This window comes from Ruegeria sp. MALMAid1280 (assembly GCF_049195285.1).
In the GTDB taxonomy this organism is placed as follows: Bacteria; Pseudomonadota; Alphaproteobacteria; order Rhodobacterales; family Rhodobacteraceae; genus Ruegeria.
In genome coordinates this window covers 1-55,681 of record NZ_JBMIRT010000060.1, presented here as the reverse complement: position 1 = coordinate 55,681, position 55,681 = coordinate 1, and the positions used below count along the sequence as shown (strand labels likewise).

Sequence of the window (55,681 nt, the reverse complement as noted above, 5' to 3'; positions counted from 1 at the left end):
TGACCGTCCATGGCAACGAAATCCTGGTGCGGAATGGCAAGCCCCAGAACGTGCGCCATATCGAGGAAATCCGCGCCCGGCTTGGCATGGTCTTCCAGCAGTTCAACCTCTGGACCCACCGCACCGTGCTGGAAAACGTGATGGAGGGCCCTGTCCAGGTCAAACGTCAACCGAAGGCAGAAGCCCGCGACAAGGCCGAGGCGCTTTTGAAGCGTGTCGGGCTGGAAGAGCGCATGGGCATGTATCCATCGCAGCTTTCCGGCGGCCAGCAGCAGCGTGTGGCCATCGCCCGGGCACTGGCGATGGAGCCCGACGCAATCCTGTTTGACGAGCCAACATCGGCGCTTGACCCGGAACTGGTGGGCGAGGTTCTGAAGGTGATGCAGGATCTTGCCGCCGAAGGTCGGACGATGATCGTCGTGACGCACGAGATGGGTTTTGCCCGCGAGGTCTCCTCCGAAGTCGTCTTCCTGCACGAAGGCCGCATCGCCGAACAGGGCCCGCCCGAAGAGATGTTCACCAACCCCAGGACCGAGGTGTTCGAGCGGTTCATCGCCAAGGTCATGTGATCCACCAAAATCTAGGAAGTTGTCGAAATGCTGGAAAAACCCGAAACGCCGCCCGCCGGGGCGATGCACCAAGGCATCCTGATCGAATCCGCCGAGCTTCGCATCGTCAGCCTGCCACTTCTGACGCCCTTCGTGATCTCGACTGGCACGATGACGGCCAAGACCTTTCCGCTTTTGGTGCTGAAGGGCGAAGGGCTGGAGGGCATCGGCGAAGCGGTGATGGACCCGGCCCCGGACTATCTTGAGGAAACCATCCCCGGCGCGATGGCCTTCCTGCGCGACGTGCTGCTGCCGCAGATCGTCGGCAAACGCTTTGCCTCGCCTTATGAGCTTCAGCCGATCCTCGCCCCGTGGCGCGGCAACCGAATGGCCAAGGCGGTGGTCGAGATGGCATTCTGGGATCTCTGGGCCAAAAGCCTGAACATCCCGCTGAAGGCCGCGCTTGGCGGCGTCGGCGACAGCGTCGATGTGGGCGTCAGCCTTGGCATCGCGCCGGTCGAGAAGACGCTGGAACGCGTCGATGAGGCGGTCGCGAATGGCTACAAGCGCACCAAGCTCAAGATCGCGCAGGGCCATGACGTCAAGATCGTCGAAGCGGTGCGGGCGCGCCACCCCGACATCAAGCTGACCGTGGACGCCAATACCGACTACGGGATGGCCGACTTGCCGGTGTTGCAGGCGCTCGACGACTTCCGCCTCGACTATATCGAGCAGCCGCTGGCCTATGACGACATCCACGACCACGCGAAGGTGCAGGCGGCGCTGAAGACCGCGATCTGCCTTGACGAGAGCATCCGCAGCGCCAAGGACGCCCGCATCGCGCTCGAACTCGGTGCGGCGCGGGTCATCAACATCAAGGTCGGACGCGTGGGCGGGTTTGCCTCGGCCCGTGCCATCCATGACACCTGTGCCGCCTTTGATGCGCCGGTCTGGTGCGGCGGGATGCTGGAAAGCGGCATCGGGCGGGCGCACAACATCCATCTGGCGACGCTCGCGAACTTCACCAAACCCGGCGACACCTCCAGCGCCAGCCGCTACTTCAAGCGCGACATCATCAATGAACCGCTCGAAGCCACGAACGGCGAAATGCCCGTGCCCACGAACGGCCCCGGCATCGGCGTCACGCTCGACCAAGGGTTTCTGAAAACCGTCTCCGATCATGTCGAGGAGATCGGCGCATGAAGGTGGAACAGTCAGGCATCACAATACGCGAGCTGAACTCGGTCACAGAACTCAAACGGTCCGAGCGCTTTCAGAAAGAGGTTTGGGGCGAGGATGACCCGTCCGACAATTCAGACATCATGCTGGCGATCCAGCATGAAGGGGGGCTTGTTGCAGGCGCATTCAAAGACGGGCGCATGCTGGGTTTTCTGTTTGGCTTCCCAACAAGCCAACCCGACGCACAACACTCGCACAGGCTGGCCGTGCATCCCGACAGCCGAGGCATGGGGTTGGGGGCAAAGCTGAAATGGTATCAGCGCGACTGGTGCCTTCAGCGCGGCATAAACGTGGTGCGCTGGACCTATGATCCACTGCGCCGCATCAACGCAAGCCTCAACATAGCAAGGCTTGGCGCGACCGCGGGAATCTACCACGAAGATTATTATGGCGAGATGGAGGGCATCAATGCCGGTGTCCCCTCCGACCGCCTCGTTGCTGAATGGCATCTGAACGCACCTGAAGTCGTGCAGCGGCTTGACCCTTCGGTGGCGCAGCCTTATGTGCCCGAAGGCAGTCTGAAGATCACAATCCCCGCTGATTTCGCAGGCTTGCTGTCACATGACATGGACAAAGCCATATCCGAACGCCTGCGCGTGCGCGAAGAGTTGACCACAGCTTTTAAGGCGGGATATCGGATTGTCGGGTTTGACGTGGACACTTGCGCATATCTTCTGATCCAACAGTGATGCTATTGATCAGCATTTTCAGATTTCTGAACGACCGCCACGCTCAGCGCAACACTCCCTTGCCTTGATCAGAGACCGGATCAGGCTCAAGGACGAAGCCGCTCGCGCGGCAATGGCGCTTGTGGCTGATGTTTCGCATTGTTCCTGAATTACCGGAATGGGGAAATCTGCGATGCTGCCGAACTCTCGGTGCTGCAGATGCGAACTTCGATTTGGACTTTCTGCACGTGCATTCGCTGCTAACGAGCAGGTCCGCAATGTCCGCTCAGCTGACCTTGGTATCGACAGCAGCGAACGTCCGGTGATTGAGTAGCTCCGAACACTTAGGTCGACACGGATGAATGCCAACACTTTCTTTATCGGCGCTAGTAGTTCACCTGCTCGAAGCCGTAGTTGCCTTCATAGTCACGCCAATCGACGAATACTGAGCGGTGATAGATGCCGGGGCAATTTTGACCCCATCTTTCGAGACCAATATGAGCGGTGGGGAGGGCAGTGATGGAAGTTCTTTGCCAAGCGAACTCACCTTGCGTTCCATATGTGCCAAGAACAACGTTGGCGCTACGTTCGCAATCTCCTTCGCTTCCAGCCTGGTATTGTCTTGCGTACTGGACATTAAAAACGCGAATTGACCGCACGAAATTGAACTCAGGTCCGCTGATATCGATGTCCGCGCGATCTTGAACGAGCTGGGCGGCCCTATCGGCGAGTACAAAGTTAATAGGGGCTTCTGGAGTGCGCCAAGCAGCCTCAATCCGGGTAGCGGCATCTTGCGCTGGAAAAGACTGTTGCGGTCCAGCGCTTTTGTTCTGGAAGAACGCTTCAAAGATGCGGTCTGCACTGTTTGATGAAGGAGAGGTCTCATAGGACGCGCCCATGGGACAGCGCCAGATTTGCAGTGGCGGTTCCACCGGCCAGGGCGTAATCCGCCGGATGAACTCGGCGCGAGCTCTGGCGCAAGGGACGGAAGCAGGCCAGCCGCCAGACAGGCACAGGAGAATCGCGCAATCGATCGGGTATGTCTGCGCGCGGGCGGGCATCGGTAGCGAAGAACTTGTCACAGTCAAAGCGACTGCAACCGAGGGGAGGAGCTTCTTGAGTAGATGACGCATGCTAAGGACCCTCTGTGACAGGGATCAGCATACATATGAAAATATACTATCGCAACACTAAGTATAAATACGCATAATGAAGTTTATGTTAAATTTCGAAGAATTCAGCGCGTAGGGACTTATTATGCAGCCTAAAGTCGACATCAAACTGCATCGGATTGTTTCATCCGAGCAGACAAATGTTGCTGACTACATTTAGATCGTTCCGTTCCTCCATTAATCGTGAAGCATCTGATGTGATGTCAATTTCCAGGCCAGAGTCCTTTTCTTGCAGAATCGCTGGCTACCCGTCACGCGCCCACGCAATTGCGGACTCGGTATCGCTGGATTCGAACCACTGCATCTCGGAGCCCGTCAATAGGTTGACCACCCGTGCGCCCCATTCCATCCATCTGCGTTCTCCGACAACCGCTATGCGACCGAAATCGTTCGCGTGGGCGGTGTCGACCTTCAGATCTTCTAGCATCGCCGAAGGCTCTTCGTAGCCCTCGAAACTTGTAAGGTCGAGAACCAGACCCGGATTATCGGTTGTTCCAAGACGCTCATGAAGCAGCGCGTGCATTTGCTTGAATTCTGTCTCCGTCAACTTGCCTTCGCAGACGAGCCCGATGACATCATCACGCTCGGTCAGCGTTTCCTTGAACATTGGTCTTCTCCTTTTCACTTGCGTTGCCGTGACCGTAGAGATCGGCGTTCTGATGAGCGCGATCCTCGTGCTCGAATTCGAGGCTGGAATGGCTGATGCCGAATTCTTCCTTCAGCCGCTCCTTGATCGCGCTCTTGATCTCTTCGATCTTCGACCATCCCTCGGCTGCCACGACGACATGACAGTCGAGCGCAGCCTCGTGCTCTTGCATTTGCCAGAGATGGACGTGGTGGACGTCGGCGACGCCTTCGACTTTCCGCATCGCTTCGACGACGGCCTCGTTGTCGATGTCCGGCGGGCTCCCGAGCATCAGGGTTCGGATTGGGCCGCCTATTTCAGTGAAAGACAGATACAGGATGTAGGTCGCGATGCCGATGGTGATGGCAGGATCGACCCAACGCATGTCGTAAAGGATGATCAGCGACCCAGCGACGATAACCGCGACCGAAGCAAGCGCATCCGAAAGGTTGTGGAGAAAAAGCGCACGGATGTTCACGCTCCCCTTCTGCATCGAATAGGTCAGCATTGCGGTCAGCGTGTCGACCACAAGCGCGATTCCACCGAGAATGACGACGGTCCACCCCATGACTTCGGGTGGATCAATCATGCGCATGCCACCTTCGTAGATCAGATAGAAGCCGATCACGATGAGGGTGGTGTAGTTGATCAGGGCCGCGACGATTTCGACCCGGCCATAGCCGAAGGTCATGCGCTCATCGGCCGGGCGGCGCGCGATCTTGCGTGCGGCAAAGGCAATGACAAGCGAGGCCATATCGGAAAAGTTGTGCAGCGCATCGGCGATCAGTGCCAGGCTGCCCGACAATATGCCCCCGACGATTTGCGCAACGGTAAGAAGCCCGTTCGCCCAGATCGCGATGGCAACCCGCCGATCGCCAGAATCCGGATCGATATGCGCGTGCCCGTGGTCATGTGGCATTGGCAGGCTCCTCATGCGCGTGTGTCGCGCGTCGGTCAGTCTTGAGGCGGTCGCTGCGGAAACCACGAACGCGCGCATTCATCCAGTGGCGTATGATATGACGGTAAAGGGCACCACGCAGCCATCCAAAGGATTGCTCATGGGAAAAATAGAAGGCGTCCGGCGTATCAAACACGCCGAAATCCTGCACGATGCCGGTTTTCTGAATGTAGGTATCTTCTCCGTTCCAGGCGACGGGAGGCGCGCCAAGGCAATCCGTGCCCGCGCCATAACCGCAGAGACTTTCTGTGTCCGAGAATGACGTTTGCAGGACATCGAGGAAAGCGTCATCCAGGATGAAGCCTTCAAGGTTAATCCAGGCACCTTGAAATTCGATCTCGACCCATGAGTGGAGAATTTCCTGCGGAGCAAGCGGATACACCAGCTCAGGGACAACACCGCGCTGCAAGCCTTTGTGGATCGTAAACCCATGCAACCGGCAACGAATGCCGACACCACGCAGCAGCGCCATCAAGAGCGTGCCTTTGGTATTGCACTGCCCGTAGCCGTCGGAAAACACCTCGGATGCGGGGATGTCGTCAGCTCGATTGTATCCGAACGCGGTTTCATTCCGAACGAAATCATAGACTGCTCCGATCCGATCGTATTCGGACAAGTCGCGCCAGCTGCGGTTCTCTATTAGATGCGCAAGAGGCGCGGCATCAAAATCTAGTAGTTTGGTGGGTACAAGTAGGGGGTCGGTCATATGCAACGGGTCGCTCCTCGAATCGTCTTGGAACAAGACTAATTGCTATAGTCACTGTAGCTTCAATCCTTTCTTTCAGAAAGAATCTCCCGCAACTATTTGTCCGTGTGAACCGCTTTGTGGTGTTCGCCGTGTGCGTCGCGCAAAATGTCGATACCTCCCCAGGCCGCGATCCCGGCGACAATCACGCCGACGACGAGGTCCGGCCAGTTGGTTCCCAGCCAGGCGACGAGGCCGCCAGCCACGACGATTCCGAGGTTCGCGGCGAAATCGTTGTAACTGAAGGTGTTGGCCGCGCGGATGTTGACGTCCGGATCTTTGAGCTTAGCGAGCAGCCAGACGCAGACTGCGTTGATAGCCGCCGCGATCAGGGCCATCGCGATCATGATCGTCCCGAGCGGATCTGACCCGCCGATGTAGCGGCGCCATGCATCATAAAGGATACCAGCGGCGAACAGAATCAGCAGCCCGGCGGAAACGTTCGCCGCCCCGCGTTTCCATTTGTCGGATCGGGACAAAGCGAAAAGGCTGATCGCGTAGACGAAGCTGTCGGAGAGGTTATCGAGCCCGTTGGCGATCAGGGCACTTGAGTCGCCGAAGGCGCCTGTTGCGAAAAAGGCCACGGCCAAACCGATATTGAGCGCAAGAACGATCCAAAGCGTCCGTCTCTCCATTGAATCTTGTCTAGCGGCCATTTTGTGGTTCCAGCTTGTGTTGTACGACACATTAACTTCTGCGGCTGATCTGCGTTCCAGCCGGAATGTTGGCTGAATTCCTTCAGGCCCCGATTTCCTCGTGCTCGGTCAGGCATTCCGAATGGTCCCGCAACACCTCAAGCACCTTGCAGTCTCCGGTCCGCCCGCCGCTGCATTCGTGAACCATGCGTTTCAGTTCCGTGCGCAGCGCCTTCAGGCGGGCCATGCGCTGCTCCACCTGTTTGAGCTGGCGACGCGCGATGGCATCTGCCTCGTCGCAGGGGCGGTTGGGATGGTCGCTGAGGTCGAGCAGCTCGCGGATCGCATCGAGCGAGAAACCGAGTTGCCGCGAATGGCGGATGAAGGACAGTCGGTCGAGCTGTGCATTGTCGTAGCGCCTCTGTCCGCCTTCGGTCCTGCCAGGTTCGGGCATGAGTCCGATCTGTTCGTAGTACCGGATGGTCTGCACTTTTGTGCCAGTCTTCTTTGACAGAGTACCGATCGTGAGCATTTTCGCCTCCATGAAAAAGATACAGTTTGTGTAGGTTTTGCCGTCGGAATAAACAAGTGTCGGTTTCACAGACGCGTGAGTTCAAGCTATACCATGATTTCGTGCTTGAACCTCTAGCGGCTAGAGGATGTATCCGCACTTGCAATAAGAATCAAAAACAGGCGAACAGGATTGTCCCTTACATCGGCACAGAAGTTTCTTTGGGTTTTGGCAGGCGTGGCAGCGCTTGCCTTCGTATGGCTCTTGCTATGGTCCGATTATCGTGCCGATAGCGCCCGAACTGACGCCGAGCCGCCTTTTTTCGCTGAGTTCGAACTGACGGACCACCAGGGTATGGTTCAAACCGAGGAGGACTTTGCGGGGCGCTGGATGCTGGTTTTTTTCGGCTTTACCAACTGCCCCGACGTCTGCCCGACGACCCTATCTGAGGTCGCGGCGGTGATGGACGGTCTGGGCGACGATGCCGCCAAGGTCCAGCCGATTTTCATCACCATCGACCCCGAACGAGACACGCCCCCAGCACTCGCCGAATACGTCCCGCTGTTCGATGCGGGCATCATCGGTCTGACCGGCACGCCGGAACAGATCGCCGCCACATCCGAGACGTTTCCGATCTTCTTTGAACGCGTCGAAGAGGCTGCGGCGCCGGATGGTTACACGATGGGCCACACGTCGCATTTGTTCCTCTTCGATCCCGACGCGGGCTTCGCCGACTCGTGGCCCTACGGCACCTCCGCCGAAGAGATACTCGCCGATCTGGAAGAGAGGTTCTGACCGACATGAACCGTATGTCCGGAGAAACAGCCCTCGGGCTGGCGTGGATCATCGCGCTCGTCGCCTCGCTTGCCGTGCTTTTTGTCGGCGAGGTGCTGGGGCAGACGCCCTGTGTGCTGTGCTGGTTCCAGCGCGCCTTCATGTTCCCCTTGGCCATTGTCCTCGGGCTCGGCCTTTGGTGGCGGGACGGCCGCGTGGGGCGCTACGGCATCGCATTGGCGCTTGGCGGCGGCGCAATCGCCCTCTGGCACATGGGGCTGTACGTCGGTCTTGTTCCCGAACGCGTCCAGCCCTGCACGGCCACCGGCCCCTCTTGCACCGATGACAACCAACTGGTCTTCGGCATCCCTATCCCGCTGATGGCGCTCGCCGCCTTCGCGCTGATCGGGGCGCTGTCGGCCCTTTCATTGAAGGACACACGAACATGAATCGACGCGGCCTGATCCTGTCCGTTCTTGCCCTCGGCGCCGCCGGTTTCGGCGGAGCCACCTGGTTTGCAATCCGCCCCGGCCCAGTGGCCGAAGCGGAGCCCGTTGCTCCGGAACTTGCGGAGGCGATGATCCGCCCCTACTCGCCCATCCTCGGGCCTGCGGATGCGCCCGTCACGATCGTCGAATTCTTCGATCCGGCCTGCGAGGCCTGTCGCGCCTTTCATCCCATCGTGAAGGACATCATGGCCGAGCATGGGGAAGCTGTCCGCGTCGTGATCCGCTACACGCCCTTCCACGGCGCGGCATCCGAGGAAGCCATCCGCGTGCTCGAAGCGGCGCGCATGCAGGACGTTTACGTGCCGGTGCTCGAGGCCGTTCTGCGGGAACAGCCGAGATGGGCGTCGCACGGTGCCCCGGCGCCTGGCCTGATCCTTCAGATCGCCGCCACGGCCGGACTCGATGCCGAAGCCGCGCGCACGCAAATGCTGGCACCCGGTGTCGTGGCGATCCTTAACCAGGATCGTGCTGACGTCGAGGCCGTGGGAATTCGCCAGACGCCCACATTCTTTGTGAACGGCAAGCCGCTCGATCCATTCGGGGAGGCAGAGTTGCGTCGTCTGGTGGCCGCCGAAGTCGCTGCCGCGCAAAGCTGAATGGAAAGGGCAGGATCAGAACGATGAAAAAGTATATTTTGACTGGCACACTGGCCGCGCTTTTGACCCTTGGAGGGCTCTCGGTGCCCGCGCTGGCCGGACCCGAGGATGTTGTCGTCGAGAACGCGTGGTCCCGCGCCTCCATCGGGATGAACCGTCCCGGGGCCGCTTACATGACGATCCGCAACACTGGCGACGAGCCGGTGACGCTGATCGGCCTTACAACACCGCTCGCGATGATGCCCGAAATCCACGAGACGAAGACCAATGCCGAAGGTGTGAGCTCCATGAGCCCGGCGGGGGAGATCGCGATCGCCCCGGGCGAGAGCGTCGCGCTCGAACCGGGGGGCCTGCACGCAATGCTGATGCGGCTACAAGAACCGATGACGGAAGGGGACACCTTTCCGCTGACCCTGCTTTTCGACGACGGAGGCGAAGTGACGGTCAAGGTGCCGATCCTCGGAATCGCCGCGCGGGGGCCAGAGGACTGGTGCGGCGACGGGCGGTCCTGGGGTACGGCGCGGCTGGTGTCGGGGCGGTCGCCCTGATGCTCTTCGTCGGTTGGTGGCAGGTCGATGGACCCGGTGGACCCGAACCTGTCGGGCAGCGGCCTGTGGCCCTGACCGAGATGGTTTTCCGTCTGACGGATCATGAGGGCAACGCGGTCGGGCCGGAAACCCTGATCGGTCGCCCGACGATGGCGTTCTTCGGCTTCACCTACTGTCCCGATGTCTGCCCGACCACGCTTTCTGACATTTCGGGATGGCTCGACGATCTGGGAGACGAGGCCGACGAGATGAACGTGGTTTTCATCACGGTCGATCCCGAGCGCGACACTGTCGAAACGATGGCCGAATATGTCGGCTACTTCCATCCGGCGATCCGCGGCTGGACGGGACCGGAAGAGCAGATAGCGCGCGTCGCGGACGGCTTCCGCGCCACCTACGAGCGAGTACCGGCGGAGAGCGGCGATTACACGATGAACCACACCGCGAGCGTCTTCCTGTTCGCAGCCTCTGGGCGATTCGTCACCATGATCGACTATCACGAGCCCAAAGAATTCGCGGTGCCGAAGATCCGCCGCGCGCTGGAAGAAGAAATGGAGGGGGCGACATGAGGCTCAGAACTTTGGCGGCTTGTGTCGCAATTGCGGGGACGGTTTCGGGAGCGGCTATCGCCATCTCTGATTCCATGTCGAAAGAACCCGTGCCGCCGGAACTTGCCCAGGCAGGTAGCTGGATGCCCCAAGGTCCTGAAGCCCCCCAGAACGTTGACATCCCCGTGACGCTGCCCGCGGCGGCATGGGCAGACGATGCACCCGACCTCAGCCCGCTGCCCCTTCTGCAGGCCGCGTTTGCCGACAGGCCGGTGCAAGCGATCGAGCCACCCCTGTCGACGTGGTCGCGCGACATTGCTCCGGGCGAAACGCTCGATTTCTTGCTGTCAGAGGCCGGTCTTGCGGCACCTGACAGAGCCGAAGTTGCCCTCGCGCTTGGTGCGGAATACGATCTGCGACGGCTGCGGCCGGGGCACTCGGTCACTGTCGCTTCGACCGTGGACGGCAGCCCCCGCACCGTCTCACTCGCCGTCGAGGACGGGGTTCGGATCGAGGTGGTTTTCGGCGAGCAGATGTCCACGCAGGTCGTGGCTCCGGATCCGGAAATCGTAACCCTTGCCGGCGAAGCCATGATCGACAGCTCGATCTTCGCGGCACTCGACGAAGCCGGCATACCCGCCCGTTTTTCCGTGGACCTTGCGCAGATGCTGGGTGGGACCGTGGATTTCCGCCGCGAGATGGCCGGTGGCGAAACACTAAGGCTTCTCTGGCGTGAGGCGCGGGTCGGAGAGGACAGGATCGGACAGCCCGAACTCGCCTTCGCCGCACTGGAGATCGGCGGTTCGCTTTACGAGATCGTATGGCCGGACGACGGCAGCGGTCAGGCGACGATCTACGTCGATGGCGAGGTGCTGCGCGTCTTCGCACAGCCGGTCGAGGGTGCGCGCCTCAGCTCGGTGTTCGGACGCCGCACGCATCCGGTCTTTGGCAACGTCCGGATGCACACCGGCGTCGATTTTGCAGCGGCACGTGGGACACCGGTTCAAGCGACGGCACCGGGGCGGGTCAATTTCATCGGCTGGCGCGGCGGATATGGTCGCGTGGTCGAAATCTTGCACGGCTCCGACACCATGACGCGCTACGCGCATCTGAGCGCCGTGCCGGAAGACTTGGCACAAGGCCAACGCGTTGCGGCGGGAGACGTGATCGGCCGCGTCGGCGCGACTGGCACGGCGACAGGTCCGAACCTGCACTATGAGGTGCTCGTGGATGGGCGCCCGACTGACCCCCTCTCTGACGACCGGCTCGCCGAAGCGGCCGAGAGCGATGCGGATGATACCGCCGCGCTCTCGCGTCTGGCCGAGGCGCGGGCGCTTCTGAATGAAAACCTCGGCAGCGAGATTGCCAAAACGACAACCGAAAGGCTCTGACCCATGAAACGCATGACACAAGTTCTTGCCATCACGCTCGCCCTGTTCCCAGCGGCCCAGGCCCTCGCAGAGGCAACGGCGATCGACGTCCGCAAGACCAACGGATGCGGCTGCTGCCTCTCGTGGATGAAACATCTCGAAGAGAACGGGTTTGTGCCGACCGGCCAGGACATGTTCGGCGGGCTTCTCGTGCGCTTCAAGCTAGACAACGGCGTGCCGCAGCGCATGGTCTCCTGCCACACCGCGCTCATTGACGGCTACGTGATCGAGGGCCATGTACCGGCCGCTGACATCCGCCGCCTTCTCGAGGAGCGCCCGGACGCCGTCGGCCTCGCTGTTCCGGGGATGCCCTATGGCTCGCCCGGCATGGGGCCAGAAGACGACCGCGAGGCCTATGATGTCTTCCTCATCCGCAAGGACGGGTCGACGGAAGTCTTTTCGAGCTACGCCGAAGGATAATCTGGCCCGCCCATGGAAAATCTGTCTCCGATAATGCTCGGCTTTCTCGGAAGTCTTGCCGCCGGATCGCTCACAGCAGTCGGAGCAGTTCCCGTGCTGTTCGGGCGCATCCCGTCTCGGGCCACACGCGATCTGTCGCTCGGCTTCGCTGCCGGTGTGATGCTCGCCGCTTCTTTCTTTTCGCTGATCATCCCGGCATTGGATGCGGCGGAGCCGATGTTCGAAAACGGCGCGATGCCTGCGGCCATCGTATGCGTTTCGATTCTTCTGGGCATGGGGGCTGTCGCCCTGATGAACGAAAAGCTGCCGCACGAGCACTTCAAGACGGGACGCGAAGGGCCCGAAGCGGCGTCTTTGCGGCGGGTCTGGCTGTTCATCATCGCAATCACGATCCACAACTTCCCCGAAGGCCTTGCGGTTGGGGTCGGCTTCGGATCCGGAGGTATGGAGGGCGGTCTGCCGCTCGCCATCGGCATCGGGCTTCAGAATGCGCCCGAAGGATTGGCCGTCGCTGTATCTCTGCTGGGCGAGGGATATCCGAAGCTGCGCGCCTGGGGCATCGCGGCGCTGACGGGCATGATCGAGCCGATTGGCGGTTTGCTCGGGGCCGGCATCATCACACTGTCGGAACCGCTGCTTCCATGGGGTCTGGCCTTTGCCGCGGGCGCAATGCTCTACGTCATTAGCCACGAAATCATCCCCGAAACCCATCGCAGCGGCCATCAGAACAGGGCGACGCTCGGTCTCGCAGTCGGGCTCGTTCTGATGCTGTTCCTTGATGTCTGGTTGGGATGAGGCAATGTCACTAAACAAGGTATCTCCGATGATCGGCGTCTTCGCAGCACTTGCTGCGTTCGCGATCGATCAGATCACCAAAGCCATTGTCGTTGCGAATGCCGTCACTTTAAGCGCCGGAATTCCCGTGTTTCCGGGATTCAACCTCGTCTTTTATCGTAATGACGGCGTGACTTTCGGGATGTTGGGCGGCGCGCCGTGGTGGAGCCTCATCGCTTTCGCTCTTGCCATCTGTGTTTGGCTGGGGGTTATGCTGTTTCGCGCCGACAATGCGGTGGAAACGCTTGCCTACGGTGCGATCATTGGCGGAGCCCTGGGCAATGTCATCGATCGTGTGCGGTATCGGGCTGTAACAGACTTTCTCGATTTCTACATTGGCACAACACATTGGCCTGCCTTCAACTTGGCCGATGTATTTGTCGTCAGTGGCGTGGGGCTCTTGCTCGCCGCGCCATGGATCAGCGCGCGGCGTTCGATCAAGTCGTGAAGCCGGAAATTCTGAACCGCATCGCTCTGCGCCACCGTTTGCTTTCGCGGATGACGCTTGGTTTCGCCGCCGGGGCGATGACCGTTCTGACTTTCCCGCCTCTTTCGATTCTCCTGCTCGTTCCCGTTGCCTATTCCGCGTTGTTTGTCGGGCTTCGCGATCTCTCCTTCGGGCGCGCTTTCCTCGTCGGCTGGGCGTTTGGTCTCGGCCAGTTCGGTTTCGGGATTTGGTGGATCGCGGAAAGTTTCTACGTCGAGGCCGAGCGGTTTGGGACGATGGCGATTCCGGCGGTCGCGGGATTGTCCGCAGGTCTCGCGATTTTCCCAGCCATTGCCGCTGCGCTTTTTGCCGAAATCGCGCGGCGCGGAGCCATGGGCAGTCTCTTGGCCTGCCTCCTGTTCGCGACCTCCTGGACCGTGGCCGAGTGGTTGCGTGGTCACGTTCTGACAGGGTTTCCCTGGAACCTGGCCGGTTACGCACTTGTAGACTACGCCGCCCTTCGCCAGACCGCCGCCTGGGTCGGAAGCTATGGGCTAAGCTTTCTCACCGTGTTCGTCGCGGTACTCCCTGGCGCGGCTGCTATGGCGTCCGGGCGGCAACGATTGACCATCTCGCTCATGGCGCTGGCCGGAATCGCGACGATGTGGGCTGTCGGCACGCTGCGCCTCCAGTCGGATGCACAACAGCCACCCGGTGTCGACCTGCGCATCGTCCAGGGCAACATTCCACAAGAGGAGAAATGGGCTCCCGAGAACCGCGAGGCGACCTTCGCGCGCTATCTTGAGCTTTCAACCCGGCCCGGCGATTTCGACGTGCTTCTCTGGCCGGAAACCGCCTTTCCGGGTTTCCTCGATGAGGATACGGAGGCACGGGCCCGCATTGCCGCAGCGCTACCAGACGGCAGAGTGCTGCTTACCGGTGTGCCGGACCGTGTACCGAGCGAGGATGGCACCCGATATTTCAACACGGTCCAGGCATTTGACGAGACCGGCGAGATCCTGACCGGATACGCGAAACACCATCTCGTGCCCTTCGGCGAATATGTGCCATTCCGCGGCTGGTTGCCCATCGAGCGGCTCACGGCGGGTCTGGGCGATTTTACGCCCGGACCGGGCCCGAGAACGCTTGCGCTTCCGGGTGTGCCGCTGGTCGCCGTGGCGATCTGCTATGAGATCATCTTCCCAGGGCATGTGGTCGACGACCTGTTCCGGCCGGACTGGATTTTCAACGCGACAAACGATGCCTGGTTTGGCACCAGCATCGGACCCGAGCAGCATCTGGCTTCCGCACGTATGCGCGCCGTAGAGGAAGGCCTTCCAGTCATCCGAGCCGCGAATACGGGCATCTCTGCGGTCATCGACGCGAGCGGAGAGATCGTTGCGCGGCTCGATACCGGCGAAACGGGCATCATCGACGCTAGCCTGCCCTCCGCGCGACCGCCGACACTCTACGCGAGCTTCGGGGACTGGATGCTGTTGGCGCTCATCTTGGCTTCGTGGAGCTGGGCAATGGCGCCAATGCGACGGCTCACTACCGCCGCATGAGAAAGACCGTCATGCAAAGATGTGGATAGGTGTCCCGTCCTTCACCATTGCATAGATGTCCTCGATCTCCCGATCCGTGACCGCGATGCAGCCAGCTGTCCAGTCGCGGACATTTGTCGGGTCGATGCCGGGGCGTGGGCCACCATGGATGAAGATGTCGCCGCCGGGGGAAAGGCCCTGCGCTTCGGCAAAGGCGATGTCGGCCTCGTTCGGATAAGAGATGCCAATCGAAAGATGGTAGGTGCTGTTGGGGTTTCGCCTGTCGATTGTGTAAACTCCTTCCGGAGTCCGGCCATCCCCCTCGAATTGTTTGTGACCCTCAGGAGCGAAACCCAGCCCGACCGGATAGGTTTGCAAGACGCGATCGGCTCCGTCGAGAACAAGCAAGCGCTGTCCCTTGTAAAGCCGAACACGGGTGACTTCGGGTCCGTCATAGCTGCGGAACTTGCTGGCACACCCGGACAGAAACGCTACCAGCCCGCCCAACAGGACGGCGCGGCGGGGAAATCGGATGGTTTTCACTGCTCGATGCCTCTTTCGTGAGGTCTGTTATGGACATTACGTTACCTTGCAAATGCTGCGTGATCAATGTCCGTGGGCAAGCGCGGCCTTTGCCATCTGTGGGCCAACCTGCTCACCGCCGGACGGCGGCGCCTTGGCCTCTTGGCTGTTCAGCAGGCGCAGGGCATTGGCCACCACCAGCAATGACACTCCTACGTCGGCTGCAATCGCGCCCCACATCGATGCCAGTCCGAACGCGGTAGCGACAACGAAAACGCCCTTGGTCGCCAAGGAAATACCGATGTTCTGATGAATGATCGACATTGTCCGGCGCGAATGACCGATCAGCCAAGGCACCTTGCCGAGATCGTCGGTCATCAGGGCTATATCCGCCGTCTCGATTGCCGCGTCCGAACCAACGGCACCCATTGCGATGGCGTAATGCGCGCGCGCCATGGCCGGGGCGTCGTTGACCCCGTCGCCGATCATGGCCACCATGTCATGCGTTTCGACCAGTTCTTCGATGGCAGTCACCTTGTCTTCGGGCAGAAGCTCGGCACGGACCTCGTCGATGCCGACCTCGGCTGCAACAGCGCGCGCTGTCCGCTCGTTATCACCGGTCAGCATGACGATGGTCTTCACACCCTGCGCGTGAAGCTGCGCCACGATGCCTTTGGCATCCGGGCGGATACGGTCGCGCAATTCCAAGATGCCGGTGACACCGGTGTCGTCGCCCACGGCAACAAGGGTGCTGCCAGCCCCTTCGATGCGGTCGCGCAAATCCTTCGGAATGGCGTCGCCGAAACCCTTCTCCTCGGCAAACCGGTCCGACCCCAGCCAGATCGACCGGCCGTCTGTGCGTCCTTCAAGTCCCCTGCCCGGAACGGTTCGGGTATCTTCCGCGGCGGATACCTTGATGCCGTCGGCTTCTGCCCGCGCAAGAATGGCGCGCGCCAAGGGATGCGAGGAACGTGCCTCCAGCCCAGCGGCGAGGGTCATCAGATCTTGCGCCGATGCTTTGCCCAGCGGATGCACCGCCGCCACCTCGGGCTCGCCCATGGTGATCGTGCCGGTCTTGTCCATGGCCAGTGCAGTGGTCTTGCCCGGTGCCTCAACATATGCACCGCCCTTGATCAGCACCCCGGCCCGCGCTGAGGCGGTGAGTGCAGCGACGATGGAGACCGGTGTCGAGATAACCAGAGCGCATGGGCAAGCGATCACCAGCAGCACGAGTGCATTGTAGAACCAATAATCCCAGGCCCCCCCGAAAATGAGCGGCGGCAGCAGGGCAATTGCAATGGCGAGAGCCATGACGATAGGCGTATAGATGCGGGCGAATTTCGCCACCCACTGCTCCACCGGCGCGCGGCGGGCATGGGCGTCGCCGACCATGCGGATAATCTTGGCCAACACGGTGTCCGAGGCGGCCTTCGTGGCGCGCACCGTCAGTGTGCCTTCGCCGTTGATCGTACCGGCATAGACTTCGTCGCCCCGTTCCTTTGGGACCAGCGCACTCTCTCCGGTGATCGGCGCCTGATCGACGGCCCCTGCCCCATCGACAACCTCACCATCCAATGGGATGCGGTCTCCGCCGCGCACGATGAAACGTGCGTTGATAGCAACCGCAGAAGCCGGAACGTCCGCTTCCGAGCCGTCATCATGAAGAACTCTTGCCGTCGGCGGCGCGAGGTCGAGCAGAGCTGAAACCGCATTCCTCGCACGCCCGACGCTCCAGCTTTCGAGGTAGAGCGAGAGCGAAAAGAAGAACGCGACTGTCGCCGCCTCGAAAAATTCGCCAAGCCCGATGGCACCGGCCACGGCGACCACCATGAGCAGGTTCATGTCGGGCGACAGCCGCCGAGCGGACGACCATGCCTTGGGTGCCACGAGCCAGACACCGAACAGGATCGCAACCGCGAACAGCCCTGCCTCGACCAGTGGCATCGGCGCTTCGCCGTGACCCGCGAAGAGGCCGAGCGCCCCGCCCATGCCGGTCTCGATGATGTGCCACAGAAATCCTGCGGCCCAGAAGCCTCCACTGAGCGCCGTAAACAGCCGCTGTCTTGCAAGATGGGCCGCCTGGTCGACCGACGCGTTCTCGGCATCCCAAGGCTTGGCGGTCATGCCGGTGCTTGCGACCAGTTCTGCAATTTCGCCGTCCGATAAACTCTTGGCGCTGTCGAGAATAGTCATCCGCCCATTGATCACGTCGAACGCGAGATGCTCGGCCCCGCCGATCTTCGGGCCGACCACCTTGTTCAGGATTGCTACCTCCTCGGCGCAATCGAGGCCGGACACCTGAAAACTGCGCCCGCCCGATGGCGCGGGCGTCGTCGGAACGATGTCGCCGCACGTTCCGGCGCCCCCGCAGCAGCTGCCGCCGCTTGTCTGGGCATCTTCGGCGTGATCGTGGTCGTGACGATGGGTGTCGGACGGCATGAATGGACCTCTGGATTCGGGTGCTTTACCATGGCATAACCCCTACAGCAGCTAGAGCTTCAAGAGCAAAATACGGTGGTATTTCAGTTTGTTTTATTGCTAGAGGATGCGGCGATCGGCTCCATCACGCCTTGAGGCATGAAAAGCCGATGCAAAGAAAAACAGACACGAAAGGAAGCTTGATGCGGGTTTTGATGCTGAAGCAAAAAATAATTGTTGCAGTGGCGCTGTCTCTTACGGCCGGGTGCGCAATCCAGCCGACTGGACCGGGCGACTCGGCAGACCGGCGGGGCAACGTTCCCGAAGCCGTGATTGCAATGGCTGCCCCGGATCAGGATGTTGCAACCGCGCGCTTGGTGCCCGAGGACGGGTGCTACTGGTACGAACACAGCGGCCCCGTTGAAACGACCTTGCTGCCGCTGCGCACGGCGAACGGCAACCCTATCTGCGTCGCGCGGGAAGTGTGACGACGACCCGCACGTCACATCAATGCGCTGAGAGTTAATTACCTCATTCAACTTCTCGCGGTAACGCTGTCCTCAGCCGAATAAAGATGTGCTGTCGATCCGATCTCGACGTTCGGATAAAGCTCGTTGATGTGTGCCATAACCATCCGCACGCAACCCGAACTCGCACGACCGCCGATGCTTCTCGGATAGGGTGTGCCGTGTATCCGAAGATAGGTGTCGCGATCACCGACATAGAGATAGAGCGCCCGTGACCCGAGAGCGTTTTCCGGCCCTGGTTCCATCCCATCGGCCCATTGTGCGTTCACGGGATCGCGTTCGATCATGTTTTGTGTTGGCGTCCAGTGCGGCCACCTGACCTTGCGCTTGATGTTATAAACACCCGGCTCGTAGAGGTTGCCCCGCGCGATCGCCACGCCGTAGCGCATCGCGGTTCCACCCTCCTCAATGTGGTAGAGATACCGCGCGACCGCATCGACATGGATGTCTCCCGGCACGAGGCCGTTTTTCGCGTCCACACGCTGAGGCAAGAAACGTGGGTGTAGTCCCCAAGGGTTTGACGTGGCCGGATCGAAGCCGGGCGGGCTGACTTGCGCGTCCCATTCAGCCTTCTGCGCTTCGGTGGGCCAGCTATCGGCAAACACAGGGTTGGCCACAGTCGCCGAAAAGAGCGCTGTTGTCGTTTGAATAAAGTGTCGTCTTGTCAGCATGTCATACCCTCTCGGTTCCCACCGGCGATCAATGGCAAGAACGATATACATTCTCGTCGACTAGATAGGACTTCTAGTGGGTAGAGGTTCAAGGGCAAATTTTCGTGAACGCATGCACGCGACCCTGGTAGCACATGCTTGCCTTGCGGTCGGGTTAACGGCCAACTAGGTCAGGTCCGAATTAGCCACGCGACACCTGCGGATTGCGCTTGCGGTCCTTGCGGATGGGAGAAACTTGCTTGGCCATGCGCCCTCTTCGTGTGGTCAGAAGCCCGCGCCGCGGGCATCCTCCTGTTTATCAGCCGAAAATGCGACGGGCCAGCGAGCTGATGTCGACCCCGCCATCTGCGATACTAGCTCGCGTCAGGTGACGCGCGCGGATAGAGTGCGCAGCCAGCCCAGCGTGGGCTCGGTCGGGCCGCCGGGCTTGTATTCGGCGCCCAGCGGGGCGGCATAGCCCATGTCGGCGATCACGCCGAAGACATGGGCAAAGTTCACCTCACCCCGGTCAGGCGCGCCGCGGTCGGGGACAGAGGCGAACTGGATATGGCCGATGGCGGGCAGCAGCGCCCGCAGGCGGTGGGTCAGGTCGCCCTCCATCAGCTGCACATGGTAGCAGTCGAACATCAGCTTCAGGTTGGGCGCGCCCACCGCCGCGATCACCGCAAGCGCCTGATCTGTGGTGGTCAGGAAATAGCCGGGCGCGTCATAGCGGTTCAGCGGCTCGATCAGGATGGTGATGCCATGCGGCGCCGCTGCCGCGCAGGCATATCGCAGGTTTTCCACGTAGGTCGCCTGCGCCGCCGAACCGCTGGCAACCCCGGCCATGACGTGGATGTTCGGCGTGCCGATGGCGGTGGCATAGGCGATGGCCTCGTCGATGGCGGCGCGCGCCTCGGCCTCGCGTCCGGGGATGGCCGAGAGGCCGTTGTCGCCGGCGCCGACATCGCCGCGCCGGGTGTTGAGGCCCAGCATCGTCAGGCCGGTCTCGCTCAGGGCGGCCTTAACGTCGTCCGCAGGCACATCGTAGGGCCAGTGGCATTCCACGGCGTCGAAGCCGGCGGCCTTTGCGGCGCGGATGGCCTCGGGCAGGGGCCGGTCGTTCCAGAGAAAGCCCAAGTTGGCGGAGATTTTCATGCGTCCCACTCAATGTCGAATTTCGTGATCAGTGCCTGGACCTGGTCCACGGTCAGGCCGCGCGGAGCCATCCCGCGGGTCAGCATCGCCAGACGCGCAGTGTCTTCGAGTTCCTCGATGGCGTTGCAGGCGGCCTCGATGTCCTTGCCGGCTACCACCGGGCCGTGGTTGGCCAGCATCACCGCACTGCGTTTGCCCGCCAGACCGCGCACCGCCGCGCCCATCGCCGGGTCGCCCGGCACAAAGAAGGGCAGGAGCTTCACCCGGCCCAGCTTCATTATGCCGTAAGGCGTAAGCGGCGGCAGGAAATTGTCCTCGTCCACATCCGGCATCATCGACAGCGCCACTGAGTGGCAGGAATGCAGATGCACCACCGCGCCCGCCGTGCTGCGGGTGTCGTAGAAGGCGGAATGCAGCGGCATTTCCTTGGTGGGCTTGTCGCCATCCGTGTGGTTGCCCGCCGCATCGAAGCGGCTGAGACGGCCGGGATCGAGCCGCCCGAAACTGGTGCCCGTGGGGCTGACCAGCAGCCCGCCGTCCTCGGTCCGGGCCGAGATATTGCCGGTGCTGCCGCCGGTCAGGCCACGGTCGAACATCGACCGGGCCAAAAGGCAGATCTGGTCGCGCAGGCGGGCTTCTGTGCTCATGACGCCAGCCTTTCCTGCGCGTCGGTGAAGAAGGTCTCGGCGCCGAAGTTGCCGGATTTCAGCGTCAGCGCGATCTGTTGCCCGCCGGAGCGGCAATAGGTCCAGGGCACGCCCAGAGCGATCTCGGCCCCGATGTCGAGCTGGCTGACACCAAGCGCCTTGGTCACCGCGCCCGAGGTCTCGCCGCCCGCGACGATCACCCGCCGCGCGCCCCTGTCGCGCGCCGCGACCGCGCAGGCCGAAAGGGTGGCCTCGACGATCTCGCCCGCTTCCGCGACGCCCAGCTTTTTCTGCGCAGCGCGCACGCTGTCTGGGTTGGCGGTGGCATAGATCAGCGGGGCTTTTTCCAGGTCCTGCCCTGCCAGCCAGTCAAGCGCCTTTTGCGCGCCGTTTTCGGCCAGATCGAGCGGGTCGAGCCTGAACCCCGGCGCGCCGGTGGCAAGGTAGGCCGCCACCTGCCTGTTGGTCATGGCCGAGCAACTGCCCGAAAGCACGACGGTTTTGGCGTCCAGTTGCGGGGCTTCCGCCTTGGGCGCATCCGCCGCGAGCGTGCCATCGGCCAGGTAAAGTGCGGGCAGCGGCATGGCGACGGCGCTGCCGCCGGTCATCAGCACCATGTCGCGGCAGGCCTTGGCGATCACCGCCAGGTCCTCCTTCGCAACGGCATCAACCACCACATGCGCCACGCCCTTTGCCTTCAGCGCGTCCAGTTCCGCCCGCAGCGCCTCTGCTCCCCGCGCCACCGTCAGCCGGTCGGCCAGCCCCACCAGGCGCGTTACCTGCGGTTGCAAGAGCCGCATCAGGTTGCTGTCGCGCATGGGCGTCAGCGGGTGATCCTTCATCGGGCTTTCCGCCAGCGGCTGCTGCCCGACAAAGAGGGTGCCCATGAAGATCGACCGGCCGTTTTCCGGGAAGGCCGGGCAGTAGATCGTCTGGTCAGTGCCCAGGTCGGCCATCAATGCCTCGGCCACCGGGCCGATATTGCCCTCCGCCGTCGAGTCGAAGGTCGAGCAGTATTTCCAGAAGAACCGCTGCGCCCCCGCCGCCTGCAGCCATTTGAGCGCGGCGCGGGTCTCGGCCACGGCCTCACCCACCGACGCGGTGCGCGATTTCAGCGCGATCACCTCGAAGGCTGCCGGGTCGGCCGGGGGCTCGGAGGGCACTCCGATGCGAAGCGACACGCGCACGCCGCTGCGGGCCAGGAGGCCGGCGAGGTCGGTGGCGCCGGTAAAATCGTCGGCAATACATCCCAGAACGGTGGTCATTTGTCTTCTCCCGGCAATGTGAGCCTGGCGTTGCGGGCCTTCGGGTTCTCGCATAGGGCACGGCAACATGCGGTGGGGTCTTCCACCAAGGCGTAGTGGCCCAGTCCCGGCAAGGTCGTGACCTGCGCGCAAGGCGCGGCGCGCGCCGCGTCCCGCGCCAGTCCGACGGGTGACCAGGTGTCTTCGCTGCCAGTGAAGAGCCTGACCGGGACCTTGGTCTTGGCAAGGCTGCCCAGTGCGCCGGGACGGTCAAGCGCCAGATTGGTTTGGGCTGGCATCAGAGCCGCGCTCTCCTCGGCCATTTGCAGGATCTTGTCACGTGTCCGATTTGGGCGTGGCCCGGCCAATGGCGGAAGCCGGGGGGCAATGCTGGCCGCCCCGCCTTGCCGCGCCACGTCCGCAGCAAATTCCAGCCGGTCTGCCCGCTTATCGGGAGCATCAGCGTGAGGATTGAGCGCAAAGAGCAGGAACTCGGCGGCGGGCAGCCGACAGGCCAGATGCGCGGCCACCAGCGCGCCCAGCGAAAAGCCGCAGACTATCGCGTCAGGCGTACAAAGATCCTGCAGCTCTGCCCGGAAATCCTCGATCTTCGGATGGCGCATCGAGATGACGTGCCGCGCGGAAGGCGGCACGTCCAGGCCATCGAGCAACCCGTCAAAAACCGCTCCGGAACACAAGGTCCCCGGCAGCAAGATCCAGGGCCGACCGTCAGCAAGGTCAATAGCCATGCGCCGCCCGCGACTGGCTTTCCGTGGCAATCGGTTCGTCTGCCAGCGCCCGCACCGCACTGGCCAGGCTGCGCGTCAGGTGGGAAAAATCATTGCCCGGCGTTACCAGCGCGCAGCCCTGTTCGCGCCGCGCACGGGCATCATCGGCGCCCGAGCAGAAGATGCCCACCGGTACGCCATGCCGACGCGCGGCCTCGAGCACCTTGGTGATCGCCGCTTCGGAATTCGGGCGCGGCTGGCTGACGTGACCGTCAATGGCAAAGGCCAGGTCGTTGGGGCCGACATAGATCATGTCGATGCCCTCGACGGCGAGGATCTCGTCGATCCGCTCCACTGCCTCGGCGGTCTCGATCATCGGGATCGCCATGACGGTTTCATTCGCTTTGGCCACGTAGTCGCTGCCCCCATAGAGCAGACCGCGCGACGGCCCGAAGCTGCGCGTGCCGAAAGGCGGGTAACGGCAGGCCGAGACCAGCGCCTCGGCCTGTTCGGGTGTCGAGATCATCGGACAGATGACGCCGTAGGCCCCGGCATCGAGCAGGTGCATGATCTTGGCCGGATCAAGATCGGGCACCCGCACCAGCGGGGTCGCGGGCGTTGCAGAGATCGCCTGCAGCATGTGCAGTGCCTCCGAAACGCCCATCATCCCGTGCTGCAGATCGACGGTGACCGAGTGGACGCCGGAATGTCCGGCACCCTCGGCGGAATAGCTCGACCCGATGGAGAGCCAGGCGTTGACGACGGTCTCGCCCGCCGCCAGCCTTTGCTTGACGGTATTACTGCGCATCAGCCGGCTCGCTTGTAATCGGGCAGCAACGCCGCCTTGGCCACGTATCCGCCAGCGTCAAGCGCCTGCCCCGCCTCGCGCGCCGCCGTGATCACGTCATCGGCGAAGACCGGCCGCTTGCGGTGATCGCCGGTGACCACCACCAGCACCTCGGCGCCCGCATCTCCGGTTGCCTCGATCGAGCGGACCACGTCGGCCGGGATCGAATAGGTGTCGCGCTCGCCCAAATCGACGGTCACGTCGGCGCCCTCGTTGAGGCTCAGCCGGACCTGCCCGGAGCGGACGATCAGCACCATCTTTTCGGCCAGGGTGAAGGGGCTCACCCGTCGCCCGGCGCCGAGCCGAAGCCACTCGATCGAAAAGCCGTGCGGATTGGTGATCAGCGCGGCATGGTCGCGGTTCTGAGTCAGACCGGAGCCGATGACCGGCGCGATTTCGGCACCGCAGCCGGGCAATGCCGCATCTATGAAGGCCGGCCGGAAATCCCGGACGCCCTCGGTCACCACGCGGCGGCGCATCTCTTCGGGCGAAACCTCGCGCAATTGGGCCACCTCTTCGTCGGGCATCGGCGCGATGCGGCCCTCTTCGCCCGGTACTTCGTCACCCTTGGAGGCGTCGATCAATGTGTTGTCGTTCGAGATGTAGAGGCCGTAATCCGCCGCCTCACGGATGATCTCTGGATGGAAAATAACGCCGCCGGTGTTGTCGCCGCCAAGCGCGGTGAACAGCCAGCCGTCATCCGGCCCGGTGTTGGTGAAGCCGCGGAAGATCCATGTGGGGACCGAGAGAATGTCGCCCTCGCGTCCGACAAACTCATTCTCGCCGTTCGAGCCCCAGCGGAAGGTCCATTCTCCTTTCTGGACGATGAAGACCTCGGCGGTGAAATGGACGTGCAGGTTGTTGGTGATGCCGTTGGGCATGGCCGCCGCGCCGATGTTGAAGCCATGCGGCTCGGGCAGGTTGACCACCTGCTCGTCCGACGAGGTCACACCGGGGCCGATGATCGAGTAGTTTTCCTTGAGATGCGAGCCGGGTTTCTTGCAGTCAATGAAAGCCACGGTGCAGGAGACGTAATCCTCGCGCTTGACGTGGCGGGCCTCGGCCTCGGATTGGGTGATCTGGGTCATGTTTCTCTCCTATCGTAACGGTCAGGCGTCGAGGCGCTGGCCGGTGTTCTTGTCAAACAGGTGAATGCGCGCGCCGGGCTTGGGGGCCAGGGCGCAAGGCGCGTCGATGGGCGCCTCGAAATCGGCCGGACCACGGGCGCAGATCGAGGTGGCGCCGTTGCGCAGCGTGACGAGGGTGGAATCGCCGGTCAGCTCCAGCGCGTAGAGATTGCCCGAGATCGGGGCCGCGGCGGTGTCGGTCAGTTGCAGATCCTCGGGGCGGATGCCCATCACCACGTCGGCGCGGTCCGGCTCGGCGACCGGCACCGATACGCCCTGCGCCTCGAAGTTGCCGCCGGTGATCCGGCCTTCGACCAGGTTCATCGAGGGCGAGCCGATGAAGCCCGCGACGAACAGGTCCGCCGGTTCCGAGTAGATCTTCTTGGGCGTGTCCAGCTGCACGATCCGCCCCTCCTTCATCACCGCGACGCGGCTGGCGAGCGTCATCGCCTCCATCTGGTCGTGCGTCACGTAAACGGTGGTCACGCCCAACTCGTGGTGCAAGTGCTTCAACTCGGCCCGCATAGTGACGCGCAGCTTGGCGTCGAGGTTCGACAGTGGCTCGTCCATCAGGAAGATCTTCGGCGTGCGCACGATGGCCCGTGCCAGCGCCACCCTTTGCCGCTGGCCGCCGGAGAGCTCCGATGGCCGGCGTTTCAGCAGCGCTTGCAGTTCCACTTTCTGAGCGGTCTCCTGCACTCGCGCCTCGCGCGCCTTGCGGTCCATGCCGCGCAGCTTCAACGGATATCCGATGTTCTGCGCCACCGTCATGTGCGGATAGAGCCCGTAGTTCTGGAACACCATCGCGATGTCACGATCCTTGGGCGGCTTGTTGTTGGCCCGTTCCCCGGCGATCATCAGGTCGCCCGAGGTGATGTCCTCCAGCCCCGCGATCATCCGCATGGTGGTGGTCTTGCCACAACCCGAAGGCCCGAGCAGGACCAGGAACTCGCCTTCCTCGATGGTCAGGCTCTGCTTCGGTACGGCGAGGAATTCGCCGTATTTCTTTTCCACGTCGACAAGCTGTACTTCGGCCATGTCAGAGCCTCCTTATTTGACTGCGCCGGCGGTCATGCCGCGCGTGAAATGTTTCTGGATGAGCAGCGCCATGATGAAGATCGGCACTGTGATCATAACCCCGGCGGCGCTCATCAGCTCCCAAAGGTCGCCGCGCTCGGTACGGAAGCTGACCAGCCCCACCGGCAGGGTGACGGCATCGCGGCGTGTCAGGATCAGCGCGAAGAGGAACTCGTTCCAGGTCAGGATGAAGCAGAAGATCGACGAGGTCAGGATGCCGGGAGCGGCCATCGGCAGCACGATGTCGCGGATCACCCTCAGGCGCGAGGCGCCGTCGATCATCGCCGCTTCCTCGCTGTCGGTCGGGATGGCGTCGATGAAGCCCTTGATCATCCAGATCACGAAGGGCGTCACGATCGCCAGGTTGACGATGATCAGCGCGATCCGCGTGTCCAGAAGCCCCAGCGAGCGGAACATCAGGAAGAAGGGTAGCACGATCACCACCGCAGGGATGAACTGGGTCGACAGGATCAGGAAGAACAGAAACTTCCGCCCCTTCACCCGGAACCGCGAAAAGGAATAGGCCGCAAGCGAGGCGCAGGGCACCGCGATCAGCACCGTCACCGTCGCGACGATCACCGAGTTCAGCACCATGTCGCCCAGGTTCCAGGGGTCCGAGAACACGGTGGCGAAATTCGCCAACGTTGGGCTGAAATCGAGCGAGAGGGAATAGGCGTCGCGCGGCCGCTTGAAGGCGGTCAGGAACATCCAGGCGATGGGGAAGAGGACGATGGTGGAGATGAGAAGCAGCAGCGCGCGCTCTACCCACCAGAAGACAGATTTGTTCATGCCGTGGCCATCTTTCTTTCGCTGAGCAACATCCGGACGTACCAGATCGAGATCAGCATCATGATTGCGGTGAGGATCCAGGCCAGTGCCGAGGCATAGCCCATGTCGTACCATTTGAAGCCGACGTTGAAGATGAAGAAGGCCAGCGTCTCGGTCGAGGTGCCGGGCCCACCGCCAGTCAGCGTCACAACCTGGTCGAACATCTTCAGTGCGAAGATCGTCTTCAGCACGGCCACCACCAGCAGCACGCCCCTCATTTGCGGCAGCACAATGCCGAAGATGATGCGCAGGGTGGAGGCACCGTCGATCCGAGCGGCTTCTTCGGTCTCTCGCGGCACGGAGGCCAGGCCGCCGAGGCACATGAAAGTCATGTAGGGCGCCCAGTGCCAGACATCCGTCAGCACGAGGATTGCCATCGCCAGATCGGGGCTGGCCAGCCAGGGCGTGCCGTCCAGCGCCGGGAAGACAGCGCCGAGGCCCTTGGCAATGACGCCGAACTCGGGATTGAACATGAAGCGGTAGCTGACACCGATCAGCGCCGGGCTCATGGCGAAGGGCAGGATCAGGATCACCCGGGTGAAGGTGTGCATCTTGCCTTTGCGTCGCAACAACAGCGCCAGAGACATGGCGATCACCAGGGTCAGCGCCACGCTGGTCAGAACGAAGATCGTGGTCACCCAGAGCGAGTTCTGAAACCCCGGCTCGGTAAACGCATGGCCGAAATTCTCAAGGCCGACGAAGTCGCCGGGGCGGCGTTGCTTGGTGAGGTCCCATTCGCGGAACGCGGTGACCAGCGAATAGGCAAGCGGATACAGCGTCGTCGCCAGCACGATCAGGAATGCCGGGACAAGCAGTAGATATGACAGCGACCTGTCCTGCATGTTGTACCTTTCTGAGGAGGAAGGGTGGCGCGCCCGGGGAGCAGGGCGCGCCTGGGACCGGGGATCAGCGGATACGCGCGATTTCCTCGGCCGCGTGGTTCAGCGCCGCGGCGGTGTCGGCCTCCTCGCCGCTTGCGAGGCTGGAAATAGCGGTTTCGAGGATTTCCGAGATCCGCGGCCAGTTGTCGCCGAAGTCCATGCCTTCGGCCGTGGCCAGCGCCTCGGCGGCGGCGGAATGCATCCCGCCCCAGCGCGCGTTGACCTCTTCATCACGCAGGTTGGAGAAATGCACCGCGACCACTTCGGAGCCGTTTTCATCCAGCAGTACCTCGCGCTCCAGTTCCGGATCGGTCAGCCAGCCGAGGAACTCCGCCGCAGCATCCTTGTTGTCCGCGCCTTCGGTCACGGCGAAGATCCAGGTATTTGTGAAGGTGGTCTTGTCCGCCCCGCCCACGGAGGGCAGCGAGGTAAAGCCGATCTGGTCGGCTGTCAGCTTGGATTGCTCGGGATCAGAGAGCTGCGAGCGCACCCACCACCAGACCGGCAGCATGGCGGAATTGCCCTGCTTGAAGCTGTTGACCGCATCCTGTTCGACGAATGTGGCCGAGCCTGCGGGGGCGATCTTTTCCTCGGTCAGCAGGCTGACATATTGCTCGGTCGCAGCGATGCCTGCCTCGGAATTGAAGGCCGGGTCGCCGTTTTCATCAAACAGGTCGCCGCCATGGCCCCAGAGCAGGTTGATCCAGACCATCAGGTTCTGGCCGTTCAGCTTGCCATAGGGCAGCGCGACACCAGCGGCATCGGTGTTCTCCTGCACCGCCTTCGCGGCCGTCACCAGTTCATCCCAGGTCGACGGTGCTTCGACGCCAGCCTGCTCCAGCAGGTCCTTGCGATAGAACAGGAGTTGCACATGGCCGCGCACCGGCAGGCCGACCAGCTCGCCATTCAACATGCCGTGGCGCAGGTGCGCCGGGGGGAAATCGTCCAGGTCCGTGCCTTGCGCCTCGATTTCGTCGCCGATGGGCTGCACGAGCATCTGCAACGACGGCACCCACTGGTCCATGATCGAAACGACATCGTAATCGCCGCCCGCCACCATCTCGGTGGTCAGCGCTTCTTTCATGTTGGGGAAGGGCACATAGTCATAGAGCACGTCGATGCCGGTGGCTTCTTCAAACGCGGCGAGTCGCGCTTCATGCGCTTCGAACTGGCTGGATTTGACCGCCAGCACATGCACGGTTTCGCCGTCGTAAGGCTTGCCCGCGGTCGCTTCCCAGGCGCTGACGCCGGATCCGAATGTTGCCGCCGCAATGGCAAGGGCGCTGGTGAGATGTTTCATGTGATCCTCCCTCTGAAACTGCCTGCAAGCTAGAGAAGGTGTAATTCGTAGTCAATAGGATTATTGATAATTTTATCATTGAGGTGTCGGGCGGCATTGTTTAAGCTTACGGGAAAGTCCCTGACCAAGGCCCGATCCCATGCCGAACGCACTCCAGAATGACCTGGAAAATGACATTATTTTCGGGGTTTACCCGCCGGGCACGCGGATCACCGAGGATACGGTGATGGAAACCTACGACGCCAAGCGCCACGCGGTACGGAACGCATTTGCCGAGCTGGAAAACCAGGGATTGCTGGTGCATCGCCCGCGGCGCGGCGTCGAGGTGGTGGATTTCACCCCCGACGAGGTGGACGCGCTCTACGACCTGCGAATCGTGCTGGAAACCGCCGCCGCCCGGCGCACCCCCCTGCCCGCCCCCGTCGAAACGACCGACGCGCTCGAGGTGCTGGCCGACCGCCACGCCGAGGCGGTCAGGAACGGCACCTTCCGCGAGGTCTACGAGCTGAACCAGCAGTTCCACGAGCTGCAATACAGCTGCTGCCCGAACCCGCGTCTGGCCCGGCTGATCGCCCAGCACGCCCGCATGGCCCAGCCGATCCGGGTGGTGAAATACGACGACACCGACCACATGGCGACCATCATCGGCCAGCACCGCGACATCATCACCGCCCTGCGCGGCACCTCGACCGAGGCCTACGAAGCCAGCGTCCGCGCGCATCTGCCGGCCTCGGCAGAGGCCTATCGCACCCTTTATGAACGCCGGTTCGCAGGCCGCAAGCTGGCCCAGAAGTGAACACGCGGCCACGGGGTCGCGCGCCTGCCTAGACCACCCGGCTCGGCAGCACCTTGCCGGCAAAGAACGCGTCGAGGTTGTCGGCCGCAAGGTGCCCCATGGCTTCGCGGACCTCCCGGGTCGCCGAACCGATATGCGGCAGCAGCGTCACGTTCTCCATCGACCGCAGCGACTCCGGCACATTGGGCTCTTCGGCAAAGACATCCAGACCGGCTCCGGAAATCCGCCCCTCGGCCAGCGCGGCGATCAGCGCCTCCTCGTCGATGCTGTCTCCGCGGGCCGTGTTAACGAGGTAGGCCTCGGGCTTCATGCGCGCGATATGCTGTGCCGTCACCAGCGGCGCGGCGCCGCCGCCCGGCACATGGACCGACACCACATCCGCCGCCGCCATCACCGTGCCGATGCTGTCGAGCCGGCGTGCAGGAAAGGGCAGATCGGCGATCTCCGACCGGTTGTAATAGACGATCTCCATGCCGAAGCCCGCCGCGGCCCGCGCCGCCGTGGCACGGCCGATCCGGCCCATGCCGATGATCCCCAGCACCTTGCCCTGGATGCTGCGGCCCAGCCCCTCGACGATTGAAAACCCCTGCCAGCGCCCCTCGCGCAGCCGCTTCTCGGCGGCATAGGCGTGCCGGGTGGCCGCGAGGATCAGCAGCAGCGCAGTATCGGCGGTGGCATCGGTCAGCACGTCCGGCGTGTTCGTCACCACGACCCCCGCCTGCCGCGCGGCCTCGGTGTCGATGTTGGAATACCCGACACCCACGTTGGCAATGATGCCTGCGCGCCGGCCCTCGGCCTGCAGCATGTCTGCCGTGATCCGGTCGCTGACCGTCGGCATCACGGCGTCATGGCTGCGCAACGCCGCTGCCAGCGCCTCGGCCGACAGCGGCCTGTCGTCGGGGTTGAAGGTCACTTTATAGCCCTCGCGTAGCCGCGCCTCGACCGGCGCTGGCAGCCGGCGGGTCACCAGAAGGCTCGGGCGCGCCGCGCCGTTCATGTCCGGGCCGCCTCGAACTCTGCCCAGACCTCTTCGAGCCGGTCGATGTCGAAACCGGGCTCGCGCGCCGGACCGAGAACGATGCTTTCGCTGGCGACCACCGTCTCGATCGCCTGCTTGAGATCGGGGATCACCTCGTCGGGGATGACCAATGCGCCGTGCCGGTCGGCGTGGATCAGCTCACCCTGGGCGACCCGCATCCCCATGATGCTGACCTCGCTGCCGATATCGACCACATGCACATAGCCGTGGCTCGGCCCGATCGATCCGGCCAGCACTGGGAAGCCCTCATCGATCACATCGAGATCGCGCAGCACTCCGTTGGTGACCGCGCCGGCCAGCCCCAGACCCTTGTGCACCGCCACATGCACCTCGCCCCACCAGCCGGCGATGCAATTGGGATAATCCACATCCTCGACCACCGCCGCCGTCGGACCCGTACCGCCGGCCATGGCGCGGAAATAGTCCATCCGCCGGGCGCGGATCACCTCGGGCGCCTCGGTCGGCGGCGCCAGCCCGGAAATCCGGGCGGTCCGTGCGAAGCCCACGATCGCCGGATCGCCGGGCTTCGAATGCTGCATGGTGCCGCGGGTGAAGCGGTTGAAGCCGCGTCTGCCCTGCGCCACCTCGATGGCATTGCAGACAGTGGGGGTGTCGACCTCGCGCAGGAGAGCGAGCAGGTCGTCGGGAAGTGCAATCTCGGTCATGAGGTCTCGTCCTTTAATTTGTCTCGCCGCCGGCTCAACCCGCTGTCCAGCCGCCGTCGATCAGCAGCGAGGTGCCGGTGACCAGTGCCGCCGCATCCGAAGCCAGATAGACCACCGCGCCCATCACATCCTCGACCTCGCCGATCCGGCCGAGCTTTATCTTGCTTTCGACCCAGGCCCGCCGCTCGGGGTCCTGCAGCGTCTGCGCGCCCAGCGGCGTGGCGATGAAGGTCGGGCAGAGGCTGTTGATCCGGATGCCGGAGGGCCCCCATTCGATGGCCATGGACTTCACCATCCCTTCCAGCCCGTGCTTGCTGGCCGAGTAAACCGCGCGGTCGATGCCGCCCACATGTCCCATCTGCGATGAGATGTGGATGATCGAGCCGCGCTTGCCGGCGGCCATCATCGCCCTGGCCGCCCAGGCCGACAGGAAGTGCGCCGAGCGCAGGTTGACCCCCATCGCCGCGTCATAGTCCTCGGGCGTGGTGTCGATGGCCGGACCGTGCCGGGCGATGCCGGCGGAATTCACCACGATGTCGAAGGCCTGCCCGGCCAGCGCTGCCTCGAGCGCCGGCAGATCGCCCTGGTCGAGCACCAGTGCCTCGGCCGAGAACCCTTCGGCCTGCATGGCCGCCACGGTCTCGTTCAGCCGCGCTTCGCCGCGGGCTGCGCAGACCACATGCGCGCCCGCTTCGGCCAGCGCCACGGCGCAGCCCTGGCCGATACCCGAGGAGGCACCGGTCACCAGCGCGCGGCGCCCGTCAAGCCGCATGGACGGGGTTCGGGGCAGTTTCATCATGGCGCGTCCAGTTCTTCTTCGTTTCCGAAACATCCCGCTGCTTGCGGCCGGCTCACTCGGCGGCTTCGCGATAGGGCGCGCCGGTGCCATAGGGCACGTTCACCCCACCATAGCGCCGCACCCGGATGTTGCACTGCTCGGCATGTCCGACAAAACCCTCGAGCATGCAGAGCCGCGAGCCGTATTCGCCGATCATCGCCGCCGCCGCATCGGTTGTCACCTTCTGATAGCTGTGGGTCTTGAGGTACTTGCCCACCCAGAGCCCGCCCGTATAGCGCCCCGCCTTCTTGGTCGGCAGGGTGTGGTTGGTGCCGATCACCTTGTCCCCATTGGCCACATTGGTCCGCGGCCCAAGGAAGAGCGCGCCGTAGCAGGTCATGTGCTCGAGGAACCAGTCGTCGCGGTCGGTCATGACCTGCACGTGCTCGCTGGCGATGTCGTCGGCCACCTCCAGCATCTCCTCGTAAGTGTCGCAGACGATCACCTCGCCGTAATCCTCCCAGGACACCTTCGCGGTGCCGGCGGTGGGCAGGATGCCCAGCAGGCGGTCGATCTCGGACAGGGTCTCCTTCGCCAGCTTCTCGGAGTTGGTCAGCAGCACGCAGGGGCTGTTGTAGCCATGTTCGGCCTGCCCCAGCAGATCGGTGGCGCAAAGCTCGGCATCGGCGGCGCTGTCGTCGGCGATCACCATGGTTTCGGTCGGGCCGGCGAAGAGGTCGATCCCCACCCGGCCGAACAACTGGCGCTTGGCCTCGGCGACGAAGGCATTGCCCGGGCCCACGAGCAGGTGCACCGGGTCGATCGTCTCGGTGCCGATCGCCATCGCGCCCACCGCCTGGATGCCGCCCAGCAAGTAGATCTCGTCGGCGCCGCCCAAGTGCATCGCGGCAATGACGCCGGGGTTCGGCTCGCCATTGAACGGCGGCGTGCAGGCAACGATGCGCGGCACGCCGGCGACCTTGGCGGTCGCCACGGACATGTGCGCCGAGGCCACCATCGGAAACTTGCCGCCGGGAACGTAGCAGCCCACGGATTGTACGGGGATGTTCTTGTGGCCGAGGATCACCCCCGGCAGCGTTTCCACCTCAATGTCCTGCATCGAGTCGCGCTGGGCCTGGGCAAATTTCGTCACCTGCTCCTGGGCGAACCGGATATCAGCCAGGTCGCGCGGCGACACCTTCGCGATGATCGCCTCGATCTCGGCCTCCGACAGCCGATAGCTTTCGCGCTCACAGCTGTCGAACTTCACCGCAAGATCACGCACTGCCGCATCGCCGCGGGCGTCGATGTCCTTGAGAGTGGCAGCGACCACCGAGGCGGTCCTAGCGTCGTCCTCGGCGCGGTCCGCTTCGGGCTTGCCGCGCTTGAGATAGGTGATGGTCATGTCGGGATCTCCCCTCGTCTTTGTCTGTAGAACAGATGTTACGGGCGGCGGCCCCGGATGGTGGGGGGCCGCCGGTGAACTGCGGGTGCCGTCAGACCGCTCGCGGCCGGAGCGACTGGTGCGCCTCGGTCGCCTGCCGCGACAGCACTACCAGACCGCCCAGGATCAACGCGGCGGTGAGCGTGGCCCACCAGGGCGGCATCAGAGCAAGCCCCACCGGCAGCGCCCAGAGCACCCGCGAGACCCCGCCCCAGGGCAGGCGCGCGCCCCCCAGAAGATGCGCTACACCAAGGGCAAAGACGGCGCCGGACAGCACGGCCCGTGCGATGGCCTCGGTGCCGCCGCCGCCCAGCATGCCGGGATAGGCGAGAAACAGCATCGGCAGCGCATAGGCGGTGGCGCCGAGCCGCAGGGTCTCCATCGCCACTTTCATCCAGGGGGCCTGGGCAATGGTCGAAGCGACGAAGACGCCCAGGCAGACCGGCGGCGTGATCACCGAAAGCGCGGCGTAGTAGAGCACGAACATATGCACCACCAGCGGGTCGATGCCCTGCTGGATCAGTGCCGGGGCAAAGACCGCGGCGACCATCACATAGGCGGCCGAGGTCGGCAGACCCATGCCGGCGATCAGGCAGACGACGGCCATCAGCCCGGCGATCAGCCAGATCTGCCCCTGGCCGATGGCCAGCACCGCCGAGGTGACGGCGACGCCGAACCCGGTCAGGTTGATCATCGCCACGAAGACCTGGGCGCCGACCAGAAGAATGCCGACGATCACCACGCCCTTGCCGCCTGCCTCGAGCGCGCGCAGGATGATGCCGAAAACTGCGCGCGGGTCCTCGCCGGCGGCGATCCTCCCGATGAAGACCGCGATCAGCATGGCGATCATGCCGTAACAGGCGGTCAATTCGACCGAGTTGCCGTTGATCACCCCGAAGGCCAGCCCGCCGAGCCCCGCCGCAATTGGCGCCAGCCGGGTGAAGCTCATCGCGCCGCGCCAGTCAGGCAGATCCTCGGCGCTGACCGGGGCAAAGCTCTGGCGTCGGGCGATCACATGCACGGTTGCATAAATGCCGAGGTAGAAGAGCAGCGCCGGCACCACGCCCGCCAGCGCAATGGACCAGTAGTTCACCCCCACCAGCTCGGCCATGACGAAGGCCGCGGTCCCCATGATCGGCGGCGCCAACTGGCCACCGGTCGAGGCGATCGCCTCGACCGCGCCGGCATAGGCGGGCGGGTACTTCAGACGCTTCATCAGCGGAATGGTGAAATTGCCGGTGGTCGCCACATTGGCCACGGTCGAGCCGTTGATCGCGCCGAAGAAGCCAGAGGCGAAGGTGGCGATCTTGGCCGCTCCGCCGGGGCGTGACCCGCCGAGACGGGCCGAGAGGTCGAAGAAAGTCTCGCCGGCGCCGGTGTGCAGCAGGATCGCGCCGAACAGGACGAAAGCCGCCAGCGTGGTCGAGGCGACGTTGACCAGCATGCCCCAGAGGCCGCGGTCCGACAGGAAGATGATCTCGGTCAGATAGCCCATGTCGAAGCCGCGATGGCCGAATTGGCCGGGGATCAGGTAGCCGAAGAAGGCATATGTCACGGCGCTCAGCACGATCAGCGGGAACACCCAGTTCGACGTCCGCCGCGCCAGTTCCAACACGCATAGCAATGTGCCGAACCCCATCACCGTGTCCCGGGTGGTGGCCCAGGGCAGTTCGTTCATGATGGTTTCGTAATTGCCGATGATATAGGTGCCAGAGACGGTCACCAGGCCGACGATCGCAGCGTCGATCGCCATGCCCAGCGGACGCCAGCGGCTACCCTCGAACAGCGGATTCATCAACACCGCCAGAGCGACGATGGTCATCACGAAAAGCGAGCGCTGCACCAGCGATTCGAAGGGGCCGTTGAAGGAGGTGTAGAACACGAAGGCGCCGAGCAGGGCGGCAAGCCCGGCAATGCTCGCCTGACGGAGCTTTGTGAGAAACGGGAGGTTGGGCATCTCGGCACCTTTCGGCAGAGGAAGGTCCGGGGCGGGGCAGCAGTAAGCAACCCCGCCCGCATCGATCGGTTGCGTTACTTGAGGTGGTCCGGCACCGTCAGGCCGATTTCCTCGTAATAGCGGATCGCGCCGGGGTGCAGCGGGCTGGTGGCATATTGCAGCGTCAGCTCCGGCAGGTTGTTGCCCTTGACCGCCGGGAAGGCCGCTTCCTGCTCTGCCATGTTCTCCATCACTGCCTTGGTGATGTCATAGGCGGTCTGCTCGTCCATCCCCGGCCGCGCAGAGACGCCGATCATGAAGCCCCAGACGGTGTAGGGACCGGAGTTCTCCATCTCGCCACCGGGCATCTCGACGATTGACAACTCCGGCAGGTTCTCACGGATCTTGGCCTCTTGGGCGTCATCAACACCAAGTACCTGCAGCGAGGTGAAGGCCGCGATATCGGTGGTCAGCGCGTCGAACGAAGTGCCGACCGCGCTCTTTACGAAACCTTCGGAACGATCGTCCTTGATCGCGTTGGCCAGTTCGCCATTGGTGCCCCGCACCCAGTCCGGGGTAATCTCGAGAAGCTCGAACACCTCGAGCGAGGTGGCCTCGGTCGAAGAGCCGCGCATGCCGGGACCGAATTTCTGCCCCTCGAGCCCGGCGAGCTCGGTGATCTCGGCATCGCGGCGCACCACCACGTTCTGCGGTGCCAGCGAATAGGCCCAGAGCAGCTTCGACTCGACCGGACGGCCGTCAAACGACTTCACCCCGTTATAGGCATGATAGAGCGTCGAGGTGGTGATCAGGCCGATGTCCAACTGGTCGCGCGCCATCCGCTTGAGGTTGTCGACCGTGGCGCCGGTTTCCACCACCGAGGCCTGATAGGCATCGGGATAGGCATTGTTCACGATCTTCGCCAGCGAGGCGAAATAGGCGTAGTGCGCGCTTTGCGAATTGGTCGCGCCGAAGGCGAGCCGGGTCTCCGCCGCTGCCGGCAGGCTGGCCGCCAGACCGGCCAGCGTGAGTGCCGCGGTCGAAAGCAATTTGGTCACTGTCATGTCGAACCTCCCTTGAACATGAATCGCCCGACAATCGGGCGTCTGTCATGGGAGGAGCCACAAAACCAGGCGTCGTTGCAAGACCTGCCAAGCTCTATGAAATTTTTTCATCAGCCGCTTTCGCGTTCCTGCATCGTGCCCTGAAGGACCCGGATATCCCCCGCCTCGAGTGTCGCCTCGGCGCTGGTGAGAATATCGACTGCCTGCCGCAGCATCCGCCTCAGCGGCTGGCGCACGGTGGTCAACCGATAGGCCTCCCAAGAGGCCATCGGGATGTCGTCGAAGCCGATCACGGCGATATCATCCGGCACCGAGACCCCCTTGACCCGGGCCGCGTCGAGAAGGCCTATGGCCATGATGTCATTGGCACAAAACACCGCGTCCGGCAGCGGTCTCCGGGCCAGAAGCTCCTGCCCGACGTCAAACGCCTGCTGGTAGTCGAAACCGCCGTCGTATTGCTCGTCAATCGCCGTGCCGGCCACTTCAAGGTGGTCGCGAAAACCGCGCATCCGCTCGAGATGGGTCGAGGTATCCCGCCGCCCGCCGACAAAGGCGATTCGTTGCCGCCCCTGGGCCAGGAACCGCTCTGCGATTTGCCGCGCCCCGCCGTAATTGTCGCAGCAGACCGCCATCATGCTGCTGTCGGACTGCACGCGGTTCAGCAGCACTGCCGGCATTCCGTGCGCCCGGCAAGAGCGCGCCAATTGCGAGGTCATCGTCGAGCTTGCCAGAATCACCCCTTCGGTACGGAAATCCAACACCTGCCGTATCATCGTGTCGACCTCGTCAGCGGACGACACCACATGCACGATGGCGCGAAGCCCGCGCTCCGGCAACTGCCGGACCAGCTCGTCCACAGTGCCCGGGTAGAACGGATTGTGCAGCTCGCTGACCACCAGCGCGATGGTGTTGGTAGATTGTTGCGAGAGCACCTTGTCGACACTGCTGACAAAGCCCAACTCGTCGGCGGCGGCGAAGATCGCCTTGCGCTTGGCCTCGGCAATCGAGGCGTCCGCCCGATAAGCCCGCGACACCGCCGAAACCGACACCCCGGCCCGTGCGGCCACATCCTTGGCGGTGATCTTTTTCATGCTTTCAGTCATATCCCTATTTCAACTGAGCGTGAAATGTTTTCAACCAAGCATCGCCTGTTTCCGCGTCGGCAGCTGTGGCAGGGCAATCCGATGCCGCCCGACGATCCAACGCGGGCCGCGACCCTCGGGAGAAACAGGGCCGCGGTTCAGGTATCGCTCATACGCTGACAGGAAGTTTTCCTTGGCAGAATGGCCGTCTACCTGAACTTTGGCAGTCAAATTCTGCGCGCGGCGTAGCGATTTTAACTGGCGCCGGACGCCTGCATGATGATCGCCTGCCATCCGGTCGACCTTGATGCTGACCGCGGCGTCGGGTTCCGCACCGCTCTCGTCCGCCGGCCCAGAGAATGGGGCGACGGCCCGGATGCGACGCTCGAGATGCTGGCCCCGGAATTGATGCCCTTGCCCACCACCCTGAAGCGCAGGCAAGTCTTGGGTCACACCCGGGGTTTTTGGTAGATTGCGAAGCATCCAGAGAACGGCCTTACCGTCCTACGCGTTCCGGATTGAGATCGGAAACCCGGCCGTTGCTTCCCCGAGGTCGGCTTTCATCAAACTGCAACCTGCATCTTGCACACGCGCCGAACTTCCGCTTTCCCGAAAGACTACCGAAGCTTTTGCAGCCGCAGCATGCGTCGGGTTTGGCTTGAAGAGCGGAAGACCTGTCTTGGCTTGGTTAGTATTGCGGCGACTGCGGTGCGTCAAACGGGCTTGACCGCGATCAGCGCCATTCTGTAGCGACCCTGCTGCGTCACCTCGTGGAACCGGCCTTTCTCTTCCATCCATGTTTCGTTGAACAGCTGCGCGACTTGCGCCGGTCAAGGTCTCAGCCATCGGGGCCGACACCAAAGGCCATTTGGTCAACACGGAGCGGAGAGCAGCCGGCGTGCGCCCGGAGAGCCGAGCCATCGCTGCGTCTGCCCGAGCCCCCCATGCGTCGATATCGTCCAGATGGCGCATCGCCGTCAGAACGGCACTGTTTAACCCATCCAGCCAGCAGGCCAAGCGCTCAATCGGCAAGCTGGAGGCACGCAGCCCCCCTGCCCCACCCATGGCCAGCGGCGCGAAGATGGCACCGCATCCCTCGCCGGCCGCGATCCTGGCTGCGGTGACGGCGGCTTCGATCTGATCGCCTTTGTGCCCGAGGCCGGCGAGGCGCCAGAGATGAAACCCCATGCAGGCGCTCGTGATCGGGTGGAGATCGGCCGCTGCCGTCATCACGTCACGCCATCCGCCCGCGCGATCATCGAAACGTTCGGCAATGTTCGCGAGCTTTTCGGGATCGCGGCGGTCCAGGAAGGCCGCCAGATCGGCCATCGGGCCCGGTCCTCCTGTCAGGCGACGCATGGCCCACCCGACCCGGGCAAAGGCATTTGAATCATCCCGCGCGCCCGACAGCCAAATGGACGTCCACAGCGCTAACCGATCAGAGCTCACTCGATCACCCGCGAACCAGCTGAGGTCGGCCGCCTCGATCAGAGCTAGCCGATGCCGCCAGCCTTCCGGGCCACGCAGCAGCCGATCATCCAGAGCTCCTAAGCGTCCAGCCACTCTTGCCAGTCGCGCAGCGTGAACGCCTTCTGCCTTTGCCCAGTCACCGATGACAGCAGTGTCTGGCGGTTCCGCCCGTGGCCCGGGAGGCAAATCATCCGGTTCTTCCTCGAGTGGCCCAGGCAGAAACCAGAGATGCTCTTCGTGAGCCTCTTCATCCTCCTCTATGGTGATGAGGGGATCGTTGAAATCATCAGTTAACGCGGATGCTTGGGGTTTCATATGTGCAAAATACTGTTCTTTTGCACATTACCCAAGTGATTTTGTGGCGGTTGCCTTTGCTCTTTATATAGTATGCGCGCGCGACTGCCGCTGGAACCTCTCAGATCGCGCTCAGCACTAGGAAACCAAGGGTTTTTGGACGAGCACGACGAGAGAGCACCTACTTGCATTCGTGTACAAACGGTCGTTTATTGGCAATATATTAAATTGCAAACGGCTCGGTTTCATGACCCTGATTGGCTATGCGCGCGTCTCCACCGAGGATCAGACCCCCCTGCCCCAGTCTGAGGCACTGCAGTCTGCGGGATGCGCCGAGATATTTGAAGAGCACGCTTCGGGCGGCAATCGCGCGCGACCGGTGCTGGCGCGCGTGATCGAACGCGTCCAGAGCGGCGATACGCTGGTCGTTGTGCGGATCGACCGGCTTGCGCGGTCTCTGTCGCACTTGCTGGAGGTGATCGAACGTCTGGAGGCCAAGGGAGCTTTCTTCCGCTCCCTGCAGGACCCCATCGACACCGCTTCCCCGCAGGGTAAATTCACATTGCAGGTTCTGGGCGCCGCGGCCGAGTTCGAGCGCGCGCTAATAAGAGAGCGCACAAAGGCCGGGCTTGCCTCTGCGCGCGCCAAAGGGCGCGTTGGTGGCAATCCTGGGCTACGCGCCAAGGATCCCGCTGCGCTGCGCAAGGTGCGGATGGCGCGACAGGACGGCTACATGGAGCGCCTCAACGAGACCGCGCAGGATTGGGTACCCCATGTGCGCCGCTTGCGGCCGGATATGGCTTGGGAAGACCTGCTGCGGATCATCAATGGCCCCCTGCCCCCAGATCGCCATTGGTCACAAAGCCGCCTGCTCCGCGCTGTGAAGGCATATGTGCGCGACGGGTTTCTACCAGATGCTGTGCTTGGCCGCGCCGGACGCCGCGAAACCGATGACCGCCTGCCGGCTATCGTGGCTGCCATCAAAGGCTCGGACCCCGAAATAACACTGCAGGCGATCTGCGACCGGCTGGAATCGATGCGTGAGCGCACCCCTCGAGGGCGCACCAGCTGGCAGCCGTCTTCGGTCAAAATGCTGCTTGAGCGTGCGGAAAAGTTGGGGCTCCTCTGAACACGACACTTGTGTTGGCCTAACAGATTGCCACTAAATCTAGAAAGTGCTTGCACGAATCTGGCTGCTCGGGCAATAGTCTCGAAAAATAACGCGCGGTCACATAAAAAACGCGCCCACGGATCGGGGCAGACATGAGCGAAGCAGAACAGGATCTAGATATCGCCATCGGGCACTACGCGGAACTTCTCGCGTCGAACCTGCATGCTCAGCGCGCTGCACACTTCCCACCAGATGCAAAGAAGGAGATGCGCACTTTGACCAGCGGCGAAGCTGCTGAGCTCCTTGGCGTCGACCATACCTATCTTCGGAAGCTTCATCGAGAAGGAAAGATCGTTGACGTCGAGACGACGGCTGGAAGTCATCGCCGCTATACGCTCGACGATATCTGGGAAATCCGACAGACGCTTGAAGGAAACGCAAAAAAGTCTGGAACTTACGTGCCTGGACGTCGCGACGGTGACGAGCTTCAAGTCATTTCAGTGGTGAACTTCAAGGGCGGGTCCGGCAAAACGACGACGTCTGCTCACCTCGCTCAGCGCTTGGCGCTCAAGGGGTACAGGGTTCTTGCGATCGATCTCGACCCCCAAGCATCTCTTTCGGCTCTTCACGGAATCCAGCCAGAACTCGACCTCATGGAGGGCGGAACCCTCTATGATGCCGTTCGCTATGACGATCCGGTTCCGATCGCCGAAGTGATCCGCAAGACCTACATCCGCGGCCTTGATCTTATCCCGGGCAACCTTGAACTCATGGAGTTCGAGCACGAGACGCCTGCTGCGATCCAGCGAGGCGGAGCGAAGGCGTTCTTCGCGAGAGTTCATGACGCACTCGATAGTGTTGAAGCGAACTACGACGTTGTTGTGATCGACTGTCCGCCGCAACTTGGTTTCTTGACAATGTCAGCACTTTCCGCGTCCTCGGGTGTGCTCGTGACGGTTCACCCGCAGATGCTTGACCTTATGTCGATGTCCCAATTCCTGCGAATGACTGCGGATCTCCTTGGAGTAATCAGGGATGCAGGCGCAAATCTGCGCTTCGATTGGCTTCGCTTCTTGCCAACGCGATACAAAGTCGGCGACGCGCCACAGACCGAAGTCATCGCCTTCATTCGCGGGCTCTTTGGGAGGTCGGTCCTGACCAATCACATGGTTGAGTCGACCGCAATTTCTGATGCCGGCTTGACCAAGCAAACGCTCTACGAAGCTGACAAGAAGGACTTCACGCGTCAGACGTTTGATCGTGCGATCGAATCTATGAACGCAGTGAACGATGAGATCGCTGAAATCATCCAGAACACATGGGGGCGGAATGGCAAGAAAGCCTAAACTTGGCCTGCCGCTGCAGACCCTTCGCAACGCTCCTGACGCTCTTGAAGGGCGCCGACTGCGTGGCGGTGTTTTTGAGATCGATCCAGCGCAGATTGTTACCGAAGGACGGTTGGATGACAGGCTTCAGATTGAAGTTGAGGGCCTGAAGAACTCTATTTCCAAGAACGGTCAGCGTGTGCCTGTCTTGGTCCGCCCACTGGAAGGCGATCGCTACAACCTGATCTATGGCCGCAGACGCTTGGAAGCATGTCGCGAACTCGGTATCAAAGTTCGAGCCATCGTCACAGAGGTTGAAGGTGATCAAGCGCTTCGAGATCAGCTTCTCGAGAACCAAGAGCGTCGTGATCTGAGCTTTATTGAACGTGCGCTTGTTGCGACGGCGCTTCTGGACGGCGACCATTTGGAAGGGGCTGAGCGCACCAATCGTGGTGTCGCCGAAGTCCTTAACCTCCACGAAGCTGGGGTTTCACAGCTCTTGAGTGTCGTTCGGACGGTCGGCGAGGATCTCATCCAGGCAATTGGTGCAGCTCCTGGGATTGGTCGCCCGAGATGGGAAGAGCTCAAAAAGGCTTTGGGTGCCTACGACGGTGATCGGGACCAGCTGCTAGCCATAGCTCACGCAGCCAAGTCCGAAAGTTCCGGCTCGGTCGATGAGGTTTCTGAGCGTGCGTTTCTCGCAGTTCTGGCAGCTGCGAAGAGCGCAGAGAAGAAAGCAAGCCCGTCTAGAAAGGGTGTGCCTGCTTTGGCCATCCCCGGTGTTGGAGCTGCGACGGTCAAGACCGGCCGCCAAGGCAAGCAGCTCAAACTTGATCTGACTACGGATGAACCTGATTTTATCAGCTGGTTGGAGGGCAACGCCCCAAAGCTGATTACCGAGCTTCATGAGCGCTGGAAGCGTTCAGGAGACTGAGGAAGAGCAACCAACAAGAAGGAGGCACGATACAGGCAAAAAGAAAAAGGCCCCGAGAAGCTAGCTTCACGAGACCTTTGTAAGGTTTCGCACCGGGATCAGCCCGCTACAAAATCTCAGTTTTCGCACTTCTGAATGTAGCGTTCTGGCCCCTACCCCGCAAGCGCAAAGCGATTCGCGGGCCCTAGAATTTTTGTCTTCGTGGACATTTTCATGGAGTACATACCAATCTCGCCGTTTATGCGGCCGATTTCGCACGCCCATTTGCGCGTCATTGAGCGACCCGAGGCATCTGTTCCAGCCAGACCCGTTAACAAGTGGGAACTCCTGCGCGAGCTCTCCAAGGCGCAAGCGGCCTTTGGGGTCTCGGAACGTGATCTGACGGTTTTGCAGGGGCTCCTCAGCTTCTTTCCGGACGATGCGCTTGGCGGGAATGCCGAGATGGTCGTCTTCCCCTCGAACAAGGCGATCTGTGAGCGCCTGAATGGTATGCCCTGCTCCACGATGCGTCGTCACCTCGCGCGACTTGTCGAGGCTGGCTTGCTCCAGCGGCGCGATAGCCCCAATGGGAAGCGCTACGTCCGTAAGCACGGCGAAGACCGCGTTGCCTTTGGCTTCGATCTTTCCCCGCTCTACTGTCAGTCCGAGGAGATTGCACGGGCCGCAGAGGCCGTACGTGAGGCTGAGGAGCGCGTCAGGCGCCTGAGAGAAGTCGTAAGCCTCATGCGCCGCGATCTCGCGGCCCTCGCCGAGTTCGGAGACGAGATGCAGCCAGGCCTAGGCTTCTGGGATCAGCTTCGCGACAGGGCTGCCCTCACGGCCCGCGCGCTTCGCCGCAAGCTTTCAGTTGAGGACCTCGCGGCCTATCGAGCCGACCTTGAAGCTCTCCTTGACCAGGCACGCAACATCATTGATGGCCCTGAAACAGAAGAAATGAACACCAGTGATGCCCAATCTGAGCGTCACCATCATAATTCAAATAAAGAATCTATAGATTTTGAACCTGCTTTAGAAAAAAGCGGGGTGGCGGCGGGTGTGCCAGATGTGGATACGAATGAGCCGGTGGCTGACGTTGATGAACAGGACACAAGACATCTGCCAAAGATCCCGCTCCACCTAGTGATAGCGGCATGCCCCTCGCTTAAGACCTTCTACCAAGGTGAGATCCGGCATTGGCATCAGCTTTTCGATGCGGCGTGCCATGTGCGGCCAGCCATGGGGATCAGTGCGTCTGCATGGGAAGAAGCACAGCGGTTCATGGGTCCGGAGCAAGCGTCGATCGTCGTTGCTGCGATGCTGGAACGCTTCGCCGACATAAGATCGCCTGGTGGATACTTGCGAGCTCTGACTACCAAAGCTGCGGCAGGCGAGTTTTCCTGTGGCCCAATGGTCATGGCATTGATTGGCCGGCGGAACGCGGCTTAACAGCTGTTAAACTCCGATCGCGTGCGGCTGGCATGGCATAACTTAACAGCTGTTAAGTAGGCTCTCGGCACACAAACGGTGTCTGAGAAAGAAAAGTTAGGGGGGTGAGGTATGGCGGTATTTGAGATCGTGAAAGTGGCTTTCGCCTTCGTCGCGGCGAAGATCTGATGACGAGGGCATCCCGATCACCATGGTGAAACCTCAGCTGGTGACCATCGCTGCTAGTAGCGCCAAGGCGGCTAGCGAAGAACATACAGATCGTTGCGCGCCTCCGCGGCCCCTGTCCTTTTCGATGTCTGAGATCTGATGATGAATACCCTAAATAACTGGCTCTACGCTATCCGGCGCCTGCTGACGGCGATTTGGGTCCTGGCCTCGGATATTCGCTTGGCCTTCATCGGTGCTAATACCTGAGAGGTAGGTTGTGGATGTCTGTTGCATGATATCGTGGCTACGGGCCGTAGCGCACAAGGAGCAGACGATCGATGGTTGCCAAAACCGTTTGACCAAGGGCTCGATCCTCGAACTCCCGCGCGCGGGGAAGGGGACCCCGTAACTTCTCAGTCACTTCGATAATGGCGACATGGCCAGCGAGGCAATCGGCTCCTCAAGCGCAGCAGCTGGTTGCCAGCGGTCCCGCGTTCCGCTGATTTGGTCGTATTGGACGACGAGGACATCGCAGAACAGCGGTTGCAACTCAATCTCTTGATTTCATGACACCCGAACTCTTCAAAAGAGTGCTTTGATGTTGGCTGCGGAATGATCTGATCCGTCCGATGGTGGAAAACGATTTAATAACAATAGGTTATTGCGTTTTTGGTATTCGCGATGAGAAATCATGCCCATAATAGCCTTCATCGAAATGGCTTCCCTTTCCAGGATGCCGATCCGCTACATCGACGGGAAGCCAAAGGATCAGCACGCTTTACGAAGAAGTTGGCAGTTGCGGGCCGATTGAGCGGTCTGGGCTATCTCGTGAAGAAGAAACCGCCACAGGTCTAGCCGATAGGCCCTGTGGAAGTTCTCATCCCGTCGTGCCAGTACAGTTCGGTGGAGGTTGGGTGTTTCATGGGTTTGGTTCACGAAAAGTAAAAGTGTTCTTCGGGTTTTGTGACTGACGGATGAGGGCCTTTGGGGTCCCTCAGATGGGTCCGGGCCGGATTCCGGTCTGTCTTTCCTGATGAAGGGCATTCCGATGCAAACAGGTGTCTTGCGCGTGTTACGCGCGACCGCTGCCTCGTGGTGGCGACACAAGGAACTACGCCGAACCGGCCAGACGGGCCAGGCACTGCAGCTCGAACGCCAGACCGTCCTGCGTGATCTCGGCTATCTGAAGCAGGCGGCGTTATTGCCAAACGCGCACGTGATCTGCGGAGAGGGCGGGACATTCATCCATCTTGGTTGGACCACCGTGTCGACCTTCGCGCCGATCGAGCGCTTTCCCTTGGCCACTCTTGCAGTCGCACGAAGGACCAAGTTCATCGATATCCGACCCGTCACCGATGTCATCGCCTTCGCGAACCTGCCGCGGGTGGCGCGGGACGGATCGATCGACCCTGAACCTTGCGGCCCTGGCAGGTCCGTCTCGCTGACCGCCTCCATCGACATGGTCGAAGCCCTCGGTGGCAGGATCGCCAACGATCCACGCCCCCGTCAGTCAACCTGATCACCACTCCCTCTCATCAACACTCGAAAGGAGGCCAGCCATGGCCCGATCCCCCACGCCCAAATTCGATGCCTCCGAGGTCATCACAAACGAAATCATCCGCATCATCGAGCGCGGCGTCCTGCCGTGGCGCAAGCCCTGGACCGCAGGCGGCAGCTCACGCCCCCTGCGCGTGGGCGGCGAACCCTACCAGGGGGTGAACAACTTCCTGCTGACGATGCGGACCGTGATGGCGGGCCACAGCTCTCCCTTCTGGATGACTCTGCCTCAGGCCAATGCGTTGGACGCAAAGGTCCGCAAGGGCGAGAAATCCTCTGTCGTCGTCTATTACGGCCAAAGCCGGAAAGACGCGGGCGGCGAGGACGACCGCAGCGATGGCGATGATCGCTCCGAGGAAGCCCGCATCTTCCGCTTCCAGAAATCCTACCGCGTGTTCAATGCCTGCCAGATCGATGGCCTGCCCGACAGCTTCTTCCCAGACCCGGAGCCCGCGCCCGAGCATCCGCCGTCCGAGCCCATCCCGCACATGCAGGCGTTTTTCGATGCCATCGACATCACGACCGTCTTCACGGGCACGGAGGCGTACTATTTGCCCCCCGTGGACAAGGTCTACATGCCATCCATCACGCGGTTCCAGGACCCGCGCAATTTCTACGGGGTCTGGGCGCATGAGCTGGCCCATGCCACGAAGGCCCGGCATCGACTGAACCGTGATTTCGGGTTCTCGAAGTTTGGCAACACCTCTTACGCGCGCGAGGAGATCGTCGCGGAATTGACCTCGGTGTTCCTGGGTCAGACGCTCGGCTTCACGGCGCATACGCTCGAGATGAATGCCGCCTACCTCCACAACTGGTTGCGCGTTCTTCGGTCGGACAAGGGTGCGATCTTCAAGCACGCCGCGGACGCGCAGCGCGCCTGCGACTATCTGATCGCCAGATCGGAGGTGGGCAGGGCAGGTCGCAGTGCCGAGGCCGCCTGACCACACGGGGAACGGAGACTCGCATGTCACGCAAGGAACCCAAGACGCTGCGGGTGGCCTGCTTCGAAGACGGCCGCCGCAAGATCATCACCTTCAAACGCGGTGCCTATTGGTGGAGCCCGTCCGAGGGCGCTTACCCGCTCTCGGCGGCACTCGAGAGCATCACGGACCAAGGCGGCTGGATCGAAACCATCCCCAACCCGAATTACAGACCCAAAGGGCTGTTCGGGTAGGGCGCCTTCGGCCTCGATTCATCCGCCAAGCGGAAAAGAAAAAGCGGGCTTTGGGAAGGGTGTTTCAACTTCTCAAAGGAGAGCCCTATGACCATCACTGCACAGCCCCAGACAGACTGCCCGGATCCAAGTGTGATCGCCGCGCAGAACGACGCATTCCGCAAGCTCGCCTGCCTCGGGGTTCCGCCCGCGCAGCCCATCCAGGGCCGCATGCACGTCACCCGCTCGCTCATGGAGGCCGGTGACGGCTTCATGGCCGAGGCGGTGAAGGCCACTGGTGAGTTTGCCACCTTCGAGCCCGAGAATGATCCCGAGGGTTGGCATGATTTCGGGGCGGTCGAGATCCGGGGTGAGACCGTGTTCTGGAAAGTGGATTTGTACGAGGCCGATTCCGACTTCCGCTACGGGGCCGAGACCCCGGGCAACCCCGCGACCACCATGCGCGTGCTGACCATCATGTTGGCGCGCGACTGGTAGGGCAGGGGGCTACCCCAAAGTGCCGGTCCGAAAACTCAAGGCCCACTCACCCCTCAAAGGGAGAGTGGGCCTTCTGTCGTTGTGATCCCCGAAGCCGGGGATTGGTCACGCGCGTAGACACGCGGGCCATACCTCACCCATCTGGAAGGATATCCCATGACCACAAGCTTTGCTCCCCTCACCGTCGCCATCGGCGATCTGATCCCGCATCCCGCCAATGTGCGCAGCAACTCGCCGGAAACTTATGACCCCGAGAACATCGCGCATCTGAAGGCCAGCATCGCTGTGCTGGGTCTGCTCCAACCGCTGCTCGTCCAGAAGCTCGACGGCAAATACGCTGTGCTCGCCGGCGGCCGACGCCATGCCGCGCTGAAGGAGCTGGTCGCGGACAAGGCCACCAAGGGGTTCACTGCGAAGACCAAGGTAGACTGCCGCCTCGTGCCGGAGGACTGTGACGTCACGACGGCGCTGTCGCTTGCCGAAAACATCACCCAGGCGCCGATGAACGCAATCGACGAGTTCGAGGCCTTCGCCCGGATGATGGAGGTCGACGGCCAGACGCCCGAGACGATCGCAAAGACCTTCGGCACCACGGTGGCCGCCGTGAAAGGCCGGTTGCGCTATGGCCTTATCCACCCCGACATCCGCACCGCGGCACGGGCCAAGACGATCACGCTCGACACGATGAAAGCCTTCGCCGAGCACCCGAGCCAGGCGGCGCAGCGCGAGGTCTATGAGGCGCTCACGAAAGACGGCGGCTATCTGCAGGCCTACACCGTTCGACAGGCGCTCAAATCCCGCGGTGTGCAGGTCAGTGACGATATCGGGGCTTTCGTGCGCGCGGACTACGAGGCGCGGGGCGGCGCTGTCGCGGCCGATCTTCTGGAAGAACATTCCGTGCTCGAGGATGCGGCGCTGGTCGAGACCATCTTGCTCGAGAAGCTCGGGGCTGCCGCCGAGGAGGCCCGCATAAGGCAGGGCTTTGCCTGGGCCGATGCGATGGTGCGCTATGATTACGCGACCATGGCCGACTACGGCCGCGTCTATCCCGGCCCGATCGAGCCGGATGAGGCCGCCCAGAAGCGCATCGAGGACATCACCGCCGAGCTTGATAAACTGCAGCTCGAGATGGAGGATGAGGGGCTCGAGGACGATGCCTACAATGCCCTTTACGACCGCGTCGACGCTCTGGAAGACGAAGCCCGCGATCTGCAGGAGGCCTACAGCGCCGAGGATCTCGCCCGCGCTGGTGTGATTGCGTCGTGGTCGGCCGGTAAGGTCACGCTCCATGTGGGCCTCGTCCGCCCGGAAGACACCGTGAAAGAGGAAGGCGCGCGCGACTCCTCGGCTAACCCGACCGGGGAGGAGGCCCCGGACGCCGGCGAGATCAGCTACCCGGCCTCACTGGCCGAGGATCTCAAGACCGAGCGGGCCATGGCGCTTGGGGCCGCGATGGCACTGCATCCCGAGGCCACGCTCGATCTGACGCTCTTCAAGCTAGTCAGTGATGTTCTGGCCAGCGGCATGAGTGCCACGCAGGCGATCAAGATCGATGCCCGCAAGGAATACCGCAGCCATGCCAAGATGGACGAGATCGACGAGACCTCGCTCGAGCAGGTGGCGGCGGCGCATGATGCGCTTGATCTGTGCTGGCTCGATGACGCCCGCGCGCCCGCCGATCAGTTCGCGGCGTTTCGCGCGCTCAATGCAGGGGAGAAGGCCAAGCTCGTGGCCTATGCCACGGCCAGCACCACGCAGTCCTGCTTCGCGCGGGACCGCCAGCGCGACAGCCTGATGCATGCGTTCGAGATCGAGATCATGCCTGACATTCGCGCCCACTGGACGCCGAATGCGGCGCTCTTCAACCGCTTCAAGAAGGCCTGGCTCCTGAAGATCCTCGGCGAGGATCTGGGTCTCGCCCAGGAGGCGGTGACGCTGGCCTCGTCCAGCAAGAAGGAGATCGTCGCCTTTTGCGACAAGCTCTTCGCCGAGCCCTTCGCCACACTCACGGACGCGCAGCGCGCTGCCGTGGCCGCCTGGTGCCCGCCGATGATGCAGACCGCCGGTGTCGCCTGTGATGAGGCGGAGCCTGCTGCGGAAACCCCGGAGCCTGACAGCGAGGTCCCGCAAGCGGCCTGAGTCCTCACGCGACCCGCGCGTGGATCATGCCACCCGCGCGGGTCGACCCTTCCAAACCGAACAGAAAGACATCCCCATGGCTATTCTCAAGTTCTCTGCGTCCGCTGTCGCGGCGCAAATCGCCCATGCGCGCGCCTGCAAAACCTTCCTGCCCAACTGGAACGGACCCGTGGACAGGCCCGCCCTGATCCTCATCGTCGGCAATGGTGTGCATCTGCGCTCAAACGGCATCGATGGCACGACCACCCGCATCGTCACCACCGAACAGGCCGATCCGTCCTTCGCCTTCGCCGAAGGCATGAACCCGTTTCGGGACACCGACTGGATGGCGCAGCGCCGCATGGCGTTTCGCGATCTGACCGGCCAGTTCTACACCGACATCCTGGATGACGTGCAGGTGCTCATCGACCGGGGGCGGGGGGCCATCCGGCTCGCCACCGACGGCCACAGCATCCGCGTCTTCGTGCGCCGGGCTTCGGACTATCTCATCGGCGGGACCTACGAAGTGCCCTCGGGCATCGGCGGCACCTTCCGGGTCATCCTCAAGGATGCCTGCGACACCTGCGCGATCGTGCAGAACTGCGGCAATTGCGAGGATTTCGACGCCATGCAGCCCTACCGCGTGCCGCTCGATGCCCTGATGGAAATCGATGACCGGAGGGTGGCGTAACGCGCCCATTCTCAAACACGCATCGCTAATACCCTGCCGGGCCTGCGGCCCTCTCGGGACATTGGCGACAACAATTTCCCCAGTGACAGAAAGGACTCTGAGATGGGTTGGCTCTTCTACACCGACGGCCGCGTCAAATCCTACGTGGATGAGAAAGCGGAAATCGCCCGGCTCTGCACCTTCGAGGGCGAAAGGCGCAGAACCGAACTGATCAAGGCCTGCAAGGTGGGCTCCACCTGGTATGCGGCGGCAAGGGTCACAAGTATCGATGGCTCGCCGGTCGAGGACACGACCTATGTGACCGATGCGGATGGCTCCATCACTTTCGGGGCTGTCTTCCTCACCCGATACGATGACGGCTGCTGGGGCTACAAGGACATGGAGGAAAGCGCTGGCCCGAACGAGTCTCGTGCTCCCCTTGGGCTGATCGCGCTCCTCTCCGACCTGAAAGACCCGGACAGCTACGCCCAGGACTGGCGCCAGCGCTGCCGGGACTGGGCTTCGATCCCTGACTACGAGGAAGGCGACAAGATCAGGCTCGCCACGCCCGTAACGCTCACCGATGGCAGCACCTGCCAGATCGTCACCGCGACGCACTACAGGCGTGGGCGGCAAAAACGCCGCTGCTACCGCATCGAGGAAACCGGCGGGCTCGTGCGGCTCTCAAGGGCCTCGCTTGCGGGTTCGGAGCTGCTCAGTTCCGCGAAGGGTGCGGCCAGTCCTGTGCTGGCGGAGTATCTCGCGGGGCGAGAATAGGTGCTGCGCCGGACAGTTCATCGACCTGCCGGCGACAGCAGATCCTGCGGCTTGTCTTGACAAGGCAATGCAAATGCATTACCTATCGCGGGCAGCAAAGACTCTTTTCTTTCAGGAGACAGCCATGACAGCGCTCGTACAAGATGTCTCGAAACTCACGGATCGCTATCAGACGACCGTGCCGGCGGGCGTGCGCAAACAGCTCAAGCTGGGCAAGGGCGACCAGATTCGTTACTGCACCGAGCCAAGTGGCAGGGTCTATATCGAGCCCGTGCGCAGCGACGAGGATGATCCTGCGCTCGGCGCCTTTCTTGATTTTGTCGAGGCCGATATCAAGGCGCATCCGGACCGCATTCGGGCTTTCGATGGGGCTTTGCATGACCGTCTTGCAGCACTGGTCGGAGACGTTGATGTCGATCTCGATGCGCCGCTATCGCTCGAGGATGAATGAGCGGCGATAGCGTGCCCGCCCAAGCGCCCCTTGTCGTGAATGGATGGTCGATTTATGCGCACCCACTCTTTCTGGACCAGCTCGAAGGGCTGGTCGAGGAGGTAGAGGCGCGTAAGGCTCGCGATCCCAAGACCTGGCACAAGAAAAACCCGACGAAACGGCTGGCCGCCATCTTCAAGCTGGTCACCGAGGCCATACCTGCAGATCCGGGTGCCGCCGCCTTCCGGCAAGGCGGCACACTCGGCGATCACCGCAAGCACTGGTTCCGGGCGAAATTCTTCCAGCAGTATCGGCTGTTCTACCGGTTCAACAGCGATGCGAAGGTCATCGTGGTGGCATGGGTGAACGACGACAAGACCCTGCGCGCCTATGGCAGCAAGACGGATGCCTATGCGACGTTCAAAGGGATGCTGGAAGATGGCAACCCACCTGACAATTTCGACGCGCTCTTGAAAGAAGCTGCAGCGGCAGGCAAGCGGTTCGAGAAATCCCTTGAAGCGGTGCCCGATCGGTAAGTGGGCCAGCTTGCTATGACCCTTTGGCATTATCATTTACGACGCCACGCTCGAAGATGTAGCATCGGCTGATAATGCGGTCGGAGAAAGCACAATGAATGAGACGGAAAAGGATAGGCAGCACCTCGGTCTAGAGGAGCAATGCGCGCCTGACCTGACGGGGCACCGTTTCCCAATTGCTGTGCGCGTTGCAGACATGCCCGATGACCTCGGCAAGCTGCTGGATATCGGGCTCGAGGAGCATTTCCGTGGCCGCTGAAGCGAATTCTTATGACACGTGGTTTTGCGCGCAGGTGCAGGCCGCGCTGGAGGATGCACGCTCGGGAACATCTCAGGTTCAGGTGATGCAGGCCGCACAGGCATTGATTGATGCGAAGCGGCAGGTCGAACCCAAGTCCTGACCAAGCCTTTGAGGTCGGCGCGGTCTGACTACGTCACCCTGAAAAGCGAAAGCGGGCTTTTTGTCCTTTGGAACTCAGACCCTGATCCAAAGGAAAATCCCCATGTCCAAACCCAGAACGGCCAACCCGGCTCTCGCAATCTCCGAAGCCGATCTCGCCTCTGCCCTCGCGCAAATCGGCACGGAGGTCGATGACCAGCCCCTGCGCAGTTCAGCGCTCGCGCGTATCATGCGCGAGACGTTTCATGGCAGCGATGCCGGTGGCGCCTGGGACTGGCGCATGGCCTATGACATGATGCAGGCAGCGGCTGTCCAGGTGCTGCTGCGTGGGAACGGCGCGGCAGGTGACACCGCCGCTGCAAGGCTACTTGCCTCACGGCTCCTGACGGAAACCCGCCGGTCAGAGCAGCAGATCCGGCTACAGCAGTTTTCCACGCCGCTGCCATTCGCGGCGCTGGTTTTGCGGGCCGCGGCGATCCGCAAGGGCGAGACCGTTCTGGAGCCCTCGGCGGGCACCGGTGCCCTGGCTGCTTTCGCCGCCCGGGCCGGTGCCACGCTTCTGCTCAACGAGATCGACCCCTTTCGCCAGCGCCTCCTGCGCGCGGTTTTCGGCGGCGAGGTCACAGGCCATGACGGCGAGCATATCGATGATCTGCTGCAGACGCCGGTTCTACCCGAGGTCGTGGTGATGAACCCGCCCTTCGCCTCCTCGGTCGATCGCTCCCGAGACAAGCACATCGCCGCCAAGCATCTCATCGCGGCTGCAAAGCGTCTCGCGCCCGGCGGGCGGCTTGTGGCGATCATGCCGCAGGGGTTCACGCCCGAACGCGATGCCGCGCATTGGTCCCGCGCCTGCGGTCTCCTGACGCCGCGATTGGCGCTGACGATGCCGGGACAGGTCTATCGCAAGCTCGGCACCTCTGTCGAAACCCAGCTGATGGTCTTCGACAAGGTGCAGGAGGACGGCGAAATGATCCGCGCCAGTGTCCGGGACTTGGATGAAGCCCTTCCTTTTGTCGACGCAGTTGCCGCGACCCGGCCCGAGATGCGCCCCGTCCAACGGGCTGAAGCGATCCCTCATGCGCGACCGATCGTTCCATCATCTGCCCCGCGCAAGACCGCTGCTGCGCCTGTCGCCGCCTCCAAATCTCGGGCCAATGCCGTTGTCCCGCTCACTTTCAAGAGCCTCGATATCCCGCGCGACAACACGCCCATCTCGGACATCTATGCGCGCTACCGTCCGCAGCGGATCGAGATCGCGGGTGCGCAAGAACATCCCACGCCGCTCGTCGAGAGCATCGCCATGGCCTCGGTTGCCCCGCCCATGCCCTCAAACACGGGCAGTGATGACTTGCGCCTGCCCGCACGGTTGATCGAGGAGGGACATCTCTCCGAGGCGCAGCTGGAAACCATCATCATGGCGCATGACGCCCATGGGCGCGACCTGCCGGGTCGGTTCGCGATCGATGACGACCAGACCAAGCTGACGCGCGCCGATGATGATCCCGATGCACGGGCCTATCGACTTGGCTATTTCCTCGGGGACGGCACCGGTTGTGGCAAGGGCCGCGAATGCGCGGGGCTCATTCTCGTGAACTGGCTGGCCGGGCGCAGAAAGGCGATCTGGGTCTCCAAATCCGCCACGCTAATTGAAGACGCCATCCGCGACTGGACCGATCTCGGCGGCTCGCCTGCCGACATTCAGCCACTTTCCAAATGGAAACCGGATCAGCCCGTCCCGATGGGCGACGGAATCCTCTTCGTCACCTACGCCACGCTGCGGTCCGCGGGTAAATGCGGTACCACGCGACTGAGCCAGATCCTCGAGTGGATGGGTGAAGACTTCGACGGCGTCCTCGCTTTTGATGAGGCCCATGCCATGCAGAACGCGGCAGGGTCCGAGCAGGGCAGGGGGGTCAAACCCTCCCAGCAGGGCCTTGCTGGCCTGCGGCTGCAACTGGCAGCACCCCGCGCTCGCGTCTTCTATATCTCGGCTACGGGCGCCACGAGCGTGCACAACCTGGCCTATGCCGCGCGTCTCGGTCTCTGGGGACAAGGCCCCGAATACCCCTTCCCGAGCCGCGAGAGTTTCGTCTCGGCGATGGAAGCCGGCGGCGTTGCCGCCATGGAGGTGGTCGCACGCGATCTCAAGACGCTCGGGCTCTATACGGCCCGCGCCCTCAGCTTCGACGGCGTGGAATATGACGTGCTCGAGCACGCGCTCACCGCAGCCCAGATCAAGATCTACGATGCATACGCGGGCGCGTTCCGCACGATCCACCACAATCTCGAGGCGGCGCTGACTGCGACTGGCGTCAACGATGCCTCGGGCGAGACCAATGCGTCTGCCGCACGCGCCTCGGCCAAGTCCCGCTTCGAGAGCACGAAACAGCGCTTCTTCAACCATCTCTTGATGGGCATGAAGGCTCCAAGCATTATCCGCGCGATCAAGGACGATCTGGCAGCGGGCAAGGCTTGCGTCATCCAGGTGGTCTCGACGGGTGAGAGCCTGCTGAAACGCCGGCTTGAGGCGATGAACCCGGAGGATGAACTCGTCGAGGGTGCCTTGACGCCGCGCGACTATGTTCTGGGATACCTCGAACAGGCCTTCCCGATTCATGCGCAAAAGCTCGTGGAGATCGACGGCAACATGGTCGCGGAACCCTTGCGGGATGAGACCGGCGCGCTGGTCGTCTCGCGCGAGGCGCTCGCCCTACGCGACGCGGCCATGATGGAGTTGATGACGCTCGCCCCGATCCCCTCGGCGCTCGATCAGATCCTCTGGGCCTTTGGCGACGAGGCCGTGGCAGAAGTCACGGGGCGGTCCATCCGACCCCTCAAGGCCGAGGATGGTCATCTCTTCATCGAGAAGCGCAGCGCCAGCAGCAATTCGTCCGAGACCCAAGCCTTCATGGACGGCGAAAAGGATATCCTGATCTTCTCCGATGCGGGCGGTACGGGCCGGTCGTATCATGCGGCGCAAACCGCGAAGAACCAGAAACGGCGGCGGCACTACCTGCTGGAGCCCGGCTGGCGCGCCGATGCGGCCATCCAGGGGCTGGGCCGTACGCATCGCTCGGCCCAGGTAAGCGCGCCCTTCTTCCGAGTCTGCACCTCAGATGTGCATGGCGAAAAGCGTTTCACCTCGACTATAGCCAAGCGCCTCGACCAGCTAGGGGCCTTGACCAAGGGTCAGCGCGAGACCGGCTCGCAAGGCATGTTCCGCGAGGAGGACAATCTCGAAAGCCCGATCGCACGGGCGGCTCTGCGTGGGTATTTCGCCGATCTTGCCGCCGGGCGCGCTGAGGCGATGAGCTACGAGAGCTTCACCGACTGGACGGCCCTGC

General features: G+C 62.5%; 57 protein-coding genes and 2 pseudogenes (1 of these 59 cut by a window edge). 31 read left to right on the top strand and 28 right to left on the bottom strand.

Features of this window, described 5'->3' with window-relative positions:
• The 3 genes in view from ACOQFT_RS22880 to ACOQFT_RS22870 are tightly spaced (at most 27 nt apart) and all read left to right on the top strand, a layout consistent with a single transcriptional unit that may run on beyond the window.
• A protein-coding gene (locus ACOQFT_RS22880; protein WP_067547897.1) for an ABC transporter ATP-binding protein crosses the window boundary here: on the top strand, positions 1-569 show its 3' portion. It extends 190 nt beyond the left edge of the window; 569 of the gene's 759 nt are visible here — the last part of the coding sequence; its start codon lies off the left edge, out of view; its stop codon occupies positions 567-569.
• A 27-nt stretch (positions 570-596) separates the two neighbouring features.
• A complete protein-coding gene (menC, locus tag ACOQFT_RS22875) occupies positions 597-1,751 on the top strand; it encodes an o-succinylbenzoate synthase (protein WP_231014192.1) in 1,155 nt (384 codons plus the stop codon).
• Positions 1,748-2,476, top strand: coding sequence for a GNAT family N-acetyltransferase (locus tag ACOQFT_RS22870; protein ID WP_421600103.1), 729 nt, complete (start codon positions 1,748-1,750; stop codon positions 2,474-2,476). The genes menC and ACOQFT_RS22870 overlap by 4 nt, the downstream gene beginning before the upstream one ends.
• A 365-nt stretch (positions 2,477-2,841) precedes the next feature.
• Here ACOQFT_RS22870 and ACOQFT_RS22865 read toward each other — a convergent pair whose 3' ends face one another.
• From ACOQFT_RS22865 to ACOQFT_RS22840, 6 genes are all read right to left on the bottom strand, one after another.
• Entirely contained in the window at positions 2,842-3,588 is a 747-nt protein-coding gene (locus tag ACOQFT_RS22865; RefSeq protein WP_421600102.1) for a hypothetical protein, read from the bottom strand.
• Positions 3,589-3,871: 283 nt separating this feature from the next.
• Positions 3,872-4,234 carry an STAS/SEC14 domain-containing protein gene (locus ACOQFT_RS22860; RefSeq protein WP_119400696.1) on the bottom strand — a complete coding sequence of 121 codons (363 nt, stop codon included), beginning with the start codon at positions 4,232-4,234 and terminating at the stop codon, positions 3,872-3,874.
• On the bottom strand, positions 4,206-5,171 hold the full coding sequence (locus ACOQFT_RS22855) for a cation diffusion facilitator family transporter (RefSeq protein WP_010138164.1): 966 nt from the start codon (positions 5,169-5,171) through the stop codon (positions 4,206-4,208). The genes ACOQFT_RS22860 and ACOQFT_RS22855 overlap by 29 nt, the downstream gene beginning before the upstream one ends.
• Complete coding sequence (locus ACOQFT_RS22850; protein WP_421600101.1) at positions 5,161-5,916, bottom strand: transglutaminase-like domain-containing protein; 756 nt, start codon at positions 5,914-5,916, stop codon at positions 5,161-5,163. The genes ACOQFT_RS22855 and ACOQFT_RS22850 overlap by 11 nt, the downstream gene beginning before the upstream one ends.
• Before the next feature lie 95 nt (positions 5,917-6,011).
• Positions 6,012-6,590: a cation transporter gene (locus tag ACOQFT_RS22845; RefSeq protein ID WP_421600100.1), complete on the bottom strand. Its 579-nt coding sequence runs from the start codon at positions 6,588-6,590 to the stop codon at positions 6,012-6,014.
• Between the two features lie 103 nt (positions 6,591-6,693).
• Positions 6,694-7,122: a MerR family transcriptional regulator gene (locus ACOQFT_RS22840; protein WP_013959865.1), complete on the bottom strand. Its 429-nt coding sequence runs from the start codon at positions 7,120-7,122 to the stop codon at positions 6,694-6,696.
• Positions 7,123-7,293: 171 nt separating this feature from the next.
• On the opposite strand from ACOQFT_RS22840, the gene ACOQFT_RS22835 reads away from it, so the two are divergent.
• From ACOQFT_RS22835 to lnt, 10 genes and pseudogenes are all read left to right on the top strand, one after another.
• On the top strand, positions 7,294-7,896 hold the full coding sequence (locus tag ACOQFT_RS22835) for an SCO family protein (RefSeq protein WP_421600099.1): 603 nt from the start codon (positions 7,294-7,296) through the stop codon (positions 7,894-7,896).
• Between the two features lie 5 nt (positions 7,897-7,901).
• The gene (locus ACOQFT_RS22830; RefSeq protein WP_018001722.1) at positions 7,902-8,324 is read left to right on the top strand and encodes a disulfide bond formation protein B; all 423 of its coding nucleotides are present in this window, start codon (positions 7,902-7,904) and stop codon (positions 8,322-8,324) included.
• On the top strand, positions 8,321-8,980 hold the full coding sequence (locus tag ACOQFT_RS22825; RefSeq protein ID WP_018001721.1) for a DsbA family protein: 660 nt from the start codon (positions 8,321-8,323) through the stop codon (positions 8,978-8,980). Before ACOQFT_RS22830 ends, ACOQFT_RS22825 begins: the two co-directional genes overlap by 4 nt.
• Positions 8,981-9,003: 23 nt before the next feature.
• A pseudogene (locus tag ACOQFT_RS22820) lies at positions 9,004-9,468 on the top strand (copper chaperone PCu(A)C); the annotation flags it as partial.
• A gap of 2 nt (positions 9,469-9,470) precedes the next feature.
• On the top strand, positions 9,471-10,097 hold the full coding sequence (locus ACOQFT_RS22815; protein WP_421600098.1) for an SCO family protein: 627 nt from the start codon (positions 9,471-9,473) through the stop codon (positions 10,095-10,097).
• The gene (locus tag ACOQFT_RS22810; protein ID WP_026155631.1) at positions 10,094-11,467 is read left to right on the top strand and encodes a M23 family metallopeptidase; all 1,374 of its coding nucleotides are present in this window, start codon (positions 10,094-10,096) and stop codon (positions 11,465-11,467) included. Before ACOQFT_RS22815 ends, ACOQFT_RS22810 begins: the two co-directional genes overlap by 4 nt.
• A 3-nt stretch (positions 11,468-11,470) precedes the next feature.
• The gene (locus ACOQFT_RS22805; RefSeq protein ID WP_018001717.1) at positions 11,471-11,926 is read left to right on the top strand and encodes a DUF411 domain-containing protein; all 456 of its coding nucleotides are present in this window, start codon (positions 11,471-11,473) and stop codon (positions 11,924-11,926) included.
• 12 nt (positions 11,927-11,938) lie between these two features.
• A complete protein-coding gene (locus ACOQFT_RS22800; RefSeq protein ID WP_026155630.1) occupies positions 11,939-12,721 on the top strand; it encodes a ZIP family metal transporter in 783 nt (260 codons plus the stop codon).
• 28 nt (positions 12,722-12,749) lie between these two features.
• Positions 12,750-13,208, top strand: a complete 459-nt coding sequence (lspA, locus tag ACOQFT_RS22795) for a signal peptidase II (protein WP_018001715.1) — start codon at positions 12,750-12,752, stop codon at positions 13,206-13,208.
• Positions 13,175-14,752: an apolipoprotein N-acyltransferase gene (gene lnt / locus ACOQFT_RS22790; RefSeq protein ID WP_018001714.1), complete on the top strand. Its 1,578-nt coding sequence runs from the start codon at positions 13,175-13,177 to the stop codon at positions 14,750-14,752. The genes lspA and lnt overlap by 34 nt, the downstream gene beginning before the upstream one ends.
• Positions 14,753-14,761: 9 nt before the next feature.
• On the opposite strand, the gene ACOQFT_RS22785 is transcribed toward lnt, so the two are convergent.
• Together ACOQFT_RS22785 and ACOQFT_RS22780 are read right to left on the bottom strand one after the other, a co-directional pair.
• Entirely contained in the window at positions 14,762-15,274 is a 513-nt protein-coding gene (locus ACOQFT_RS22785; RefSeq protein ID WP_018001713.1) for a L,D-transpeptidase family protein, read from the bottom strand.
• A 63-nt stretch (positions 15,275-15,337) separates the two neighbouring features.
• Positions 15,338-17,692, bottom strand: a complete 2,355-nt coding sequence (locus tag ACOQFT_RS22780) for a heavy metal translocating P-type ATPase (RefSeq protein ID WP_071167356.1) — start codon at positions 17,690-17,692, stop codon at positions 15,338-15,340.
• Between the two features lie 182 nt (positions 17,693-17,874).
• Between ACOQFT_RS22780 and ACOQFT_RS22775 the strand changes: the two genes are divergently transcribed.
• Complete coding sequence (locus tag ACOQFT_RS22775) at positions 17,875-18,159, top strand: hypothetical protein (protein ID WP_010138178.1); 285 nt, start codon at positions 17,875-17,877, stop codon at positions 18,157-18,159.
• Between the two features lie 47 nt (positions 18,160-18,206).
• Here the strand turns inward: ACOQFT_RS22775 and ACOQFT_RS22770 are convergent, their stop codons facing one another.
• The 11 genes from ACOQFT_RS22770 to ACOQFT_RS22720 form a co-directional block, all read right to left on the bottom strand.
• Positions 18,207-18,869, bottom strand: coding sequence for a L,D-transpeptidase (locus ACOQFT_RS22770; RefSeq protein WP_071167357.1), 663 nt, complete (start codon positions 18,867-18,869; stop codon positions 18,207-18,209).
• 363 nt (positions 18,870-19,232) lie between these two features.
• Entirely contained in the window at positions 19,233-20,006 is a 774-nt protein-coding gene (locus ACOQFT_RS22765; RefSeq protein ID WP_194098581.1) for a hydroxypyruvate isomerase family protein, read from the bottom strand.
• A complete protein-coding gene (locus ACOQFT_RS22760) occupies positions 20,003-20,653 on the bottom strand; it encodes an aldolase (RefSeq protein ID WP_194098582.1) in 651 nt (216 codons plus the stop codon). The genes ACOQFT_RS22765 and ACOQFT_RS22760 overlap by 4 nt, the downstream gene beginning before the upstream one ends.
• Positions 20,650-21,918 carry a 3-oxo-tetronate kinase gene (otnK, locus tag ACOQFT_RS22755; protein WP_194098583.1) on the bottom strand — a complete coding sequence of 423 codons (1,269 nt, stop codon included), beginning with the start codon at positions 21,916-21,918 and terminating at the stop codon, positions 20,650-20,652. Before otnK ends, ACOQFT_RS22760 begins: the two co-directional genes overlap by 4 nt.
• Complete coding sequence (locus tag ACOQFT_RS22750) at positions 21,915-22,646, bottom strand: alpha/beta fold hydrolase (protein ID WP_194098584.1); 732 nt, start codon at positions 22,644-22,646, stop codon at positions 21,915-21,917. The genes otnK and ACOQFT_RS22750 overlap by 4 nt, the downstream gene beginning before the upstream one ends.
• Positions 22,636-23,433 (bottom strand): HpcH/HpaI aldolase family protein, encoded by a 798-nt coding sequence (locus ACOQFT_RS22745; protein WP_194098585.1) that lies wholly within the window; start codon positions 23,431-23,433, stop codon positions 22,636-22,638. Before ACOQFT_RS22745 ends, ACOQFT_RS22750 begins: the two co-directional genes overlap by 11 nt.
• Complete coding sequence (locus tag ACOQFT_RS22740) at positions 23,433-24,560, bottom strand: hypothetical protein (RefSeq protein ID WP_194098586.1); 1,128 nt, start codon at positions 24,558-24,560, stop codon at positions 23,433-23,435. The genes ACOQFT_RS22745 and ACOQFT_RS22740 overlap by 1 nt, the downstream gene beginning before the upstream one ends.
• A 21-nt stretch (positions 24,561-24,581) precedes the next feature.
• Positions 24,582-25,637, bottom strand: a complete 1,056-nt coding sequence (locus ACOQFT_RS22735) for an ABC transporter ATP-binding protein (RefSeq protein WP_194098587.1) — start codon at positions 25,635-25,637, stop codon at positions 24,582-24,584.
• 12 nt (positions 25,638-25,649) lie between these two features.
• The gene (locus ACOQFT_RS22730) at positions 25,650-26,465 is read right to left on the bottom strand and encodes a carbohydrate ABC transporter permease (protein WP_421600097.1); all 816 of its coding nucleotides are present in this window, start codon (positions 26,463-26,465) and stop codon (positions 25,650-25,652) included.
• Positions 26,462-27,346 carry a carbohydrate ABC transporter permease gene (locus ACOQFT_RS22725; protein ID WP_194098589.1) on the bottom strand — a complete coding sequence of 295 codons (885 nt, stop codon included), beginning with the start codon at positions 27,344-27,346 and terminating at the stop codon, positions 26,462-26,464. The genes ACOQFT_RS22730 and ACOQFT_RS22725 overlap by 4 nt, the downstream gene beginning before the upstream one ends.
• A gap of 64 nt (positions 27,347-27,410) precedes the next feature.
• On the bottom strand, positions 27,411-28,685 hold the full coding sequence (locus ACOQFT_RS22720; protein WP_194098590.1) for an ABC transporter substrate-binding protein: 1,275 nt from the start codon (positions 28,683-28,685) through the stop codon (positions 27,411-27,413).
• A 139-nt stretch (positions 28,686-28,824) separates the two neighbouring features.
• On the opposite strand from ACOQFT_RS22720, the gene ACOQFT_RS22715 reads away from it, so the two are divergent.
• The gene (locus ACOQFT_RS22715) at positions 28,825-29,481 is read left to right on the top strand and encodes a GntR family transcriptional regulator (RefSeq protein ID WP_194098591.1); all 657 of its coding nucleotides are present in this window, start codon (positions 28,825-28,827) and stop codon (positions 29,479-29,481) included.
• Positions 29,482-29,509: 28 nt separating this feature from the next.
• On the opposite strand, the gene ACOQFT_RS22710 is transcribed toward ACOQFT_RS22715, so the two are convergent.
• From ACOQFT_RS22710 to ACOQFT_RS22670, 9 genes and pseudogenes are all read right to left on the bottom strand, one after another.
• Positions 29,510-30,478, bottom strand: coding sequence for a 2-hydroxyacid dehydrogenase (locus tag ACOQFT_RS22710; protein WP_194098592.1), 969 nt, complete (start codon positions 30,476-30,478; stop codon positions 29,510-29,512).
• Positions 30,475-31,185 (bottom strand): RraA family protein, encoded by a 711-nt coding sequence (locus tag ACOQFT_RS22705; RefSeq protein ID WP_194098593.1) that lies wholly within the window; start codon positions 31,183-31,185, stop codon positions 30,475-30,477. Before ACOQFT_RS22705 ends, ACOQFT_RS22710 begins: the two co-directional genes overlap by 4 nt.
• A 34-nt stretch (positions 31,186-31,219) precedes the next feature.
• Entirely contained in the window at positions 31,220-31,981 is a 762-nt protein-coding gene (locus tag ACOQFT_RS22700) for an SDR family NAD(P)-dependent oxidoreductase (RefSeq protein WP_194098602.1), read from the bottom strand.
• A 55-nt stretch (positions 31,982-32,036) separates the two neighbouring features.
• Positions 32,037-33,368: a histidinol dehydrogenase gene (gene hisD / locus ACOQFT_RS22695; RefSeq protein WP_194098594.1), complete on the bottom strand. Its 1,332-nt coding sequence runs from the start codon at positions 33,366-33,368 to the stop codon at positions 32,037-32,039.
• A gap of 91 nt (positions 33,369-33,459) precedes the next feature.
• Positions 33,460-35,364, bottom strand: coding sequence for a TRAP transporter permease (locus ACOQFT_RS22690; protein ID WP_421600096.1), 1,905 nt, complete (start codon positions 35,362-35,364; stop codon positions 33,460-33,462).
• Positions 35,365-35,438: 74 nt separating this feature from the next.
• Positions 35,439-36,407, bottom strand: a complete 969-nt coding sequence (locus tag ACOQFT_RS22685) for a TAXI family TRAP transporter solute-binding subunit (RefSeq protein ID WP_421600095.1) — start codon at positions 36,405-36,407, stop codon at positions 35,439-35,441.
• Positions 36,408-36,517: 110 nt separating this feature from the next.
• Entirely contained in the window at positions 36,518-37,498 is a 981-nt protein-coding gene (locus ACOQFT_RS22680; RefSeq protein ID WP_194098517.1) for a LacI family DNA-binding transcriptional regulator, read from the bottom strand.
• A gap of 42 nt (positions 37,499-37,540) precedes the next feature.
• Positions 37,541-37,942: a hypothetical protein gene (locus ACOQFT_RS22675; RefSeq protein WP_421600094.1), complete on the bottom strand. Its 402-nt coding sequence runs from the start codon at positions 37,940-37,942 to the stop codon at positions 37,541-37,543.
• Between the two features lie 260 nt (positions 37,943-38,202).
• Positions 38,203-39,274 (bottom strand): annotated as a pseudogene (locus ACOQFT_RS22670) (hypothetical protein).
• A gap of 226 nt (positions 39,275-39,500) precedes the next feature.
• Here ACOQFT_RS22670 and ACOQFT_RS22665 point away from each other — a divergent pair.
• From ACOQFT_RS22665 to ACOQFT_RS22590, 16 genes are all read left to right on the top strand, one after another.
• Positions 39,501-40,382, top strand: coding sequence for a recombinase family protein (locus ACOQFT_RS22665; protein ID WP_421600093.1), 882 nt, complete (start codon positions 39,501-39,503; stop codon positions 40,380-40,382).
• Between the two features lie 134 nt (positions 40,383-40,516).
• Positions 40,517-41,710 carry a plasmid partitioning protein RepA gene (gene repA / locus ACOQFT_RS22660; RefSeq protein WP_090525069.1) on the top strand — a complete coding sequence of 398 codons (1,194 nt, stop codon included), beginning with the start codon at positions 40,517-40,519 and terminating at the stop codon, positions 41,708-41,710.
• A complete protein-coding gene (gene repB / locus ACOQFT_RS22655; protein ID WP_058243483.1) occupies positions 41,694-42,623 on the top strand; it encodes a plasmid partitioning protein RepB in 930 nt (309 codons plus the stop codon). Before repA ends, repB begins: the two co-directional genes overlap by 17 nt.
• Positions 42,624-42,836: 213 nt before the next feature.
• Positions 42,837-44,048 (top strand): plasmid replication protein RepC, encoded by a 1,212-nt coding sequence (gene repC, locus ACOQFT_RS22650; protein WP_421600115.1) that lies wholly within the window; start codon positions 42,837-42,839, stop codon positions 44,046-44,048.
• A 1,195-nt stretch (positions 44,049-45,243) separates the two neighbouring features.
• The gene (locus tag ACOQFT_RS22645; protein WP_421600092.1) at positions 45,244-45,714 is read left to right on the top strand and encodes a hypothetical protein; all 471 of its coding nucleotides are present in this window, start codon (positions 45,244-45,246) and stop codon (positions 45,712-45,714) included.
• Positions 45,715-45,754: 40 nt separating this feature from the next.
• Complete coding sequence (locus ACOQFT_RS22640) at positions 45,755-46,693, top strand: ArdC family protein (RefSeq protein WP_421600091.1); 939 nt, start codon at positions 45,755-45,757, stop codon at positions 46,691-46,693.
• A gap of 23 nt (positions 46,694-46,716) precedes the next feature.
• On the top strand, positions 46,717-46,926 hold the full coding sequence (locus ACOQFT_RS22635; RefSeq protein WP_421600090.1) for a DUF6330 family protein: 210 nt from the start codon (positions 46,717-46,719) through the stop codon (positions 46,924-46,926).
• An 87-nt stretch (positions 46,927-47,013) separates the two neighbouring features.
• The gene (locus tag ACOQFT_RS22630; RefSeq protein ID WP_421600089.1) at positions 47,014-47,403 is read left to right on the top strand and encodes a DUF3768 domain-containing protein; all 390 of its coding nucleotides are present in this window, start codon (positions 47,014-47,016) and stop codon (positions 47,401-47,403) included.
• Positions 47,404-47,559: 156 nt separating this feature from the next.
• Entirely contained in the window at positions 47,560-49,542 is a 1,983-nt protein-coding gene (locus ACOQFT_RS22625; protein WP_421600088.1) for a ParB N-terminal domain-containing protein, read from the top strand.
• Between the two features lie 76 nt (positions 49,543-49,618).
• A complete protein-coding gene (locus ACOQFT_RS22620; RefSeq protein WP_421600087.1) occupies positions 49,619-50,212 on the top strand; it encodes a regulator in 594 nt (197 codons plus the stop codon).
• Between the two features lie 102 nt (positions 50,213-50,314).
• Positions 50,315-50,968: a DUF6927 domain-containing protein gene (locus tag ACOQFT_RS22615; RefSeq protein WP_421600086.1), complete on the top strand. Its 654-nt coding sequence runs from the start codon at positions 50,315-50,317 to the stop codon at positions 50,966-50,968.
• Positions 50,969-51,092: 124 nt separating this feature from the next.
• Positions 51,093-51,419, top strand: coding sequence for a type II toxin-antitoxin system PrlF family antitoxin (locus ACOQFT_RS22610; protein WP_421600085.1), 327 nt, complete (start codon positions 51,093-51,095; stop codon positions 51,417-51,419).
• A complete protein-coding gene (locus ACOQFT_RS22605; RefSeq protein ID WP_024099306.1) occupies positions 51,416-51,934 on the top strand; it encodes a type II toxin-antitoxin system YhaV family toxin in 519 nt (172 codons plus the stop codon). Before ACOQFT_RS22610 ends, ACOQFT_RS22605 begins: the two co-directional genes overlap by 4 nt.
• Positions 51,935-52,028: 94 nt before the next feature.
• Positions 52,029-52,193: a hypothetical protein gene (locus ACOQFT_RS22600; protein ID WP_009819683.1), complete on the top strand. Its 165-nt coding sequence runs from the start codon at positions 52,029-52,031 to the stop codon at positions 52,191-52,193.
• Positions 52,183-52,335 carry a hypothetical protein gene (locus ACOQFT_RS22595; protein WP_043754116.1) on the top strand — a complete coding sequence of 51 codons (153 nt, stop codon included), beginning with the start codon at positions 52,183-52,185 and terminating at the stop codon, positions 52,333-52,335. The genes ACOQFT_RS22600 and ACOQFT_RS22595 overlap by 11 nt, the downstream gene beginning before the upstream one ends.
• 102 nt (positions 52,336-52,437) lie before the next feature.
• A partial coding sequence (locus tag ACOQFT_RS22590; RefSeq protein WP_421600084.1) for a strawberry notch-like NTP hydrolase domain-containing protein occupies positions 52,438-55,681 on the top strand: 3,244 nt, incomplete at its 3' end.

Bases quoted from the DNA above. Each gene is read 5' to 3' on its own strand.
- ACOQFT_RS22760 (WP_194098582.1), bottom strand. From the start codon at position 20,653: ATGAGCACAGAAGCCCGCCTGCGCGACCAGATCTGCCTTTTGGCCCGG.
- ACOQFT_RS22870 (WP_421600103.1), top strand. From the start codon at position 1,748: ATGAAGGTGGAACAGTCAGGCATCACAATACGCGAGCTGAACTCGGTC.
- ACOQFT_RS22780 (WP_071167356.1), bottom strand. From the start codon at position 17,692: ATGCCGTCCGACACCCATCGTCACGACCACGATCACGCCGAAGATGCC.
- ACOQFT_RS22740 (WP_194098586.1), bottom strand. From the start codon at position 24,560: ATGACCCAGATCACCCAATCCGAGGCCGAGGCCCGCCACGTCAAGCGC.
- ACOQFT_RS22665 (WP_421600093.1), top strand. From the start codon at position 39,501: ATGACCCTGATTGGCTATGCGCGCGTCTCCACCGAGGATCAGACCCCC.
- ACOQFT_RS22615 (WP_421600086.1), top strand. From the start codon at position 50,315: ATGGGTTGGCTCTTCTACACCGACGGCCGCGTCAAATCCTACGTGGAT.
- ACOQFT_RS22840 (WP_013959865.1), bottom strand. From the start codon at position 7,122: ATGCTCACGATCGGTACTCTGTCAAAGAAGACTGGCACAAAAGTGCAG.
- ACOQFT_RS22625 (WP_421600088.1), top strand. From the start codon at position 47,560: ATGACCACAAGCTTTGCTCCCCTCACCGTCGCCATCGGCGATCTGATC.
- menC (WP_231014192.1), top strand. From the start codon at position 597: ATGCTGGAAAAACCCGAAACGCCGCCCGCCGGGGCGATGCACCAAGGC.
- ACOQFT_RS22610 (WP_421600085.1), top strand. From the start codon at position 51,093: ATGACAGCGCTCGTACAAGATGTCTCGAAACTCACGGATCGCTATCAG.
- ACOQFT_RS22600 (WP_009819683.1), top strand. From the start codon at position 52,029: ATGAATGAGACGGAAAAGGATAGGCAGCACCTCGGTCTAGAGGAGCAA.
- ACOQFT_RS22690 (WP_421600096.1), bottom strand. From the start codon at position 35,364: ATGCCCAACCTCCCGTTTCTCACAAAGCTCCGTCAGGCGAGCATTGCC.
- ACOQFT_RS22855 (WP_010138164.1), bottom strand. From the start codon at position 5,171: ATGCCACATGACCACGGGCACGCGCATATCGATCCGGATTCTGGCGAT.
- ACOQFT_RS22635 (WP_421600090.1), top strand. From the start codon at position 46,717: ATGTCACGCAAGGAACCCAAGACGCTGCGGGTGGCCTGCTTCGAAGAC.
- ACOQFT_RS22620 (WP_421600087.1), top strand. From the start codon at position 49,619: ATGGCTATTCTCAAGTTCTCTGCGTCCGCTGTCGCGGCGCAAATCGCC.
- ACOQFT_RS22605 (WP_024099306.1), top strand. From the start codon at position 51,416: ATGAGCGGCGATAGCGTGCCCGCCCAAGCGCCCCTTGTCGTGAATGGA.
- ACOQFT_RS22710 (WP_194098592.1), bottom strand. From the start codon at position 30,478: ATGAACGGCGCGGCGCGCCCGAGCCTTCTGGTGACCCGCCGGCTGCCA.
- lnt (WP_018001714.1), top strand. From the start codon at position 13,175: ATGGATCAGCGCGCGGCGTTCGATCAAGTCGTGAAGCCGGAAATTCTG.
- ACOQFT_RS22860 (WP_119400696.1), bottom strand. From the start codon at position 4,234: ATGTTCAAGGAAACGCTGACCGAGCGTGATGATGTCATCGGGCTCGTC.
- repB (WP_058243483.1), top strand. From the start codon at position 41,694: ATGGCAAGAAAGCCTAAACTTGGCCTGCCGCTGCAGACCCTTCGCAAC.
- ACOQFT_RS22640 (WP_421600091.1), top strand. From the start codon at position 45,755: ATGGCCCGATCCCCCACGCCCAAATTCGATGCCTCCGAGGTCATCACA.
- ACOQFT_RS22705 (WP_194098593.1), bottom strand. From the start codon at position 31,185: ATGACCGAGATTGCACTTCCCGACGACCTGCTCGCTCTCCTGCGCGAG.
- ACOQFT_RS22720 (WP_194098590.1), bottom strand. From the start codon at position 28,685: ATGAAACATCTCACCAGCGCCCTTGCCATTGCGGCGGCAACATTCGGA.
- ACOQFT_RS22825 (WP_018001721.1), top strand. From the start codon at position 8,321: ATGAATCGACGCGGCCTGATCCTGTCCGTTCTTGCCCTCGGCGCCGCC.
- ACOQFT_RS22730 (WP_421600097.1), bottom strand. From the start codon at position 26,465: ATGAACAAATCTGTCTTCTGGTGGGTAGAGCGCGCGCTGCTGCTTCTC.
- ACOQFT_RS22715 (WP_194098591.1), top strand. From the start codon at position 28,825: ATGCCGAACGCACTCCAGAATGACCTGGAAAATGACATTATTTTCGGG.
- ACOQFT_RS22830 (WP_018001722.1), top strand. From the start codon at position 7,902: ATGAACCGTATGTCCGGAGAAACAGCCCTCGGGCTGGCGTGGATCATC.
- ACOQFT_RS22850 (WP_421600101.1), bottom strand. From the start codon at position 5,916: ATGACCGACCCCCTACTTGTACCCACCAAACTACTAGATTTTGATGCC.
- ACOQFT_RS22630 (WP_421600089.1), top strand. From the start codon at position 47,014: ATGACCATCACTGCACAGCCCCAGACAGACTGCCCGGATCCAAGTGTG.
- ACOQFT_RS22735 (WP_194098587.1), bottom strand. From the start codon at position 25,637: ATGGCCGAAGTACAGCTTGTCGACGTGGAAAAGAAATACGGCGAATTC.
- ACOQFT_RS22810 (WP_026155631.1), top strand. From the start codon at position 10,094: ATGAGGCTCAGAACTTTGGCGGCTTGTGTCGCAATTGCGGGGACGGTT.
- ACOQFT_RS22645 (WP_421600092.1), top strand. From the start codon at position 45,244: ATGCAAACAGGTGTCTTGCGCGTGTTACGCGCGACCGCTGCCTCGTGG.
- hisD (WP_194098594.1), bottom strand. From the start codon at position 33,368: ATGACCATCACCTATCTCAAGCGCGGCAAGCCCGAAGCGGACCGCGCC.
- ACOQFT_RS22745 (WP_194098585.1), bottom strand. From the start codon at position 23,433: ATGCGCAGTAATACCGTCAAGCAAAGGCTGGCGGCGGGCGAGACCGTC.
- ACOQFT_RS22800 (WP_026155630.1), top strand. From the start codon at position 11,939: ATGGAAAATCTGTCTCCGATAATGCTCGGCTTTCTCGGAAGTCTTGCC.
- ACOQFT_RS22805 (WP_018001717.1), top strand. From the start codon at position 11,471: ATGAAACGCATGACACAAGTTCTTGCCATCACGCTCGCCCTGTTCCCA.
- ACOQFT_RS22775 (WP_010138178.1), top strand. From the start codon at position 17,875: ATGCGGGTTTTGATGCTGAAGCAAAAAATAATTGTTGCAGTGGCGCTG.
- ACOQFT_RS22750 (WP_194098584.1), bottom strand. From the start codon at position 22,646: ATGGCTATTGACCTTGCTGACGGTCGGCCCTGGATCTTGCTGCCGGGG.
- ACOQFT_RS22680 (WP_194098517.1), bottom strand. From the start codon at position 37,498: ATGAAAAAGATCACCGCCAAGGATGTGGCCGCACGGGCCGGGGTGTCG.
- ACOQFT_RS22685 (WP_421600095.1), bottom strand. From the start codon at position 36,407: ATGACAGTGACCAAATTGCTTTCGACCGCGGCACTCACGCTGGCCGGT.
- ACOQFT_RS22725 (WP_194098589.1), bottom strand. From the start codon at position 27,346: ATGCAGGACAGGTCGCTGTCATATCTACTGCTTGTCCCGGCATTCCTG.
- ACOQFT_RS22765 (WP_194098581.1), bottom strand. From the start codon at position 20,006: ATGAAAATCTCCGCCAACTTGGGCTTTCTCTGGAACGACCGGCCCCTG.
- ACOQFT_RS22770 (WP_071167357.1), bottom strand. From the start codon at position 18,869: ATGCTGACAAGACGACACTTTATTCAAACGACAACAGCGCTCTTTTCG.
- otnK (WP_194098583.1), bottom strand. From the start codon at position 21,918: ATGACCACCGTTCTGGGATGTATTGCCGACGATTTTACCGGCGCCACC.
- repC (WP_421600115.1), top strand. From the start codon at position 42,837: ATGGAGTACATACCAATCTCGCCGTTTATGCGGCCGATTTCGCACGCC.
- repA (WP_090525069.1), top strand. From the start codon at position 40,517: ATGAGCGAAGCAGAACAGGATCTAGATATCGCCATCGGGCACTACGCG.
- lspA (WP_018001715.1), top strand. From the start codon at position 12,750: ATGATCGGCGTCTTCGCAGCACTTGCTGCGTTCGCGATCGATCAGATC.
- ACOQFT_RS22845 (WP_421600100.1), bottom strand. From the start codon at position 6,590: ATGGAGAGACGGACGCTTTGGATCGTTCTTGCGCTCAATATCGGTTTG.
- ACOQFT_RS22865 (WP_421600102.1), bottom strand. From the start codon at position 3,588: ATGCGTCATCTACTCAAGAAGCTCCTCCCCTCGGTTGCAGTCGCTTTG.
- ACOQFT_RS22700 (WP_194098602.1), bottom strand. From the start codon at position 31,981: ATGAAACTGCCCCGAACCCCGTCCATGCGGCTTGACGGGCGCCGCGCG.